Origin of the sequence: Streptomyces sp. NPDC026589, from assembly GCF_040638385.1 — a bacterium.
Lineage (GTDB): Bacteria > Actinomycetota > Actinomycetes > Streptomycetales > Streptomycetaceae > Streptomyces.
This window is the reverse complement of the sequence record NZ_JBEZYG010000017.1, coordinates 1-55,836: the sequence shown is the minus strand read 5'-3', so window position 1 is coordinate 55,836 and position 55,836 is coordinate 1. Positions and strand designations below refer to the sequence as shown.

General features: G+C 71.5%; 57 protein-coding genes (1 of these 57 only partly in view). 24 read left to right on the top strand and 33 right to left on the bottom strand.

What is annotated here, in order from left to right; all coding sequences use genetic code 11:
- On the top strand, window positions 1-60 hold the end of the coding sequence (locus tag AB0F29_RS27350; RefSeq protein WP_361877055.1) for a hypothetical protein. The gene continues 804 nt to the left of window position 1, outside the view; 60 of the gene's 864 nt are visible here — the last part of the coding sequence; its start codon lies beyond the left edge, outside the window; its stop codon occupies window positions 58-60.
- Window positions 61-88: 28 nt separating this feature from the next.
- On the opposite strand, the gene AB0F29_RS27345 is transcribed toward AB0F29_RS27350, so the two are convergent.
- A complete protein-coding gene (locus AB0F29_RS27345) occupies window positions 89-520 on the bottom strand; it encodes a MarR family transcriptional regulator (protein WP_361877052.1) in 432 nt (143 codons plus the stop codon).
- A gap of 132 nt (window positions 521-652) precedes the next feature.
- Here AB0F29_RS27345 and AB0F29_RS27340 point away from each other — a divergent pair, with 132 nt between their 5' ends.
- The 4 genes from AB0F29_RS27340 (at window position 653) to AB0F29_RS27325 (ending at window position 3,771) form a co-directional block, all read left to right on the top strand.
- On the top strand, window positions 653-1,672 hold the full coding sequence (locus AB0F29_RS27340) for an NADP-dependent oxidoreductase (RefSeq protein WP_361877049.1): 1,020 nt from the start codon (window positions 653-655) through the stop codon (window positions 1,670-1,672).
- Between the two features lie 135 nt (window positions 1,673-1,807).
- Window positions 1,808-2,236, top strand: a complete 429-nt coding sequence (locus AB0F29_RS27335; protein WP_069754619.1) for an organic hydroperoxide resistance protein — start codon at window positions 1,808-1,810, stop codon at window positions 2,234-2,236.
- A gap of 114 nt (window positions 2,237-2,350) precedes the next feature.
- Window positions 2,351-3,166, top strand: a complete 816-nt coding sequence (locus tag AB0F29_RS27330; protein ID WP_026290581.1) for an EI24 domain-containing protein — start codon at window positions 2,351-2,353, stop codon at window positions 3,164-3,166.
- Window positions 3,163-3,771, top strand: a complete 609-nt coding sequence (locus tag AB0F29_RS27325; protein WP_361877044.1) for a LysE family transporter — start codon at window positions 3,163-3,165, stop codon at window positions 3,769-3,771. The genes AB0F29_RS27330 and AB0F29_RS27325 overlap by 4 nt, the downstream gene beginning before the upstream one ends.
- Window positions 3,772-3,802: 31 nt before the next feature.
- Here the strand turns inward: AB0F29_RS27325 and AB0F29_RS27320 are convergent, their stop codons facing one another.
- Together AB0F29_RS27320 and AB0F29_RS27315 are read right to left on the bottom strand one after the other, a co-directional pair.
- Window positions 3,803-4,819, bottom strand: a complete 1,017-nt coding sequence (locus tag AB0F29_RS27320) for an aldose epimerase family protein (RefSeq protein WP_361877041.1) — start codon at window positions 4,817-4,819, stop codon at window positions 3,803-3,805.
- Window positions 4,820-4,830: 11 nt separating this feature from the next.
- A complete protein-coding gene (locus AB0F29_RS27315; RefSeq protein WP_361877038.1) occupies window positions 4,831-5,733 on the bottom strand; it encodes an SGNH/GDSL hydrolase family protein in 903 nt (300 codons plus the stop codon).
- Between the two features lie 399 nt (window positions 5,734-6,132).
- Between AB0F29_RS27315 and AB0F29_RS27310 the strand changes: the two genes are divergently transcribed.
- Window positions 6,133-6,627: a DUF3145 domain-containing protein gene (locus AB0F29_RS27310; protein WP_361877036.1), complete on the top strand. Its 495-nt coding sequence runs from the start codon at window positions 6,133-6,135 to the stop codon at window positions 6,625-6,627.
- A 185-nt stretch (window positions 6,628-6,812) separates the two neighbouring features.
- On the opposite strand, the gene fabF is transcribed toward AB0F29_RS27310, so the two are convergent.
- From fabF to AB0F29_RS27285, 5 genes are all read right to left on the bottom strand, one after another.
- A complete protein-coding gene (fabF, locus tag AB0F29_RS27305) occupies window positions 6,813-8,075 on the bottom strand; it encodes a beta-ketoacyl-ACP synthase II (protein ID WP_361877033.1) in 1,263 nt (420 codons plus the stop codon).
- Between the two features lie 76 nt (window positions 8,076-8,151).
- Window positions 8,152-8,400: an acyl carrier protein gene (locus AB0F29_RS27300; protein ID WP_103531356.1), complete on the bottom strand. Its 249-nt coding sequence runs from the start codon at window positions 8,398-8,400 to the stop codon at window positions 8,152-8,154.
- A 64-nt stretch (window positions 8,401-8,464) separates the two neighbouring features.
- Complete coding sequence (locus AB0F29_RS27295; RefSeq protein ID WP_361877029.1) at window positions 8,465-9,496, bottom strand: ketoacyl-ACP synthase III; 1,032 nt, start codon at window positions 9,494-9,496, stop codon at window positions 8,465-8,467.
- Between the two features lie 9 nt (window positions 9,497-9,505).
- Window positions 9,506-10,420, bottom strand: a complete 915-nt coding sequence (locus AB0F29_RS27290) for an ACP S-malonyltransferase (protein WP_361877026.1) — start codon at window positions 10,418-10,420, stop codon at window positions 9,506-9,508.
- 89 nt (window positions 10,421-10,509) lie between these two features.
- Window positions 10,510-11,709 (bottom strand): helix-turn-helix domain-containing protein, encoded by a 1,200-nt coding sequence (locus tag AB0F29_RS27285; RefSeq protein ID WP_361877023.1) that lies wholly within the window; start codon window positions 11,707-11,709, stop codon window positions 10,510-10,512.
- 312 nt (window positions 11,710-12,021) lie between these two features.
- Between AB0F29_RS27285 and AB0F29_RS27280 the strand changes: the two genes are divergently transcribed.
- From AB0F29_RS27280 to AB0F29_RS27270, 3 genes are all read left to right on the top strand, one after another.
- Window positions 12,022-12,681, top strand: coding sequence for a pirin family protein (locus tag AB0F29_RS27280; protein ID WP_361877020.1), 660 nt, complete (start codon window positions 12,022-12,024; stop codon window positions 12,679-12,681).
- A 171-nt stretch (window positions 12,682-12,852) separates the two neighbouring features.
- Window positions 12,853-13,242: a hypothetical protein gene (locus tag AB0F29_RS27275; protein ID WP_361877017.1), complete on the top strand. Its 390-nt coding sequence runs from the start codon at window positions 12,853-12,855 to the stop codon at window positions 13,240-13,242.
- 424 nt (window positions 13,243-13,666) lie between these two features.
- On the top strand, window positions 13,667-14,422 hold the full coding sequence (locus AB0F29_RS27270) for a hypothetical protein (RefSeq protein WP_361877014.1): 756 nt from the start codon (window positions 13,667-13,669) through the stop codon (window positions 14,420-14,422).
- Window positions 14,423-14,537: 115 nt separating this feature from the next.
- Here the strand turns inward: AB0F29_RS27270 and AB0F29_RS27265 are convergent, their stop codons facing one another.
- The 7 genes from AB0F29_RS27265 to AB0F29_RS27235 all read right to left on the bottom strand — a co-directional run bounded on the left by AB0F29_RS27265 (window position 14,538) and on the right by AB0F29_RS27235 (window position 19,416).
- Entirely contained in the window at window positions 14,538-15,251 is a 714-nt protein-coding gene (locus tag AB0F29_RS27265; protein ID WP_361877011.1) for a DinB family protein, read from the bottom strand.
- A gap of 119 nt (window positions 15,252-15,370) precedes the next feature.
- Window positions 15,371-15,778, bottom strand: coding sequence for a hypothetical protein (locus tag AB0F29_RS27260; RefSeq protein ID WP_361877008.1), 408 nt, complete (start codon window positions 15,776-15,778; stop codon window positions 15,371-15,373).
- A gap of 40 nt (window positions 15,779-15,818) precedes the next feature.
- On the bottom strand, window positions 15,819-16,322 hold the full coding sequence (locus AB0F29_RS27255) for a GNAT family N-acetyltransferase (protein WP_361877005.1): 504 nt from the start codon (window positions 16,320-16,322) through the stop codon (window positions 15,819-15,821).
- A 35-nt stretch (window positions 16,323-16,357) separates the two neighbouring features.
- A complete protein-coding gene (locus AB0F29_RS27250; RefSeq protein ID WP_361877002.1) occupies window positions 16,358-17,779 on the bottom strand; it encodes an MFS transporter in 1,422 nt (473 codons plus the stop codon).
- Window positions 17,780-17,938: 159 nt separating this feature from the next.
- Window positions 17,939-18,241 (bottom strand): hypothetical protein, encoded by a 303-nt coding sequence (locus AB0F29_RS27245; protein WP_361876999.1) that lies wholly within the window; start codon window positions 18,239-18,241, stop codon window positions 17,939-17,941.
- Window positions 18,242-18,338: 97 nt separating this feature from the next.
- Window positions 18,339-18,608 (bottom strand): DUF397 domain-containing protein, encoded by a 270-nt coding sequence (locus tag AB0F29_RS27240; protein WP_361876997.1) that lies wholly within the window; start codon window positions 18,606-18,608, stop codon window positions 18,339-18,341.
- The gene (locus tag AB0F29_RS27235) at window positions 18,592-19,416 is read right to left on the bottom strand and encodes a helix-turn-helix transcriptional regulator (protein WP_361876994.1); all 825 of its coding nucleotides are present in this window, start codon (window positions 19,414-19,416) and stop codon (window positions 18,592-18,594) included. Before AB0F29_RS27235 ends, AB0F29_RS27240 begins: the two co-directional genes overlap by 17 nt.
- An 82-nt stretch (window positions 19,417-19,498) precedes the next feature.
- Between AB0F29_RS27235 and AB0F29_RS27230 the strand changes: the two genes are divergently transcribed.
- A complete protein-coding gene (locus AB0F29_RS27230; protein ID WP_361876991.1) occupies window positions 19,499-19,972 on the top strand; it encodes an ATP-binding protein in 474 nt (157 codons plus the stop codon).
- Here AB0F29_RS27230 and AB0F29_RS27225 read toward each other — a convergent pair.
- From AB0F29_RS27225 to AB0F29_RS27200, 6 genes are all read right to left on the bottom strand, one after another.
- The gene (locus tag AB0F29_RS27225) at window positions 19,941-20,753 is read right to left on the bottom strand and encodes a serine hydrolase domain-containing protein (RefSeq protein ID WP_361876988.1); all 813 of its coding nucleotides are present in this window, start codon (window positions 20,751-20,753) and stop codon (window positions 19,941-19,943) included. The two genes, AB0F29_RS27230 and AB0F29_RS27225, sit on opposite strands and share 32 nt — an antisense overlap.
- A gap of 139 nt (window positions 20,754-20,892) precedes the next feature.
- A complete protein-coding gene (locus AB0F29_RS27220; protein WP_361876985.1) occupies window positions 20,893-22,098 on the bottom strand; it encodes a glycerate kinase in 1,206 nt (401 codons plus the stop codon).
- Complete coding sequence (locus AB0F29_RS27215) at window positions 22,095-23,528, bottom strand: SLC13 family permease (protein ID WP_361876982.1); 1,434 nt, start codon at window positions 23,526-23,528, stop codon at window positions 22,095-22,097. The genes AB0F29_RS27220 and AB0F29_RS27215 overlap by 4 nt, the downstream gene beginning before the upstream one ends.
- Before the next feature lie 213 nt (window positions 23,529-23,741).
- Entirely contained in the window at window positions 23,742-24,401 is a 660-nt protein-coding gene (locus AB0F29_RS27210) for a response regulator transcription factor (RefSeq protein WP_265601872.1), read from the bottom strand.
- A complete protein-coding gene (locus tag AB0F29_RS27205) occupies window positions 24,398-25,780 on the bottom strand; it encodes a HAMP domain-containing sensor histidine kinase (RefSeq protein ID WP_361877267.1) in 1,383 nt (460 codons plus the stop codon). Before AB0F29_RS27205 ends, AB0F29_RS27210 begins: the two co-directional genes overlap by 4 nt.
- Before the next feature lie 31 nt (window positions 25,781-25,811).
- On the bottom strand, window positions 25,812-26,105 hold the full coding sequence (locus AB0F29_RS27200; RefSeq protein ID WP_217229582.1) for a small hydrophilic protein: 294 nt from the start codon (window positions 26,103-26,105) through the stop codon (window positions 25,812-25,814).
- A gap of 199 nt (window positions 26,106-26,304) precedes the next feature.
- On the opposite strand from AB0F29_RS27200, the gene AB0F29_RS27195 reads away from it, so the two are divergent.
- Both AB0F29_RS27195 and AB0F29_RS27190 read left to right on the top strand, forming a co-directional pair.
- The gene (locus tag AB0F29_RS27195) at window positions 26,305-26,805 is read left to right on the top strand and encodes a MerR family transcriptional regulator (protein WP_361876978.1); all 501 of its coding nucleotides are present in this window, start codon (window positions 26,305-26,307) and stop codon (window positions 26,803-26,805) included.
- A complete protein-coding gene (locus AB0F29_RS27190; RefSeq protein WP_361876975.1) occupies window positions 26,805-27,830 on the top strand; it encodes an aldo/keto reductase in 1,026 nt (341 codons plus the stop codon). Before AB0F29_RS27195 ends, AB0F29_RS27190 begins: the two co-directional genes overlap by 1 nt.
- A 71-nt stretch (window positions 27,831-27,901) precedes the next feature.
- Here the strand turns inward: AB0F29_RS27190 and AB0F29_RS27185 are convergent, their stop codons facing one another.
- The 7 genes from AB0F29_RS27185 to AB0F29_RS27155 form a co-directional block, all read right to left on the bottom strand.
- Window positions 27,902-29,131 carry an acyltransferase gene (locus AB0F29_RS27185; protein WP_361876972.1) on the bottom strand — a complete coding sequence of 410 codons (1,230 nt, stop codon included), beginning with the start codon at window positions 29,129-29,131 and terminating at the stop codon, window positions 27,902-27,904.
- Window positions 29,128-30,276 (bottom strand): alpha/beta hydrolase, encoded by a 1,149-nt coding sequence (locus AB0F29_RS27180; protein ID WP_361876969.1) that lies wholly within the window; start codon window positions 30,274-30,276, stop codon window positions 29,128-29,130. Before AB0F29_RS27180 ends, AB0F29_RS27185 begins: the two co-directional genes overlap by 4 nt.
- A gap of 320 nt (window positions 30,277-30,596) precedes the next feature.
- Entirely contained in the window at window positions 30,597-31,289 is a 693-nt protein-coding gene (locus tag AB0F29_RS27175) for a response regulator transcription factor (RefSeq protein WP_361876966.1), read from the bottom strand.
- On the bottom strand, window positions 31,286-32,623 hold the full coding sequence (locus AB0F29_RS27170) for a sensor histidine kinase (protein ID WP_361876963.1): 1,338 nt from the start codon (window positions 32,621-32,623) through the stop codon (window positions 31,286-31,288). Before AB0F29_RS27170 ends, AB0F29_RS27175 begins: the two co-directional genes overlap by 4 nt.
- Before the next feature lie 263 nt (window positions 32,624-32,886).
- The gene (locus AB0F29_RS27165) at window positions 32,887-33,852 is read right to left on the bottom strand and encodes a DUF4429 domain-containing protein (RefSeq protein WP_361876960.1); all 966 of its coding nucleotides are present in this window, start codon (window positions 33,850-33,852) and stop codon (window positions 32,887-32,889) included.
- A gap of 86 nt (window positions 33,853-33,938) precedes the next feature.
- On the bottom strand, window positions 33,939-35,147 hold the full coding sequence (locus tag AB0F29_RS27160; RefSeq protein WP_361876957.1) for an alpha/beta hydrolase: 1,209 nt from the start codon (window positions 35,145-35,147) through the stop codon (window positions 33,939-33,941).
- Window positions 35,148-35,271: 124 nt separating this feature from the next.
- The gene (locus AB0F29_RS27155) at window positions 35,272-35,925 is read right to left on the bottom strand and encodes a TetR family transcriptional regulator (protein WP_361876954.1); all 654 of its coding nucleotides are present in this window, start codon (window positions 35,923-35,925) and stop codon (window positions 35,272-35,274) included.
- Between the two features lie 127 nt (window positions 35,926-36,052).
- Here AB0F29_RS27155 and AB0F29_RS27150 point away from each other — a divergent pair, with 127 nt between their 5' ends.
- Both AB0F29_RS27150 and AB0F29_RS27145 read left to right on the top strand, forming a co-directional pair.
- Complete coding sequence (locus AB0F29_RS27150; protein WP_361876951.1) at window positions 36,053-37,672, top strand: MFS transporter; 1,620 nt, start codon at window positions 36,053-36,055, stop codon at window positions 37,670-37,672.
- 195 nt (window positions 37,673-37,867) lie between these two features.
- Window positions 37,868-38,260: a peptidase inhibitor family I36 protein gene (locus AB0F29_RS27145; RefSeq protein WP_361876948.1), complete on the top strand. Its 393-nt coding sequence runs from the start codon at window positions 37,868-37,870 to the stop codon at window positions 38,258-38,260.
- Window positions 38,261-38,322: 62 nt separating this feature from the next.
- On the opposite strand, the gene aceE is transcribed toward AB0F29_RS27145, so the two are convergent.
- Entirely contained in the window at window positions 38,323-41,055 is a 2,733-nt protein-coding gene (gene aceE, locus AB0F29_RS27140) for a pyruvate dehydrogenase (acetyl-transferring), homodimeric type (RefSeq protein WP_361876945.1), read from the bottom strand.
- A 497-nt stretch (window positions 41,056-41,552) separates the two neighbouring features.
- Here aceE and AB0F29_RS27135 point away from each other — a divergent pair, with 497 nt between their 5' ends.
- From AB0F29_RS27135 to AB0F29_RS27110, 6 genes are all read left to right on the top strand, one after another.
- A complete protein-coding gene (locus AB0F29_RS27135) occupies window positions 41,553-41,990 on the top strand; it encodes a DUF3052 domain-containing protein (RefSeq protein ID WP_361876942.1) in 438 nt (145 codons plus the stop codon).
- Between the two features lie 244 nt (window positions 41,991-42,234).
- A complete protein-coding gene (locus AB0F29_RS27130) occupies window positions 42,235-42,693 on the top strand; it encodes a peroxiredoxin (protein WP_003969401.1) in 459 nt (152 codons plus the stop codon).
- 138 nt (window positions 42,694-42,831) lie between these two features.
- Complete coding sequence (locus AB0F29_RS27125; RefSeq protein ID WP_003969402.1) at window positions 42,832-43,407, top strand: TerD family protein; 576 nt, start codon at window positions 42,832-42,834, stop codon at window positions 43,405-43,407.
- Between the two features lie 188 nt (window positions 43,408-43,595).
- Complete coding sequence (locus tag AB0F29_RS27120; RefSeq protein ID WP_018958307.1) at window positions 43,596-44,171, top strand: TerD family protein; 576 nt, start codon at window positions 43,596-43,598, stop codon at window positions 44,169-44,171.
- 134 nt (window positions 44,172-44,305) lie between these two features.
- Window positions 44,306-45,457, top strand: coding sequence for a DUF475 domain-containing protein (locus tag AB0F29_RS27115; protein ID WP_361876937.1), 1,152 nt, complete (start codon window positions 44,306-44,308; stop codon window positions 45,455-45,457).
- 129 nt (window positions 45,458-45,586) lie between these two features.
- Entirely contained in the window at window positions 45,587-46,321 is a 735-nt protein-coding gene (locus AB0F29_RS27110; protein WP_018958305.1) for a tellurium resistance protein TerA, read from the top strand.
- Between the two features lie 146 nt (window positions 46,322-46,467).
- Here the strand turns inward: AB0F29_RS27110 and AB0F29_RS27105 are convergent, their stop codons facing one another.
- Window positions 46,468-47,355: a TerD family protein gene (locus AB0F29_RS27105; RefSeq protein ID WP_361876933.1), complete on the bottom strand. Its 888-nt coding sequence runs from the start codon at window positions 47,353-47,355 to the stop codon at window positions 46,468-46,470.
- A gap of 221 nt (window positions 47,356-47,576) precedes the next feature.
- Here AB0F29_RS27105 and AB0F29_RS27100 point away from each other — a divergent pair, with 221 nt between their 5' ends.
- From AB0F29_RS27100 to AB0F29_RS27085, 4 genes are all read left to right on the top strand, one after another.
- The gene (locus tag AB0F29_RS27100) at window positions 47,577-48,806 is read left to right on the top strand and encodes an HpcH/HpaI aldolase/citrate lyase family protein (protein WP_361876930.1); all 1,230 of its coding nucleotides are present in this window, start codon (window positions 47,577-47,579) and stop codon (window positions 48,804-48,806) included.
- 10 nt (window positions 48,807-48,816) lie between these two features.
- Complete coding sequence (locus tag AB0F29_RS27095) at window positions 48,817-51,363, top strand: phosphoribosyltransferase (protein ID WP_361876927.1); 2,547 nt, start codon at window positions 48,817-48,819, stop codon at window positions 51,361-51,363.
- A 104-nt stretch (window positions 51,364-51,467) separates the two neighbouring features.
- Window positions 51,468-52,289: an HAD family hydrolase gene (locus AB0F29_RS27090; RefSeq protein WP_361877264.1), complete on the top strand. Its 822-nt coding sequence runs from the start codon at window positions 51,468-51,470 to the stop codon at window positions 52,287-52,289.
- Between the two features lie 46 nt (window positions 52,290-52,335).
- A complete protein-coding gene (locus AB0F29_RS27085; protein WP_361876924.1) occupies window positions 52,336-52,995 on the top strand; it encodes an O-methyltransferase in 660 nt (219 codons plus the stop codon).
- Between the two features lie 70 nt (window positions 52,996-53,065).
- On the opposite strand, the gene AB0F29_RS27080 is transcribed toward AB0F29_RS27085, so the two are convergent.
- From AB0F29_RS27080 to AB0F29_RS27070, 3 genes are all read right to left on the bottom strand, one after another.
- Window positions 53,066-53,284 carry a zinc ribbon domain-containing protein gene (locus AB0F29_RS27080; RefSeq protein ID WP_265601894.1) on the bottom strand — a complete coding sequence of 73 codons (219 nt, stop codon included), beginning with the start codon at window positions 53,282-53,284 and terminating at the stop codon, window positions 53,066-53,068.
- Between the two features lie 53 nt (window positions 53,285-53,337).
- A complete protein-coding gene (locus tag AB0F29_RS27075) occupies window positions 53,338-54,633 on the bottom strand; it encodes a hypothetical protein (protein ID WP_361877261.1) in 1,296 nt (431 codons plus the stop codon).
- A 221-nt stretch (window positions 54,634-54,854) separates the two neighbouring features.
- The gene (locus tag AB0F29_RS27070; protein WP_361876921.1) at window positions 54,855-55,655 is read right to left on the bottom strand and encodes a DUF4097 family beta strand repeat-containing protein; all 801 of its coding nucleotides are present in this window, start codon (window positions 55,653-55,655) and stop codon (window positions 54,855-54,857) included.
- Window positions 55,656-55,836: the final 181 nt, after the last annotated feature.

The following is a 55,836-nucleotide window of genomic DNA, read 5'->3' as shown; positions in this document are numbered from 1 at the left end:
CCGACACCCGCCCCGGCGCCGTCCCCGACCTGCACCCGCTTCCTGTGGTGGTGCACGTAGGCGCGACGCGACGCCTGAAGAGCGACCGCTAAAGAGCGTCCTCGCCCAGCATCCGACGCAGCAGGTCCCGCAGGAGTGTGCGCTCGGCGTCGGAGAGGCCGGCCAGCGGCTCCCGGGCGAAGTCCAGCGCGTCCCGCAGCTCACGGGCCGTGCGCCTGCCCTTCTCCGTCGCGGCGGCCAGCTTGATCCGCCGGTCGGCCGGATCGGGCCTGCGCTCGACCAGCTCCCGGGCCTCCAGCCGGTCGACGATCCCGGTGACGTTGGACGGCTCGCACTTCAGCCTGAGGGCGATCTTCCGCATGGGCAGGGGCTCCAGCGAGAGCAGCCCGAGCACCCGCGCCTGGGCCCCGGTGAGGGAGTGCTCGGCGGCGGCCCGGTCGTACTCCTCGTGGTAGCGGGCCACGACGGCGCCGATGAGTTCGACGACCTCAAGGGTCAGGGGGTCTGTGCGAGTGGCCATGGGGCACAGCGTACCGATTTACTTGACATCATGAAATATTCAGGAGCATGGTTGTTTCATGTCATGAAGCTTTTCGCGCCACCGGGCGCGGAAGCACACCCCCTCGTATGACATTGAGGAGAACCCGAGCCCATGTCTGCAGCACTTCCCACGTCCAGCCGTGAATGGCACCTGGTCGCCCGCCCGCACGGCTGGCCCAAGGCCGAGGACTTCGCGCTGCGCGAGGCCGAGGTCGCCGCTCCGGCCGAGGGCCGCGTCCTCGTCCGCAACAAGTACTTCTCGGTCGACCCGTACATGCGCGGCCGGATGAACGACGTGAAGTCCTACACCCCGCCCTTCCAGCTCGACCACCCCATGGACGGCGGCGCGGTCGGCGAGGTCATCGCCTCGAACGCCGAGGGCTTCGCCGTCGGCGACCACGTCCTGCACGGCCTCGGCTGGCGCGAGATCGCCGACGTGCCCGCGAAGCACGCGGTCAAGGTCGATCCCGACCTCGCCCCGCTCTCCGCCTACCTCGGCGTGCTCGGCATGACCGGACTCACCGCCTACGCGGGCCTGTTCGACGTCGCCTCCTTCAAGGAGGGCGACGCGGTCTTCGTCTCCGGCGCGGCCGGCGCCGTCGGCAGCCAGGTCGGCCAGATGGCGAAGCTCAAGGGCGCCTCCCGGGTCATCGGCTCCGCCGGCTCCGACGAGAAGGTCAAGCTCCTCACCGAGGAGTACGGCTTCGACGCCGCGTTCAACTACAAGAACGGGCCCGTCCGCGACCAGCTCGGGGAAGCCGCCCCCGACGGCATCGACGTCTACTTCGACAACGTCGGCGGCGAGCACCTGGAAGCCGCGATCTCCTCGTTCAACGTGCACGGCCGCGCCACCATCTGCGGCATGATCGCCCAGTACAACGCGACCGAACCGACCCCCGGCCCGAACAACATGGCGCTGATCATCGGCAAGCGGCTGCGCCTGACCGGCATGCTCGTCAGCGACCACTCCGACCTCCAGCCGCAGTTCGTCCAGGAGGTCGCCGGCTGGCTGGCCTCGGGCGAGCTGAAGTACCGGGAGACGACGGTCGAGGGCATCGAGAAGGGCTACGACGCGTTCGTCGGGCTGCTGCGCGGGGAGAACACCGGGAAGATGATCGTCTCCCTGGTCTGACCCGCTCCCCGGTCCGATCTGTTCCCCGGTCCGACCCGCTCCCTGCCGGTCGCGGTCACGCGCTAGGCTCGTCCGCAGGCCGTCGCGATCCGTGGGCGCGAGTCGCGGCGCACCAACAGGAGGAATCCTCACACCATGACCATCCAGAAGATCGACGTCGCCTACACCGCCGTCGCCACCGCCGAGAACGGCCGCGACGGACGGGTCTCCTCCGACGACGGTCAGCTCGACGTCGTCGTCAACCCGCCGAAGGCCATGGGCGGCAGCGGCGCGGGCACCAACCCCGAGCAGCTCTTCGCGGCCGGCTACAGCGCCTGCTTCCAGGGCGCGCTGGGCGTCGTCGCCCGCCAGGAGAAGGCCGACATCTCCGGCTCGACCGTGACCGCCTCGGTCTCGATCGGCAAGACCGAGGCCGGCGGCTTCGGCCTGGAGGTCGCGATCAGCGCCTCCATCCCGAACGTCGACGCCGCCACCGCGCAGGCGCTCATCGAGAAGGCCCACCAGGTCTGCCCGTACTCGAACGCCACCCGCGGCAACATCAACGTCGCGCTCTCGGTCGCCTGACAACAGCGCCGCCGATCACAGCGCCGCCGCCGTCGAAGGCAGCACCGCGTGAGGACCGCACCCCGCCCCGGGGTGCGGTCCTCACCGCTTTCCCCCGCCAGTACGCTGACGCCCATGAGTGATCTCGGGGCGGGTTTCGGCTACTTGATGAAGGGGCAACGCTGGGTTGCCCAACACGGACGATGGTTCGGCTTCGGGCTGCTGCCCGGACTCGTCACCCTCGTCATCTACGCCGGAGCGCTGATCGGACTCGGCTACGGAGCCGACGACCTCGTCGGCTGGGCGACGCCGTTCGCCGACGACTGGTCCTCGCCCTGGCAGGGAATCCTGCGCACCGGGCTGACCGCTCTCGTCTTCGTCCTCGGCCTGTTCCTCGCGGTCATCACCTTCACCGCCGTCACCCTCCTGGTCGGCCAGCCCTTCTACGAGTCGCTCTCCGAGGAGGTCGACCGCAGCGAGGGCGGCGACGTCCCCGAGTCCGGACTGCCGCTCTGGCGGGAACTGTGGATCTCCGCCCGCGACTCCGTGCGCATCCTGCTACGCGTCGCCCTGTACGGGATCGCCCTCTTCGCCTGCGGTTTCATCCCCGTCATCGGGCAGACCGTCGTCCCCGCGATCGGCTTCTGCGTCTCCGGCTACTTCCTGGCCGAGGAGCTGACCGCCGTCGCCCTCCAGCGCCGGGGCATGGTGCTCAAGGACCGCCTCGTCCTGCTGCGCGGCCGCCGGATGCTGGTGCTCGGCTTCGGCGTCCCGCTGACCCTGGCCTTCCTCATCCCCGTGGTCGCCGTGTTCCTGATGCCGGGAGCCGTCGCCGGGGCCACCCTCCTCGCCCGCGACCTGGTCGACCCGGACGCGGCGTCGGACCCGGGCCCCGGGCCCGGCACCGCCGACAGCGGTGACGCACCGGCCCCCCGGGCCTGGTCCGCGTGACCGAACTGCTGGCCGTCGCCGCCATCACCGTCCTCGCGGTCATCTCGCCGGGCGCCGACTTCGCGATGGTCGTGCGCAACAGTTATCTGTACGGGCGCACCACCGGTGTCCTCGCGGCCACCGGCGTCGCGGCGGGCGTCCTGGTCCACGTCACGTACACCATGCTCGGCGTCGGGCTGCTCATCGCCTCCTCGACCGTCCTGTTCACGGCGGTCAAGCTGGCGGGCGCCGCCTACCTCATCTACATCGGGGTGCGCACCTTCCTGGCCCGCGCCGACCTCGACGTCGACCTGAGCGACCGGCCGGGCCTCTCCCCGTTCGGGGCGCTGCGCAGCGGCTTCCTGACCAACGCCCTCAACCCGAAGACGACCCTGTTCGTCGTCGCGACCTTCACCCAGGTCGTCGGGCCCGACACCGCCCTGTGGCAGCAGGCGGGTTACGGCCTGTTCATGTCGGCCGCCCACCTCGGCTGGTTCGCCCTCGTCGCGCTGTTCTTCTCGCACTCCCGGCTGCGCGGTGCGATGCTGCGCCGCCAGAAGGCCCTCAACCGCTCGATCGGCTCGGTCCTGGTCGGCCTCGGCGTCACCCTGGGCCTGGCCCGCTGAGCGGAGCGCCGAAGAAAAAGGGAACCAGGTCTCAGCGCACCGAGAACGCGTACTCGGTGCGCGAGACGAACTCCTCGCCCGGCCGGAGCACCGTGGAAGGGAACTCCGGCCGGTTCGGCGAGTCCGGGAAGTGCTGGGTCTCCAGCGCGATCCCGGCACACGGCCCGAACGGCCGCCCGTCGAAGTGGTCGGCCGTGTACAGCTGGAGCCCCGGCTCGGTCGTCCGCACCGTCAACACCCGCCCGGACGCCGCGTCGTACAGCTCGGCGACGACCCCGCCCGCCTCCTCGGCCCCCTCCTCCATCTCCTCCAGCACGAAGTTCTGGTCGTAGCCCGCGCCCACCGCCCGCATCCCCCGGAAGTCGAACCGGGTCCCGGCCACCGGCAGCAGCTCACCCGTCGGCACCGACGCCGCGTCCACCCGGGTCACGTGCTCCGCCGCGATCCGCAACTGCTGCCCGAGTGCGCTCCCGCTGTCCGCGCCCGCCAGGTTCCAGTACAGATGGCTCGTGGGGTTCAGCACGGTCGGGGCGTCGGTCACCGCCCGGTAGCCGAGCCGCAGCGCCCCGCCGGGCCCCAGGGTGTACGTCACCGAGAAGTCGAGCCGCCCGGGATACCCCTCGTCCCCGTCCGCCGAGACCAGGGAGAGCCGCACCCCGTCCGGGACCGCCACCGCGTCCCACACCCGCTTGTCGAAGCCCCTGGCCCCGCCGTGCAGATGCGTCCCGCCCTCGTTGGGCGTCAAGCGGTACGTGCGCCCGTCAAGGACGAACGAAGCGCCCCCGATCCGGTTCGCGTACCGCCCGACCACCGCGCCGAAGTAGGGGGCCGGGAACTCCTCGTAGCCCGCGACGTCCGGCAGCCCGAGCGCCACCGGGACCCGGGAGCCGTCCCGGCCCGGCACCTCCACGGACTGCACGATCGCGCCGTAGGTCAGGACCCGCACCCGGACCCCGTCCCGCTCCAGCGTCCACCGGCGGACCCGCGACCCGTCCGCGAGAGCGCCGAGATCTTCCGTGTACGTGGCCGTATCCGCGCTGGTCGTCATGGTCACCGACCCTACGCGGGCGGCTCGGGGGCCGTGATGTTGCGGTAGGCGATCTCCGCCAGCCGGGCCTGGCCGTCGCGGCTCGGATGGAACCAGTCCCACTGGCTGAGCTGCGTCCCGGTGAAACGGAAGTCGAACACCGCCCCGCCGTCGTACCGGCAGTAGCGGTCCTTCGCGCACACGTCCCGCAGCACCCCGTTGTACGCCACCACCCGCTCCCGCACCGCGTCCCGCCGGGCCACGGCCGCCGGGCCCAGATCGTCCGCGTCGGCCAGCATCGACTGACAGATGCCGAGCTGCCAGATCTTCTTGCCCAGCTCGTTCACCCGCCCCGTCGACCAGAGCCGCTTCAGGTCCGGCACGCTGGAGACGTACACCTGCGCCTTCGGGGCCCCGGCCCGCAACTGCCGCATCGACGCCTCGAACGACGCCCGGAAGTCCGCGACCGGCGTCATCAGCCGCACCGAGTCCCGGCACGCGTCGTTCGCGCCCGTCATCACCGTCACCAGCTCCGGCCGCTCCTTCGCCGCCAGCGCCATCTGCTCGGGCAACTGCACCATCCGCGACCCCGACACCGCGTGGTTCCAGCTGCGGTCCGCGGCTTTGGACGGGCCGAGCAGCCGGACCGCGAGACTGCGCACCGCGTCGTCCGAACCGGTCGCCCACGACACCTCGGGACAGTCGGCCAGCACCGAACACGCGTCGAAGCCCCGGGTGATCGAGTCCCCGACCGCCGCGACCGACCCGGGCCGGGGGTTCCAGGCCGGGGCGGGGGAGGGGGACGGCGAGGCCCCGCGCGTGGCCGCCGGCGCGTTCCGCGACACGCCGCCCTCCGCCCCGTCGGAGCCGCACCCGGCCAACGCGACGACGCCGACGCAGGAGAGCGCCGTCAGCGCGGCGGCGGTGGTACGCATTCGTGGGCGTGTCGCACGCTCCGGCATCACTCGGATCCCCTCCGGTCAACCCTGGCCTATGCCTCTGGACATGCCCCCGGCAAGCACACGATCCCCAGGTCGGGGCTCTGCGCGCCCTGCCGGGTGAAAGCCGGCGAATCAGGGGCCCGAGACCGACGGTACGTCACACGGACGGCCCCGGCGCACGGTAGCTTTTCCCCGTCGGACCAGTGGCGTCCCGCCCGCCCGCGCACACACGGGCGGCTCCGGTACATTACGTCACGTCACATACTGTCCCTTTTCAGGAGATTAACTCCCGATGCTGTTTACTGATGACAACCTCGGGAACCGGCCGGAAAGAGACGGTACGGGCGCGAGGCCGCTGGGGAAGGCGTACCTCGTCCCACACGGGAGGTTCCGGTGACGACACGTGGAGTCCTGTACGTTCACTCCGCACCACGCGCGCTCTGCCCACATGTCGAGTGGGCAGTGGCGGGCGTCCTCGGTGTGCGGGTCCAGCTGGACTGGATCAGACAGCCGGCCGCGCCCGGCACCTGGCGGTCCGAATTCTCCTGGAAGGGCCGCGCCGGCACCGCCTCGCAGCTCGCCTCCGCCCTGCGCGGCTGGGACCTGCTGCGCTTCGAGGTGACCGCCGAGCCGTGCCCCACCGCCGAGGGCGAGCGCTACAGCTCCACCCCCGGCCTCGGCATCTTCCACGCCGTCACCGGCATGCACGGCGACATCCTGATCCCCGAGGACCGGCTGCGGGCCGCGCTGGCCCGGTCGGTGCGCGGCGAGAGCGACCTGGAGACCGAGATCGCCGCCCTGCTCGGCAAGCCCTGGGACGACGAGCTGGAGTCCTTCCGGCACGCGGGCGAGGGCGCCCCGGTCCGCTGGCTCCACCAGGTGGTGTAACTCAAAGCCCCACCGGCGCCCTTCGCGATCAAGCCCCTCCGGCGCCCTTCGCTGAGCGGTGATCGAGGGGCAAAATCAAGCCCCTCCGGCGATTGAGGAGCGGGGCCCGGGGCAGAGCCCCGAAAGAACGATGAAGCCCGCCTCCCGGACCCCGGGAAGCGGGCTTCACACGTACAGGGGTGGCGTCACACGGACCGGAACGCCAGCACCACGTTGTGCCCACCGAATCCGAACGAGTTGTTGATCGCCGCGATCGGCCCCTCGGGCAGCACCCGCGGCTCACCGCGCACGATGTCCGCGTCGATCGCCTCGTCGAGCTCGTCGATGTTGATGGTCGGCGGAGCGATGCGGTGGTGCAGCGCCAGAACCGTCGCCACGGTCTCGATGCCGCCCGCGCCACCCAGCAGGTGACCCGTCATCGACTTCGTCGCGGAGATCGCCACATGGTCAAGGTCATCGCCCAGCACCTTGCGCAGCGCCTTGATCTCCGCGAGGTCGCCCTGCGGCGTCGACGTGGCGTGCGCGTTGAGGTGGACCACCTCGGACGGCTTGAGGTCGCTGGAGTCCAGCAGGTTCTGCATCGCGGCGGCGATGCCCCGCCCGGTGGGCTCGGGCTGCGCGATGTGGTGGGCGTCGGCCGACAGGCCCTGGCCCAGCACCTCGCAGTAGACCCGCGCGCCCCGCTTGGCGGCGTGCTCGGCGGACTCCAGGACGACGACGCCCGCACCCTCGCCGAGGACGAAGCCGTCCCGGCCGGTGTCGTACGGGCGCGAGGCCGTCTCGGGCTCGTCGTTGTTCTTGGACATCGCCATCATGTTGGCGAACGCGGCGATCGGCAGCGGGTGGATCGCCGCCTCGGTGCCACCGGCGACGACCACGTCGGCACGGCCGGTACGGATCATCTCGACGGCGTACCCGATGGCCTCCGCGCCCGAGGCGCAGGCGGAGACGGGGGTGTGGACACCGGCCTGGGCGTTGACCTCCAGGCCGACGTTGGCCGCCGGGCCGTTGGGCATGAGCATGGGAACGGTGTGCGGGGAGACGCGGCGTACGCCCTTCTCCTTCAGCACGTCGTACTGGTCGAGCAGGGTGGTCACGCCGCCGATGCCGGAGGCGATGACCGAGCCCAGGCGCTCGGGGGCGATGCTCTCGTCCTCGCCCGCCTTGGCGGTGAAACCAGCGTCCGCCCAGGCCTCGCGGGCCGCGATCAGCGCGAACTGCGCCGAGCGGTCCAGCTTGCGGGCCAGCGGGCGGGGAAGGACGTCGCCCGGGTCGACGGCCGCGAGGGCGGCGATCCGGACGGGCAGTTCGGCGAAGCGCTCGCCTTCGAGAGGCTTGACGCCGGACCGGCCGGCCATCAGACCTTCCCAGGTCGATGCGGAGTCGCCACCCAGCGGAGTGGTTGCGCCGATACCGGTGACGACCACGGTGCGATTGGTCGAGTTCACTGGAAAATCTTCTCCACGTGTAGAGGGTCGTGAATCAGCGGCGCCACCGCCGGGTGGCGACACAGCCGGGCTGGGGTCAGCCCTGGTGCTTCAGGATGTAGTTGGCGGCGTCGCCGACCGTCTTGAGGTCCTTGACGTCCTCGTCGGGGATCTTGACGTCGAAGCGCTCCTCGGCGGCGACGACGACCTCGACCATGGACAGCGAGTCGACGTCCAGGTCGTCGGTGAAGGACTTGTCCAGCTGGACGTCCTCGACCGGGATACCGGCGATCTCGTTGACGATCTCGGCGAGACCGGTGACGATCTCTTCCTGCGTGGCGGCCATCTTGGCGCTCCTTCGGTGGGTTTTCTTCAGGGTTCGTGCGTACGGACCAGAAGGTCCGGTGTGCCTAGGGGAGGGTAACGACCGTCGCGGCGTAGACGAGACCCGCCCCGAAGCCGATGACGAGCGCGGTGTCGCCGCTCTTCGCCTGACCGGTCGCCAGGAGCCGCTCCATCGCGAGCGGGATCGAGGCGGCGGACGTGTTGCCGGTGGACTCGATGTCACGGGCGACCGTGACGTGCTCCGGCAGTTTCAGGGTCTTCACCATCGAGTCGATGATCCGCATGTTGGCCTGGTGCGGAATGAAGACGTCCAGGTCCTCAGGGGCGATCCCGGCCGCGTCCAGCGCCTGCTGGGCGACCTTCGCCATCTCGAAGACGGCCCAGCGGAAGACCGCCTGGCCCTCCTGCGTGATGGCCGGGAACTTGATCTCGCCCTTCGAGTCGAGCGGCAGCTTGGAGACGTCACCGATGTGCAGGTCGTTCCAGGCCACCGTCTGCTTGATGGTGTCGGACTTGTCGCCCTCGGAGCCCCACACGGTCGGGCCGATGGCCGGTTCCTGGGAGGGGCCGACGACGACCGCGCCCGCGCCGTCACCGAACAGGAAGGCCGTCGCCCGGTCCTCCAGGTCGGTCAGGTCGCTGAGCCGCTCCACGCCGATCACGAGGACGTACTCCGCGGAGCCCTCGACGACCATGCCCTTGGCGAGCGTGAGGCCGTAACCGAAGCCGGCGCAGCCGGCCGAGATGTCGAAGGCGGCGGGCTTGCCCGCGCCGATCTTGTGGGCGATCTCGGTGGCCACGGCAGGGGTCTGCTTGAAGTGCGAGACGGTCGAGACGACGACCGCGCCGATCTGCTCCGGATCGATGCCCGCGTCCGCGATGGCCTTGCCGGACGCCTCGATCGACATCGCGGCCACGGTCTCCTCGTCGGAGGCCCAGTGGCGGGTGACGATGCCGGAGCGGGAGCGGATCCACTCGTCGGACGAGTCGATCGTCTCGAGGATCACCTCGTTCGGCACGACCCTGGTCGGACGGTAGCCGCCGACCCCGAGGATCCGTGCGTACGGGGCGCCCTTACTGGGCTTGATCTTCGACATGCTCGCTCCTTAGGCGCCTGCGTGCTCGGAAATGAGCGCGCGGGCCGTGTCGAGGTCGTCGGGGGTCTTGAGCGCGAGCGTCTTCACACCGGGCAGCGCGCGCTTGGCGAGCCCGGTCAACGTGCCCCCGGGGCTCAGCTCGACGAGTGCGGTGACGCCCAGCGACTGGAAGGTCTCCATGCACAGGTCCCAGCGGACCGGGTTGGCGACCTGCCCGACCAGCCGGGCGATGATCTCGGTGCCGGTGGCCACGGTGTGGCCGTCGGCGTTGGAAACGTAACGCACGGTCGGGTCGGAGACCGTGAGGTCGCCGACCGCCGCGCGCAGCTTCTCCACGGCCGGGGCCATGTGGTGCGTGTGGAACGCGCCGGCCACCTTCAGCACGACGACCCGGCGCACGCCCTCGGGCTTGTCGGCCTCCAGGGCCGCGATCTGGGCGGCGGTGCCCGCGGCGACGACCTGGCCGCCGCCGTTGACGTTGGCCGGGGTCAGACCGAGCTTCTCCAGGTGCGGGACCGTCACGTCGGGGTCGCCGCCGAGGAGGGCCGCCATGCCGGTCTCGGTGACCGCGGCGGCTTCGGCCATGCTGAGCCCCCGGGTGCGGACGAAGCGCAGCGCGGCCTCGTCGTCGATGACGCCCGCGAGCACGGCGGCGGTGATCTCACCGACGCTGTGGCCCGCGACGACGGACGGCGAGGCGTCCAGGGCGGCTGCCGAGAGCAGTCCGGCGGCGACCAGGAGCGGCTGGGCCACGGCGGTGTCGCGGATCTCGTCCGCGTCGGCGCGCGTGCCGTAGTGGGCAAGGTCGAGCCCGATGGCGTCGGACCAGGCAGCGATGCGGTCGGCGGCACCGGGGAGGTCGAGCCAGGGAGTCAGGAAGCCGGGCGTCTGAGCGCCTTGGCCGGGAGCGACGAGTACGAGCACCCTCACACTCTCTCTTGTGGACGGCTCCGCACGCCCGTGGGGACAGGGACGAAGAACCGTCGGGGGAATTGTTGAAGTCCAACAAAAGTCTAGGACTGAGGATCCGCTGCGGCCAAGCGCCCCAGGATGAGGGCGATCCGCAGTGTGAACGCGGAGCGCACATCGGAAGGGGACCATCCGGTGACGTCGGTCACACGTCGTAGCCGGTAGCGCACGGTGTTGGGGTGCACGAAGAGCATCCGGGCGGCGCCTTCGAGACTGCTCGCCTGTTCCAGATAGACGCTGAGCGTTTCCAGCAGCGCCGAACCGGCCTCTTCCAGCGGTCTGTAGATCTCCTCCACCAACTGGTCCCGCGCGGCCGGGTCTCCGGCCATCGCCCGCTCCGGAAGGAGATCGTCCGCCAGGACCGGCCGGGGCGCGTCCTGCCATGCCAGGCACGCCTTCAGCCCGGCAGCCGCCGCCTGCGCGGACCGGGTCGCCGCCAGCAGGTCCGGCACCACGGGACCCGCGACGACCGGCCCGGCGGCGTACGGCCCGATCAGGCCCTTCGCGACCTGGAGCGGGTTGTCGCTGCCGCCCGCGATGACGACGAGGCGGTTGCCCAGGACGCCGGTGAGGACCTGGAGCTTGGCGTGCCGGGCGGCGCGCCGGATCGCCTCCACGGTCAGCTCGCTGTCCCCGTCGGGCGCGGTGCCGAGGATCACGCACACGTGCTCGGGCGAGTTCCAGCCGAGCGCGGAGGCCCGGGACACGGCCCCCTCGTCGGCCTCGCCGGAGAGCACCGCGTTCACCACGAGGGATTCCAGCCGGGCGTCCCAGGCGCCCCGGGCCTCGGCGGCCTGGGCGTAGACCTGGGCGGTGGCGAACGCGATCTCGCGCGCGTAGACGAGGAGCGCCTCCCGCAGCAGCGACTCGTCGCCCGGGGCGGCCACCTCCTCGATCGCGGCCTCCATGACCTCGATCGTGGTGCGCACCATCTCCACGGTCTGCCGCAGGGTGATGGCCCGGGTCAGTTCGCGCGGCGCGGTGCCGAACACGTCGGTCGAGATGGCCTGCGGGGTCTCGGGATGCCGGAACCACTCGGTGAACGCGGCGATGCCGGCCTGGGCGACCAGGCCGATCCAGGACCGGTTCTCCGGAGGCATCGCCCGGTACCACGGCAGCGATTCGTCCATGCGGGCAATCGCGTTCGCGGCCAGCCGGCCGGAGGACCGCTCCAGCCGTTTCAGGGTCGCGGCGTGCAGGTGGGCGTCGTGGGCGGGGGGCAGCTCAGGATCGGGTCGGGGCACGAGGACAAGACTGCCTTATCGGGCCGGAAGATCGGTGGGCCGGGGCGACGGTGCCCCGTACCGGCGGGTAGACGAACACCTGACGCAACCGCTCCGCTCCGGCGGCCGTACGGCGGGCGCGGCCGTTCGGCTCCGGCGGCCGTACGGCGGGTGTGACGGTTCCGCCCCTGCGGCCGTACGCAGGGCGCAACCGCTCCGCTCCGGCGGCCGTACGCCGGGCGCGACCGGTCCCGTTCCCGAGGCCGCATGCCGCCGCGCCACCGTCCCGCTCCCGCGGCCCTGCGGCGGGCACCCCCGGGCTACCGTGGCCGGGTGATTTCCGTGCACCGGTCCGATGACCGTTACCGGGGCGGGGACGAGGCCGCCGGGATCGTCACCCGGCACGCCCTTTCCTTCGGTCCCCACTACGACCCCGACAACCTCCGCTTCGGCCCGATCCTGGCCTGCAACGAGGAGCGCCTCGCCCCGGGCGCGGGCTTCGAGGAGCACCCGCACAGCCATACGGAGATCGTCACGTGGGTCGTGGAGGGCGAGCTGACCCACCGCGACTCGGCCGGCCACTCCACCGTCGTCCGCGCCGGGGACGTGGCCCACCTGAGCGCCGCCTCCGGGGTCCGCCACGTCGAACGCAACGACGACATCGGCCCGTTGACCTTCCTCCAGATGTGGCTGGCCCCCCTGGAGCCGGGCGGCGAACCTTCGTACACGGTGGTCCCCGGCATCGCCGACTCCACCCCGTACGCCCTGCCCGGCGCGGGCGCGATGCTCCATGTCCGCCGCCTGGCCATGGGCGAGCGCACGGCGGTGCCCGACGCGGCGCGCGCCTACGTCCACGTGGTGCGCGGGCGGGTCGCCCTGGACGACGAGGAGCTGGGCCCCGGCGACGCCGCCCGGATCACCGGAGCGGAGGGCCTGGAGGCGGTCGCGGTGACGGGGCCGGCGGAGCTGCTGGTGTGGGAGCTGGCGGGGTGAGGCACTCACGGAGGCGCGCTCGCGAAGGAGAGTGACGGCCTGGTCAGCGATCCTGCCGGACGCCTCCACCTGGACAGTGGTCGTATCCGGCCCGCCTCCCGCCTCGGATACCGTGTTCCTCTACGGGGTGCCATAACGGATGTGACGCCCCCTACCGGAGGTAGTCAGCGTATGAGTTCAAAGCGCAGCAAGAATCCAGCCCTGCCCGTACTTGACGACGCCTACCGACTCGCGTCGGTCAAGGAGGCCGAAGAGTCCACCCGTGACGCGGCCGCGCGGCTGGCCGCCACCGAGCTGCGCCGCGTTTCCCACCCGGGCCGGGTCACCTGGGGGCCCACCGATGAGGCCGAGCCCGTACCGGTTCCGCCGACGGTGGTCGACGGTGACGGGGACCTGTGGCTGCGGGACCGGGGCACCGGCACCTGGACCATGCCCGAGTTCGACCCGAAGGAGTTCCCGGCCCGCTGTGGCGAGGTTCTGACGTGGAACGAGCTTGCCTGCGAGTTCGGCCCGCTGACCGGACTGGCCGACGACCGCCGCATGGGCGGCGGCCGGCGCTGACCGCGCAGCCTTCCGGGACGACCGCGCCCCTGAAGCGCCCGCTACGGCGGGGGTGGGAGCTCCAGCTCACCGCCCGGCTCGACGATGGCGGCGAGCAGGTGAGCGTGGTGGTGGCGTGCGACCGCCACGAGCAGCATGGTGCGGGCCTCCAGCCACGATCTCAGTCGAGTGGGCAGATTCTTGCAGACCCGGCTGTGAGCGGCGGATCCGTGCGACGCCCTTGTCCAGGTCCACGCCGAGCGGCGGGCCCTCTGCCGGCCGGACGTTCTTGCGGATCCGCTCCTGCTCCATCGCCCGCTTCACCGCTTGTGCTGCCGGAGAGTACTCCTCCGCCAGCGCCGCGGTACGTCCCTTCGTCGTGCGGTAGTAGATCCATCCCCGGCGCTCTGCCCACAGCAAGGCGCGGTCCGCCAGGATCAGGCAGATGCCGGCAGCGACGCCGACCGTCACCACAAGCAGAGCGCTTCTCATACCGCTGGAACGCAGCAGCCCGCTGCTGCGTTCCACGCTCCAGCCGCAGGTCACACCAACCGCGGACGGCAGAAATATCGGGAACGACAACGGCCTGGCCGGTTCACGACAGGATCCGGTTATGGAGAACGAGCTGATGATCGCGTTGATCGGGGCGGGCAGCGCCCTCACTGGCGCTCTGATCGGCGGTGCAGCTGCTGTGGTCGGAGCGTCGAAGGCGGCCCGCAGCGCTTATCTGGGATCGCTCGACGTCACCCGCCGTACGGCGCAACGGGAGGTGTATTCCGAGCTCCTGAAAGCCGCACATGCCTACGAGGCGGAGACCAGGGCAGTGCTGGAAGGCGCGGGCTTCCTTCTCCATGACCTGTTCAACGAGCTCGAAGGCCTCCCGGTCCGGCACAGCAGCTCCGAACGGGCTGACCTACGACGGGCGGTCTCGACCGCGGCCGAGCCTCAGCCGGTGGCGGCCGCGGCTCGTCAGGTGGAGCTGGAGGGGCCATCGAGCGTCGCAGCGGCCGCCCGGGCCGTTCAGGCCGCAGCCGAGCAGCTGGGCGCCACGCTCAACGGTATCGAGGACGGTTCCGAGGGTCCCGACGGGAGCCTGCACCCCTCCACGCCGGCGGATCTCCCCCGGGAACACTTCGAGTTCCTCAAGTCAGCTATCAGCGCGTTCGCCGACATCGCGCGCAAGCATCTCAACCACCGCTAGCTGAGCCAGGGCGTGTTTCGAAAGGAGCGCCGTCCGCCGGGAGGGCGGGCTCGGCGGCATCTGGTGCGTGCGATCGCAAGGCGGAGGGCGCGCGCCCCGCCGGCCCCGTGGTGTGTCACAGGGAGCGGCGGGCCCGCCAGAGGTCGCGGAGCAGCGCGATCTCGGCCATGTGGTGGATGAGCTCCAGGTTGGCGTTGGCCAGCACGCCGATGTACGGGTCGTCGGGGTCGGAGCCGTACGGATACCGCGAGAGGCCGACCGTGTCGAGCTGCTCGTCGGTGAGCGCGGCGATGCTGGCGCGGTGACGGTCGATGGTCTCCCAGAAGCGGTCCAGCGCCAGGGAGGCGGACGGCGTGAAGTCGACCAGGAGATGCGGGTCCCGCCGCCGTTCGCCGAAGGTCCACTCCCAGCGCCCCGCGAAGTCGGAGTGCAGGTGCCCCAGCCGCCACGCGATGGTGGTGATCGGCACGACGTCGGGCTCCGGCTCACCGGTGAACGCGAGGACCTCCTCGACCCGTTCGGCGCTCACGCTCCAGTCCTCGGCGATCTTCGCCACGGACATCCCGCCCGCCGCCTGCCGCGCGACCTCCGCGTACTCGCTCGCCGGGATCTGCGGCGCCCCCTTGTCGATGACCCACGCGCCGGGCCCGTACGCCCGCGGAGTCACCGCGTCCTCCCGGCGCCGGATCGACCAGCTGCCGGGGGCCGGCTCCCACAGGTACTCCTCGTCCCCGAGGCCCTTCAGCCGGACCTGGGCCATCTCCCGCGCCTGGTCGAACTGCTCGATCAGGATGCTCAGCCGGTCGGTCCGTCGATCGTGGTCGTTCATGCGTGGCTCCCTCGTCGGCGCGCCACGCGATCCACGGCGCACGGAGGGAAGTTAACGGCTCACCTCGCGGGGCGCGACCGAATTCCGGGGCGGGTCCGGGGCCCGCCGGGAACAGGAGGTCAGGCCTCGGCGCGCTTCTCCCGCTCGTCCGCGATCCGGTCCAGCGCACGCATCGCCTGGGAGTGCCCGCTCATCCGCCGGCTCACCTGGCCGGTCGTGAACAGCGCGGTCCCCACGAGCGATACGGGAAGGGACAGCCCCAGGACGAGCAGCGCCTCGGGCCAGTCGCGTTCGTCCTCGCAGTAGTCGCCCTTCCACAGCCCCTCGTTGGCCGTACCGCTCTCCGTGAACAGGCGCGCCGCGCACTCGTCGGTGAAGCCGCTGCGCGTTTCGACCTCATAGTCGGTCAGCAGCAGAATCGCGCACCAGCCCCACAACAGTGCGGACAGGAGCAGCAGACCGGCACCCCAGTTGCGTATACGGGTGGACTGCTGCCGGAATTCGACGTCGTATTCTTGTGATCGCATGGCGGACGAATCTAGCAGCGCACGCTGGGGCCGTTCCGCCTCACGCCAACGCCCGGGTGAGCCACACCACTTCGCCGTTCTCCTCCATGGAGACGTGGTCCCGTTCGAACGCGAGCTTCTCCAGGACGCGGAGCGACGCGGTGTTCCACGTGGCGACGGTCGACCAGAGCCTTTTCCGCCCGGTCGCGACGGCGGCTTCGAGTACCGCGCCGGCCGCCTCGGTGGCATAGCCGTGTCCGTGGGCCCGCTGGAACAGTTCGTACGCGATCTCGGGCTCCTCCAGGGTGGTGCGGCCGATGATCAGACCGCAGTAGCCGATGAAGTCGCCCTCCTCGCGGCGCTGGATGGGCAGCAGGGCGATCCCCGTGGTCTCCGTCGCGGCCAGCAGCTCCGCTATGGACGTGCGGATGCGCTCGACCGGGGGCTTCCCCTTGCCGCGTTCGGCGAGCAGCTCGCTGAACTCGGCGGCGTCCGACCCGGCCCACGGCCGCAGGATCAGCCGCTCGGTCTCCAGGTGGTAGGGCATGGTCGCGTAGGCAGGCATGGGCCCACTCTGCCACTGCAACTCCGTCCCATCGCTCACCCGGGGGCCGGTCCGTCCTTCCGCGCGCGGACGGCCAGGACGGCGACCAGCAGGGTCGGTACGAGCAGGAGCGAGAAGGTGATGGCGTAGCCCCCGAGCCGGCTGGTTCCGGCAGCCAGCCCGGCGTTGAGGACGGCGGTGGCGAACGCCAGGACGACGACCTGCCCGAGGTTCATGTTGGTCTGCATGGCACTGGTGGTGTGGCCCAGCCGGTCCGGTGCGCTGTGCGAGAGCGAGAGCACCGTGACGCACGGATCGAGCATCCCCATCCCGACAGCCGCCAGCGGCATGGCCACCATCGCGAGCAGCGGGGAGACGCCGGAGAAGCTGCCCACGACGGCGAAGACGACGGACGCCGCCATGATCAGGGCGCCGACGGTGACGAGCCGGTGCCGGGCGACGTCCTGGAGGAGTTTCCCCTGCGCCCAGGACGCGACTGCCCACAGAACGGCCGAGGCGGTGAACGCCACGCCGACCGTCACCGCCGCCACCCGCCGCTCGGTGATCAGCATCAACGGCACCAGCGCCTCGACGGTGAAGTACGTACCGGAGGTCAGCCCGCGCAGCAGAACGGTGGTGGGGAGGCCCCGGGCACTGCGCCACGTGCCCTGCGGCAGCAGACGGGGCGCGAAGACCACCAGGAGTACGACGCCGGCGACGACGAACAGCAGATGACGTGCGTCCCACCCGGAGACGCCGTACTGGCCGAGCGCCGCGCCCAGGCTGAGCATCCCGGCGACCACCAGCGGCGGCCGGGAGGCGCGTTCCTCGACGGGCGGGGCCTGGGTCTCATCGCCTGCGGGGGCCTTGCGGAGCACCGCCACCAGGGCGATCGCGGGCAGCGCCGTCAGCACGGCCAGGCCGTAGAAGACCGTCCGCCAGGACCACACCTCGGCGACCACTCCGGCGACCGGCGGCCCGACCAGGGACGGGATGATCCAGCTCGCGCTCATCATCGCGAGCATCCTGGGCCGCAGGTACTCCGGATACGACTGGCCGATGGCGGTCGTCACCGACACCGCCACCATCCCGGCCGCCAGACCGTCGACGAAGCGGCCGATCACCAACTGCCAGATCGAGCCGCTGGACGCCGACACCAGCAGCGTCACCACGGAGAGGATCATGCCCAGGGCCAGCGGACGCCGGGCGCCGGCGCGGTCCGCCCAGTGACCGCCCAGCACACCGCCGAGCAGACTGGCCGCCACAAAGCTGCCCGCCACCAGGGGGAACAGCGACACCCCGTCCAAGTCCTCGGCGGCGGTCGGCAGCGTCGGCACCACGGCCAGCGCGGCGAAGCCGGTCAGGAACATCACCGTGGCGAAGGTCAGCGTGGCCGCCGCGTACGGCCGGGAGAAGATGCCCGGCAGGGTGTCGCCCGAGTCGCTCGGTGAGGGTCGGAGGGCCTGTTCCGCAGTCATGGGTGTCCCGTTGACGTGGCTCGACACCCCGAGGCTTGGTCTGGACCACCCGGAGCCAGCGAGAAGCTATGTCAGGGGCCGGCCACCGGGCAATCCCTTTTTGGCGTCGTCGCTGGCGGCGGCTCACGACGTGAGGCAGGCAGCGGGCGGCTGTCCGGATCAGCGCCACTGCGGCGGGATGTTCGCCAACTGTTTCAGCAGATCCCAGTCGGACGGCCGCCGCTTCGGATCATGCCAAGGGGCTCCGGTGCCGACCCAGTAGCCACGCAGTTCACGGACCTGCGTCACGGTGTCGTCCCCGATGCCGGACTCGTTGTAGCAGCACGGGCAGATGACGTACCGAGGGAAGCCGTACGCGTCGAACACGGGCTCGCCGTCGTCATGCCCGCAGATCCGGCAGGCAGTCTCGGTCCTGTCGTCCTCGTCCCGCGCGTTCATCTCGGTTCCCTGGTTCCCGTCCATTGATCACCGCCCCCTGCAACAACGTATCGGCGCGACGCCGAGCAGGGCGGTACGGGGGCCAGTTGCCCGTACCGCCCTGCTCCCGGTGACGGTCGTGTCAGCGCAGCCCGTCCACGAACGCCTGCCAGGCGTGGGCCCCGAGGACGATGGCGGGACCGGTCGGGTTCTTGCTGTCGCGAACGGGGACGGACCCGCAGGAGGAGCCGTCGGCGACCTCGACGCAGCAGCCGCCGGTGTTGCCGCTGTACGAGGACGTCCGCCAGGCCGCGCCGCCGGTCACGGTGCACTCAACGCAGTCGCCGCCAGTGCTTCCGCTATAGCTCGACTTACGCCATTCCGCGTTCGTCAGGTCAGGGCCGGTCTCCATAACGCTCCTCCATCACGCGGCTGATCCGCGCCACCGATTCCTCGACGGAGAGTGCGGTGGCCTGGAGGTGAGCGTATCGGAGCGAAGCCTCCCTGATGGTTTCCGGGTTGGCCGTCATATGGCCGGAGATGCGGTCCTCGGTGTAGATGATGTCCGGGTCGTCGTCGAAGCGCAGCTGGTTGAACGAGCCATCCAAGCTTGCGTGTTCACCTGCCTCGAACGGCAGCACCTGGATCCGCATCCAGCGGTGCGCCGCGTAGTCCAACAGCTTCTGGAGTTGGGCCCGCATCACCTCGTGGCCGCCGATCGGCCGGTACAGCACCGCCTCGTCCAGGATCGCCCAGGCCAGCGGCGGCTTCTCCCGCTCCAGGATCCGCTGGCGCTCCATCCGGGCGGCGAGCAGACCCTCCAGACCGTCGGGCATGCCGGTGGCCAGGACCGCCCGCGCGTACTCCTCCGTCTGCAACAGCCCGTAGACCACCTGCGCCTGGTACGTCGAGATGTACGCGGCCTTCGCCTCCATGTCCGCGTACGGCTGGAACCACGTGGGCAACTGGCTCCGCAGCACCAGCCCCACCAGCCGCGAGAACGTTCCGTCCGTCCCCAGCGCCGCGTCCACGCGCTCGGAGAAGTCGCGGGTGGGGATCTTCTTCGTCGTCTCGATCTGGCCGACCAGGGAGCCCGTGCAGAAGATGATGGTGCCCAACTGCGGCTGCGTCAGGCCCTGGGCCTCGCGTTGGCGGCGCAACTCCCCGCCGTAGTAGGCGAGCGGGGAGGCGTCGGGATCGAGCGTCTGGATGTTGGCCACGGATGGACCTCCGGGTGCAACGCCTCGCGGCGTTCGTTTCGGTACGTAGCCGAGCGTAGCCATCACGTCGCAGCCTGGTGACATGAATCACGTACTTGTCCCCCGGAGGGATCCCGGGGAGCCCGTCTACCGCGCCGACTTCGCGCTCGGCGCGCACTCCGCCCGCCATCTGCGCCGCGTCCTGCGGCTCTACCTCACGGCCTGGGAGCTGCCCTTCCTCGCCGACGCCGCCGAACTGGCGCTCACCGAGCTGATCGCCAACGTCGTGCAGCACGTGCCCGACCGGCGCGGCAGGACCTTCATCTTCCGGCTGCCGCGCGGCGAGGGCGTCCGCGTCGAGGTGTCCGACAGCAGCCCGGCCGTGCCCCTCGCCATCACCGGCGATCCGCTGGACGACGGGGGGCGGGGGCTCGTCCTGGTCGATGCCGTCACCGACGAGTGGGGCATCATCAAGCGGTGGGACGGCAGCGGGAAAACCGTCTGGTTCGAGTGCCTGACGCCGCCGGAGAAGGGCGGCAGCCGGTTCAGGTCAGCTCGGCCAGAACCGCGTCCGTGAACGGCGTCCACGCCTCCGCCGCCCACGGCCCGAAGGCCCGGTCCGTCAGCGCGACGCAGGCCGCGCCCGCCACCGGGTCGATCCACAGGAACGTGCCCGACTGGCCGAAGTGCCCGAAGGTCGCCGGGGAGGACGAGTTCCCCGTCCAGTGCGGGGACTTGGCGTCGCGGATCTCGAAGCCGAGGCCCCAGTCGTTCGGGCTCTGGTGGCCGTAGCCCGGCAGCACGCCCTTGAGGCCCGGATGCACGACGCTCTGGGCCTCCAGGACCGTACGCGGGTCGAGCAGGCGGGGGGCCTGCACCTCGGCGGCGAAGCGGACCAGGTCGGCCAGGGTGGAGACGCCGTCGCGGGCGGGGGAGCCGTCGAGGGTCGTGGACGTCATGGACAGGGGCTCCAGGACGGCCTGGCGCAGGTACTCCGCGAACGGGATGCCGGACGCCTTGGCGATGTGGTCGCCCAGCACCTCGAAGCCCGCGTTGGAGTACAGGCGGCGGTTGCCGGGCGGGGCCGTCACCCGGTGCTCGTCGAAGGCCAGGCCGCTGGTGTGGGCGAGGAGGTGGCGCACCGTGGACCCCTCGGGCCCGGCCGGCTCGTCCAGCTCGACCGCCCCCTCCTCGTACGCCACCAGCGCCGCGTAGGCCGCGAGCGGCTTGGTGACCGAGGCGAGGGGGAAGCGGTGGTCGGCCGGCCCGTGCGTGCCGAGGACCGTGCCGTCCGCCCGCACGACGGCGGCCGCCGCCGTCGTGACCGGCCAGGTGTCGATGATGCGCAGGCTCTCCATGGCTCCGAGCCTAACGGCCGCGCCCGGCGTCCCGTCCCCGGCCCCGGGTGGCCCGGGACGGCGACGGGACGCCGATGGCCCGCCGCGCACCCCGCTGCGTCCCGGGCCCCCGGGGAGCCCGGGACGTAAGGCGTGCGAGTCAGGCGGCCGCCAGCGGCGCGAGCCGGGTGCCGAGCGCCATGATCCGCATCGAGCGCTCCGCGGCGTCGGCCAGGAACTCGCCGCTCCTGCCGATCGCCTCCACCAGTGTCATCGGCGCGGGCAGGATCGAGCTGTACGCGTCCACGCCCACCGCCCGCACGTCCTGCGCGCCCGGCCCGATCGTCCCGGCCAGCACGAGGACCGGCACCCCTGCGGCATGGGCCCGCCGGGCGACCTCCGCCGGGATCTTCCCCCGTACGGTCTGGTGGTCGAGCGCCCCCTCCGCCGTGATCACGAAGTCCGCGCGGGCGAGGCGCGCGTCGAGGTCGAGACCGTCGAGCAGCACGTCGTAGCGGGGGAGCAGGCGCGCGCCCACGGCCGCGAGGCCGGCCCCGAGGCCACCGGACGCGCCCGTGCCGGGAGCCGTGCGCAGATCGATCGCGGCACCGGTCGCCGGGGTGAAGGCCGGGGCGAGGTCCCGGGTGAGGACGTCGGCCAGCCGCTCCAGGCCGGCCGAGAGCAGCTCCACCTCGGCCGGGGTCGCCCCCTTCTGCGGCCCGAAGACCCGGGCCACCCCGCGCTTCCCGCACAGCACGTTGTACGGGTTGCAGGCCACGAGCAGTTCGGCGTCGGCCAGCCGGGGGTCCAGGCCGGACGGGTCGATGCGCTCCAGCTCGTGCAACGCCCCGCCGCCCCGGCGCAGTTCACGGCCGTGCCGGTCCGTCAGCCGGGCACCCAGCGCCTGGAGGGCGCCCGCGCCCCCGTCCGACGTACCGGAGTCGCCGCAGCCGACGAGGATGCGCCGGGCCCCCGCGTCCAGGGCCGCCCGGATCAGCTCGCCGACGCCGTACGTGGTGGTCGCGCCCGGGTGGCGCAGGCCCGGCGGCACCAGGGCGAGGCCCGCGACGGCGGCCATCTCCACGACGGCGGTCAGCGGGCCGGGCCCGCCCAGCAGCGCGAAGTGCGAGGCGACCGGCTCGCCCACCGGGCCCGTCGCGGTGACCGGGACCAGCCGGCCGCTGCCCGCCAGGGCCAGCGCCTCCGCCGTGCCCTCGCCGCCGTCCACCAGCGGGATGAGGTCGAGGTCGGCGTCGGGGATCACGCGCCGTACGCCGACGGCGATGGCCTCGGCCACCCGGGCGGCCGAGAGGGACTCCTTGAAGCCGCTGGGGGCGATGGCGATGCGCTGGGTGCGGTGGATCATGGCTGGGTCTCCAGAAGGACGGGCACGCCGAGCAACGGCCAGACGGCGAGGGCGAAGGTGAGGACGAGGGCCGCGGTGAGCGGGGCGAGGAACGCGGACAGCCGCAGCAGATCGCGCGGGGTGTAGGTCGGGGTGCCGGGCACGTCCGCGAAGAGCGCGACCGGCTTGGCCGACGAGGGCAGCGTGTGGCAGAAACCGGCGGCGGCCGTGGAGGCCAGCGCCGCCGTGACCGGGTTGACCCCGGCCCCGACCGCCGCCGCGACCACCAGCGGGACCAGAACGGAGGACCGGGCGGAACGCGACTGGAGCGCCAGATGGGCGGCCGTGCTGACGACGACCACTCCGGCCAGGAACATCCACGGGGGCGTGGACGCCCCCAGGGGTATCCAGCCCACCAGCCAGTCGGCCGCGCCCGAGTCGGAGAGGGCGACGCCCATCGCCATGGTGGCGGCCATGAACAGCAGCAGCGGCCAGGGGACCGTCTTCAGGCCGTCCTTGAAGCGCACGGTCCCCAGCGCCGGGGAGGTCGCCACCAGCGCGCCGATGAGCGCGACCACGGCGGGCGACACCCCGTGCAGGGGCTCGCTGCACCAGAGCAGGACGACCGTCGCCAGCAGGAGCAGGCACCGGGACTCCGCCGGGCTGAACGGCCCCTCGACGGCGGTCTCGGAGTGTTCCTGGATCTGCGCCGCCGTGATGGTGACGGGGCCCTTGCGGTCGGAGCGCCGGGTCGTCGTCAACAGCACCAGTTCGGCGGCGAGATGGGAGGAGACGACGGCCAGCGGCAGCCCGAGGACGAGCCACTGCACGAAGCTCAGCTGCTCCCCGGTCTGCTCCCAGAGCACGCCGACGGTGATCAGGTGCGCGCCCGCGCCGATCAGGGTCGCGACGGCCGACAGCAGGATGACCGTGGGGAAGAGCAGCGCCAGCATCACCACCAGACGGCGGCGCTCGCGCAGGGCGGCGGCCAGCGCCAGGAACACCGGGAGCGCGAGGGCGGCGCGCCCCGACGTGGCCGGCACGGCGAACGCGGTCACGACCAGTCCGGCCGTGGTCAGGTGCACCAGCTGGCGCACGGTCCTGGCCCCGCCGACCAGGAAGACGGCGGCCCGGCCGGCCAGACCGGTCCGGGTCACGGCCGCCGCCAGGACGAAGGCGCAGATCAGCAGCCACACCGTCTCGTCGCCCAGGGTGGCGAAGAGGGTCTCACTGCTGATCACCCCCGTGACCGTCAGCGCCAGGCCCGCGCCGAGCGCGACGTAGGCGTCGTCCACCGGAGTGGCGATCCAGGCGGCGGTGGCCAGGGCGAAGACGGCGAGGGAGAGCCGCCCGTCGACGCTGAGGCCGGGGGCTGCGCCGGGGACGGCGAGGAGAGCGCAGAGTCCGAGGACGGCACAGAGGCCGACGGTCTGCCGGAGTGGTAGAGGCACGCTGTACAGCCTGTTCAGGCGGGGTGAGCGCCTGATGAGTGTCCGGTGAAGGCCTTTTCATCAAGTTTGTCGAGCGCTCCGCACCTCGCGGCCCGCACCCCGCCCCCCGCAACCCGAGGCATCCCGGGAACGCGGAAGCCCCGCCCCCGGGAACGCGGGACGGGGCTCCGGCCGAGGTCGGGGCCGGGGGTGAGGGCAGGAGGGGACAGAGGCTCAGGGCAGGCGGTAGCCCATGCCCCGGATCGTCTCCAGCCGCTCCGCGCCCAGCTTCCGGCGCAGCGCGCGCACATAGACGTCCACGATGTTGGAGCCGGGGTCGAAGTCGTACCCCCACACATGGGACAGGATCTGCTCGCGCGACAGCACCTGGCCGGGGTGGCGCAGGAACATCTCCAGCAGCACGAACTCGCGCGCCGTCAGATCCACCGTCCGCTCGCCCGCGCGGGCCCGGCGGGTCCGCAGGTCCAGGGCGAGGCTGCCGCTGCGCAACATGGTGACCTCGGGCGCGCGGGCGGCGGTGCGCTGCCGCAGCCGTACCCGGGCGAGCAGCTCCTCGAAGCGGAACGGCTTCGTCATCCAGTCGTCGGCCCCGCCCTCCAGCCCGGCCACCGTGTCCCGCACCGAGTCGCGGGCGGTGAGCACAATGACCGGCAGCGTGACGCGCGCCTCGCGCATCTCCCGCAGCACGGTGAAGCCGTCCCGGCCGGGCAGGCCGATGTCGAGCACCATCAGGTCGAACCCGCCGGACAGCGCGTGGCTCAGCGCCAGGTCCCCGTCCTCGGCGACGACCGTGGTGAAGCCGTTGGCGCGCAGCCCCTTCTGGACGAACGAGGCGATGCGCTCCTCGTCCTCGGCGATCAGGATGCGGTTCATGAGGCGGTCTCCAGCGTGAGTACGAAGGTGGCTCCGCCGCCTTCGGTCCGGCGTAGTTCGACGCGGCCGTGGTGGCCCTCCGCGATGGCCTTGACGATGGCGAGGCCGAGCCCCGCGCCGCTCGTGCGGGTACCGCGCCGGGACGTCCCCCGGCGGAACCGCTCGAAGATCACCTCGGCGTCCTCCGGCGGAATCCCGGGCCCGTGGTCGGCGACGTACAGCTCGACGCGGTCGTCCTCGGCCCGCGAGCCGATCCGGATGCGCTGTCCGGGCACGGTGTGCTGGACGGCGTTCTGCGCGAGCTGCACCATCGCCTGGGTCATCCGCTGCTCGTCCAGGCGCACTTCGAGGTCCGCGACGCCGTCGAGCTGCCACTCCCGGTCGCCGAGGGTCCGCACCTTCACGTACACGTCGGCGGTCAGCTCCGCGAGCTGGACCGGTTCGGGGCGCACGAAGTCGGGGCGCTCGGCCCCCGCGAGCAGGAGCAGGTCCTCGACGATGCGGCTCATCCGGTCCAGCTCGTCCGTGACCAGCCGCACCGTCTCCTCCCGGTCCGCCGGGTCGTCGCCCATCAGCTCCAGGTGGCCCCGGACGATGGTGATGGGGGTGCGCAGCTCGTGCCCGGCGTCGTCGACGAAGACCCGCTGCGCGGCGAACGCCCGCTCAAGACGGTCGAGCATCGCGTTGAACGTCTCGGCGAGGGCCGCGATGTCGTCGCGGCCCTCCACGGGGATGCGCCGGGTGAGGTCCTGCTCGGTCAGTTCCGCCGCCGTCGTGCGGACGAGCCGGACGGGCGCGAGGATGCGACCGGCGACGGCCCAGCCGATCCCGGTCGTCATCAGCAGCGCCACACCGGACAGGGCGAGCAGCGTCCAGAACGTCTTGTCGGCGACGGCCCGTTCGCGCTCCGGGTGGAAGGCGACGACGAACGCGCCGGGCTGCTTGCCCGCCGACGGCCCGATGACGACCTTGGCCCAGCGCACGTCGCCCTGCGGGCGCTCCAGGGTCCCGAAGGAGTCCTTGGAGGCGTAAATCCTGGTGTACGCGTCGGTGTCCGGCCACAGGGCGATGTCTTCCGGCAGCTCCCGGCGCTGCCGGATGACGCCGGGTTTGGTGCCGGGCTCCCCGGTCAGGCCCAGCAGCTCCTCGTCGGGGTCCGCGTACTGCCGTTGCAGATAGATGCGGAGCAGCTTCTCCACGGTGTCGAACCGGCCGCCGGTGTCCGGGTCCACGCCCTGCGGCACGAAGTTCGCGAACTCGCCGGTCTCCTGGGTGAGCAGCTGGCTGATGCGGTGGTCCACGTCCCGTTGGAGGATCGAACGCACGGTGACGGCGACCGCGCCCAGCGCGACCGCCATCACGACCAGCAACCACAGCATGATCCGTACGCGGGCGGAGATCCTCGGAAAGCTAACCGTCATCGCCGAAGTCGTCGTCGTCATCGTCGTCGGCTGCCGAGGGGCCCGGAACGACGGAGCTGTCCGGTGTACGGGACGGAGAGGAGGAGCCGCTCGGCGTCGGGGCGTCGGTCGGCGACGTGACACCGCTCGGCGACGGTGTGCCGCGCGGACTCTCCTCCAGTTGGACGGTGGGAGGCACCTTCGGCGCTTCCGAGGTGTCGGTCATGGCATAGCTGGTGGCCGCTATGCCGAGGGGCACGGCGACGACGGCTGCCAGGGCCGCCAGACGAGGTGAGAAAGCCATGTATTCACCCTGACTGTCCCGGACGGTACGAAGATGAAGCCAAGATGAACAATCCTTCATTTCGGGTGTGCTTTCCGTCCCTCTGTGGGAATGCCCGGCCCGAGAAGCCCCGCCGTTCCCGCTCGCTCCGAGCCATTCCTCGCGCTCCGAGCCGTTCCCTCTTGCTTCGAGTGCACTCCAAGGATCTAGCGTGGAGGACATGACGGTGATCGACAGAACCTCCCGGAGCACTCCCGCGACCATCGCACATCCGCCGCCCTCGCCGGCGGTGGACGCCTGCGCGGCCGCCCCGACGCCTCACCCGCGCCCCGCGGGCCAGGACAGCTACACGATCAGCGAGGTCGTCGCCTTCACCGGACTCACCGCGCACACGCTGCGCTGGTACGAGCGCATCGGGCTCATGCCCCACGTCGACCGCTCGCACACCGGCCAGCGCCGCTTCAGCAACCGCGACCTCGACTGGCTGGCCTTCGTCGGCAAGCTGCGGCTGACCGGGATGCCCGTCGCCGACATGGTGCGGTACGCGGAACTGCTGCGCGAGGGCGCGTCCACCTTCGAGGCACGGCAGGAACTGCTGGAGGCGACCCGCCGCGATGTGATCACGCGGATCGCGGAGCTCCACGACACCCTCGCCGTCCTCGACCACAAGATCGAGTTCTACGCGGGCGCCCGCAGGGCGCCGGAAAGGCACAGCGCCTGATGACCGACCACGACAGGAACACGCTCGCCACCGTCGAGCTGGGCGGTGCCGGTGGACCGCGGGTCGGCGTCCAGGGCCTCGGCTGCATGGGCATGAGCGAGTTCTACGGTGACACCGACGAGGTCTCCGCCCGGGACACCCTGGGCGCGGCCCTGGAGGCGGGCGTCACACTCCTCGACACCGCCGACACCTACGGGCGCGGGGCCAACGAGGAGTTCCTCGCGCCGTTCGTCGGGGCCCACCGGGACGAGATCACGCTCGCGACCAAGTTCGCGATGGTCCGCACCGAGGACCCGCACTACCGGGCCATCCGCAACGACCCCGCGTACCTCCGCACCGCCGTCGAGGCGAGCCTGCGCCGGCTGAACACCGACGTCATCGACCTCTACTACATGCACCGCCGTGACCCGGCCGTCCCGTTCGCCGAATCGGTCGGCGCGATGGCGGAACTGATCCAGCAGGGCAAGGTCAGGCAGCTCGGTCTGAGCGAGGTGACCGGCCCCGAGCTGCGCGAGGCGCACGCCGTGCACCCGATCGCCGCCCTCCAGTCGGAGTGGTCCCTCTTCAGCCGGGACGTCGAGAAGAGCGCGCTCGGCGCGGCGGTGGAGCTGGGCGTCACGCTCGTCCCGTACTCACCGCTCGGCCGGGGCTTCCTCACCGGCTCCTTCACCGACGCGGGCAAGGACCTCGCCGCGGACGACTTCCGGGCCCGCCAGCCCCGGTTCAACGGCGACAACGCCCGCACGAACGCCGCCCTGCTGGAGCCCGTCCACAGGATCGCCGCCGCGCACGAGGCCACCGCCGCGCAGGTGGCCCTCGCCTGGGTCCAGCAGCGCGCCCAGGTGCACGGGCTGAACGTGGTCCCGATCCCCGGCACCCGCAGGCCGAGCCGCCTCCTGGAGAACGTGGCGGCGACGAGGCTGACCCTGACGGCGGACGAGCTGGCCGTGCTGGAGCCGATCGCGGGCCGGGTGGCGGGGGACCGCTACCCGGACATGAGCAGTACGTCGGCGGCGCGGGAGTAGCCGGGACGCGTACGCGGTCATCGCCTGGTTCATGAACTTCCTGACGACGGAGGGGCGCCCCGGGCGGTGCCTCACGCCAGCCCCAGTGCGAACACCGCGAACCCCGCCGCGAGCAGCCCCGCCAGCGCACGGCGGGCGTTCGCGGCGCGCGTGCCGGCCTGCCACGGGGCCTCGAAGTGGCGCGCGTACCGGGCGATCAGCACCAGCAGCCCCGCGAACACCGGCAGCCAGGCGATCCGGGCGAGGATCCAGCCCACCGTGTCCGGCGCGGTCGTCAGCCCCGCCACCGCCGTCCCCGCCCCGGCGAGCGAGGCCGGTACGGCGGCGGCCAGCATCGCGGTCTGGTGCCAGCACAGGATCGTCATCGCGGACAGGTTGAACACCACGACCGGCGCCCAGAGCAGCGGCTCGCGCAACAGCCGCCCGAGCCGGTCGCGCAGCAGGATCGCCGCCCCGCTCTGCGCCGCCGCCAGGGCCACCACCAGCAGCGACGGCGGATGCGAGTTCGTCCGCGCCTCGCCCGGCACGCCGACCATCGACGCCGGGTAGTGGAAGGCGAGCAGCAGCGCGGCGAACAGCACCCCGCCGCCGATCAGCAGCAGCCGGGCCCCGCGCCTCCCGATCCGCCCCTCGCCCCAGGACACGCCCAGCTGATACGCGAAGAGCCAGCCGGGCAGGATGTTGAGCATGCTCAGCCACGACGGCACCGCCTCCGCGAACGGCCCGTAGCGCAGGAAGTCCACCACCGCGACCGACGCCAGCAGGGGCAGCGCGGCCCACCCGCCGAGCTTCCGCGCCAGCGTGACGCAGACCGGGGTGAGCGCCGTGACCACGGTGTACACCCCGACGAACCAGAGCGGCTGGATCACCAGCGTCGACCCCGTACGCAGGGTGTCGCCGGGCACGCCCAGCGCGGACAGCACCGCCAGCAGTACCGCCCACACGGCGGTCACTCCGAGCACCGGCCGGCCGAGGCGGGCCAGCCGGCCGCCCAGCCAGGCGGCCGTCGTCGAGGTCCGGCGGCGGAAGGAGAGCACCGAGGCGTACCCCCCGACGAGGAAGAAGATGCCCAGCATCTGGAGCACCCAGCTCGCGGGTGCGAGACCGGCGAACGTCGAGAGCGGGCTCGCGTTGTGCAGGCCGTCGGCGTCCAGCCGGAACCCGCCGAGCATCCAGTGACCGAGCGGCACGGCGAGCAGCGCCAGCGCGCGCAGGCCGTCGATCGCCCGGTCACGGTGGGCGGGGGTGGACGCGTCGATACGGGCCGCGAGCCGCCGGCCGTTCTCCAGCAGGGCGTTCATCGGGCCACTCCTTCCCCGGCCGGGACGGCCTCCAGCGCCGAGACGGCTTCTGCCGGGTCCGGTTCCGCCGCGTCCGGGGCCGCATCCGCCGATTCCGCCGCTCCCGCCGCTTTGCCGCGCGCGATGGCGGCGAAGGTCCGCAGCGAATCCGTCCCGGGCTCGAAGTAGCCGGCATGCCCCCGGGCCTCGTCCGCCGGCACCCGACGGGCGCCGAACGCCGGATCGGCCGGGTCCGCCCCGTGACCGAGGCCCGCGAAGCGCACGTTCGGCACATTGTCGATCCAGTCGGTCGGGTCCTTCGCCGCCCAGACCCGGGCGCTCGTCCGCAGCCCGCCCACGTCGTCGGCGCGCATCCCGGGGGAGCCGAGGACCACCAGGTCGGTGGCGGGGAGACGGTGCGCGGCCAGGCCGCAGACCACCGAGCCGTAGCTGTGGCAGAACACGGCCGGCGCGGGCAGCCCGTCTGCCGTCAGCCCCTTCGTGAACCGGGTCAGCCGCCCGGCCCCCGCCTCCGCGAGGCCGCCGGTGGCCGCGTCGATGCCGACGCCCACCGGGGTCGTGTACCCGACCCAGGCGATGACGGCGGTCCCCGGGCCGGCCGCGGTGTGCAGGGTCCTGGCCATGCCGGCCGGGGCACCGTGGCTTGCGGCCTTCCGGTCGAAGGTCCCGGCGTCGTTGTCGGACCCGGGCACCACCACCGAGACCCGGCGCGCCGTACGCAGGTCCCCGAAGGCCTCGGCGACCTGGCCGCGTCCGCGCGGGTCGAACGCGAGGATCTGGCGGCCGGGGGCGGCGAGCGAGCGGTAGCGGGGGTCGTCCTCGGCGGCCAGCGCGAGGGAGTTGGCGCGGTAGCGCAGTTCGAGGGGCGCCCCGTCGAGATTCCCGACGACGGACGGATGGCGCCCGAGGAGGAGTTGCCGCTCGCCGTCGCTCAACCCCGCGAAGAACGCGGCGACTTCGGCAGGCGTGTCACGCTCCGGATCGGGCAGCCCCGTCCCGAGCGTCCGGTCCGCCCGCCACTGCGCACTGCCCGGCGGCGGCCCGGTCAGCGCCTGCTGCGCATCTCCCGAGACCCAGCCCGCGGTCCCCGCCACCACACTGGTGGCCAGTGCGAACGCGACCACGGTCCTCGCGTATCGACGCATCGTGCCCTCCCTCTCCGGATCCGCACCGACCGGTGCGACCGGGAGGAAGGTAGGAAGAGGACGGGTGAGGGGGCGTCACACCGGAGGGCCAACCGCGAGGTGATACCGGGGTAGGGGGTGGACGATGCGTAGGCCCGGAGCGGGGGCGGCACGCCCACGCAGTGCTGTACGGAAACGGCGGCTCACGGCTCGCGCAGGCTGTACGGAAACGGCGGCTCACGGCTCGCGCAATGCCGTACGACTGGGGCGGCACGGCCCGGAAAGCCCCGCACGGCGAGGGCGGCTCACGTGCGCGCGGAGCGCCGTACGGCGAAGGCCTCCTACACCCCCGCCGCGTCCCCCGGCGTCACCAGCCCCGACTCGTACGCGAAGATCACCGCCTGCGCCCGGTCCCGCAGGTCCAGCTTGGCCAGCACCCGCCCGATGTGCGTCTTGACGGTCTGCTCGGCCAGCACCAGCCGCCCCGCGATCTCCTGGTTCGACAGCCCCCGGGCGATCAGCTCCAGGACCTCGCTCTCGCGCGGGGTCAGCCCGTTCAGCCGGAGCGCCTGGCCGCCGCGCGTCGCCCCGGAGGGCCGCTGCGCCGCGAAGTCCGCGATCAGGCGGCGGGTCACCGAGGGCGCGAGCAGCGCGTCCCCGGCCGCCACCACCCGTACCGCCGCGATCAGATCGGCGGGCGGGGCGTCCTTCAGGAGGAACCCGGACGCGCCGGCGCGCAGCGCCTCGTACACGTAGTCGTCCACGTCGAACGTGGTGAGCATCAGGACCTTCGGCCGGTGCACCACCCCCACGGGCGGGTTCAACAGCTCGCGCGCGGCGGCCAGTCCGTCCATCTCCGGCATCCGCACGTCCATCAGGACGACGTCGGGATGCTGGTTGCGGCTGACGGCGACGCCCTGGCGGCCGTCCGCCGCCTCGCCCACCACGTCGATGTCGCTCTGCGCCGCCAGCAGCGCCGCGAATCCGGCCCGCACCATGGCCTGGTCGTCGACGATGATCACGCGAATGGTCACAGATCCTCCGAAGGGGGTGGGGCGGACGGCGACACGGCCGGAGGCAGCGGCATCCGGGCGGCCACCCGGAACCCGCCGTCGGGCAGCGGCCCGGTGTCCAGCGTGCCGCCGGTCAACCGTACGCGCTCCCGCATCCCCACCAGCCCGTGCCCGGTTCCGGTGCTCTCCAGCGGAGCGGCGGGCTTCGGCGCGGGGCTGTTGACGACCAGGACGTTCAGATGGCCCCCGGAGGCCCGGACCGAGACCTGGGTGCGCGCCCCGGGCGCGTGCCGCACCACATTGGCCAGCGCCTCCTGCACGATCCGGTACGCCGACAGATCCACCGCCGGCGGCACCTCGCCCAGCTCCGCGGCGAGCGACAGTTCCGCCGGCAGCCCGGCCCGTACCGTCGCCTCCACCAGCTGCTGGAGCCGGTCCAGGCCCGGCTGCGGCGCCCGGTCGCCCTCGGTGCCGTCGCTGCGCAGCACCGACAGCAGCCGCCGCATCTCACCGAGGGACTCCCGCGCGGCCGCCGCGATCGAGGCGAACTCCTCCTGGGCGGGCTCCGAGAGCCCGGAGATCCGGTACGGAGCGGAGTCGGCCTGCACGGTGATCACCGACATGTGGTGCGCGACCACGTCGTGCAGCTCACGGGCGATCCGGGTCCGCTCCTCCAGCAGCGTGCGCTGCGCCCGCTCCGCCTCGCTGATCGTCTCCTGCTCGGCCAGCCGCCGTGTCGCCTCGCTCCGCTCCCGTACGGCGCCGCCGATCACGAGGACCACCGCGCCGAGGATCGGCAGCAGCAGGGCGCTGCCGGTGTTGCGGTCCGCCGGCGCGATCAGATGCAGCACCAGGCCGGCCGCGCCCGTCGCCAGCCAGACGCCGACCAGGGTCCGGCGTGTCTCGCGCAGACCGAGGGCCAGCAGCAGGAAGAGGTACGCGACCAGCGCCGGGGCGGTCCACGGCCAGACCTCGTGCCGCTCGTCGGGGTTCGCCAGCAGCACCAGGGCGCCCACGATGTCGGCGGGGAAGATGATCCACCACGCCTGGAGAGGCCGGTGGGCCAGCATCAGCAGGGGGGCGGACTGGGCCACCCCGAGGGCCCCGGCCAGTGCACCCGGCACGCCGTACTGCGAGGTCAGGACGTTGATGGTGACCGGGATGAAGGTCGCGGTCAGGGCGAGCACCACGACGTACGGCAGCAGTCGCTGCCACCGTTTCGGGGCCTCCGCCAGCAGCGGGGTGGACGGATGGGACGCGTGGGACAGCCCGTGGGCGAGCTCGCGCAGATTGCGGCGGGCGGCGCTCAGCAGGCCGTCAGCGGGCGGCGGGGGCCCGGCGGGGGAAGTGGACATGGCCCGGTCAGCCTAGGCAGGCCCGGGGGCGCGGGGCGTCATACCGGGGTCGCGATCCTCGGCGGGTCCGCCTCATACCCCGGTACGGGGTCGCCTCCCGGCGCGCCAGGAGGCGCGTGTCCCCTGCCGGGCGTGGGCCAGGAGAAACGGATCCCTCCCGGCGCGGGGCCCGGGGAAACGGATCCCTCCCGGCGCGGGCCCGGGGAAACGGGTCCCTCCCGGCGCGGGCCACGGGCCCATGCCCGGCGGGGCCCGGCGCGGGGTCACAGCTCCGCGAGCAGCTGGGCCTTCTTCGCGCTGTACTCGGCGTCCGTCACCAGTCCGGCCTGATGCAGCTCGCCGAGGTGATGTATCCGCTCGGCGATGTCCGCCGGATCGCGCCGCCCGGCGTTCACCAGGACCGGGGCGGAGGCGGCGGGCGCGGGCTGGGTCCGGCGTACGGATTCCAGGACGGCGGCGGCGAAGGGCAGCGACTCGTGCACCGGCCCGTAGCCCAGGCCGAACAGCACGGCCGCCGGATCCTTGTCCGCGGTGGCGACCGGAGGCTCGGCGGGCCCGCCTGCGGGCGCCCCGCCGTCCGGGCCTCCGCAGCCGCCGGGACCGTGCAGATCGCCCAGACTGCCGCCGGCGCGGTGGTCGACCGGGCCCGCCGCACGGGGCACCAGACGCAGATAGCCGTCCAGCGCCTCGGGCGAGCGCCACACGATTCCGGCCAGTTCGCTCACCCGGAAGCTCTGGTCGCCGGCCTTCCACTTGGCGCTGGAGGCCCCGGTCCAGGACCACCGGAAGGAGATGCGCTCGCCGTCGAAGCTGGCGCGGCCGTCGTACGCCTTGAAGTGCATGGGGGGATCCGGCGCCGCCACCAGGAACCGGTCGGCGCTCTCGCCGGACGCCGGGTCCAGCAGGGCCCGCAGCTCGTCCGCGTAGTACTCGGCGAGCACCTCCCGCTCCGCCGGAAGCACCAGGCGATAGGGGTCGCACCCCTCCTTGAGCTGCCCGGAGGCAGCCTCCACCAGAGGATCGGCACCCGCTCTCGGCACGGCACGCAGAACCACCGTGCCCCGCTTGCCGGGGGTCAGCGTCACCGACGACAGGGCCGCATACGGGATGCGGCGTTCCCGCAGGCTCTGGAAGAGCTTCGGTGTGCGGATGCCCCGTTCGAAGCGGATGAGCACGGAGTCGGTGTCGAACTCCCAGGTGGCATGAATTCCGGCCAGCACATCACCCATGTGCCTCATCGTATGCGGCACAGTCGCCCGCGTCCCCCCTCGGAGCAAGTCGCTATTAATCCGCCCGACACCGACCTCTACGCGCGTCAGCCGTCCCGCCCACCGGAAATACCGCTGTGGCACGTGCTGTCGGCACGCGCACAGCTGACCGATCCGTACGCTCCGACGCCGATGGCGGCGAAGTTGTCCAGGCTCTCGGTGCCCGGTTCGAAGTAACCGCTGTGCCCGGCTGCGCCGGCCGCCGAGACGATCCGCGCGCCGAAGGCCGGGTCCACCGGGTCGGCCCCGTGACCGATCCCGCCGAACTCCAGATGGGGTACGTCCCCGATCCAGTCGTCCCCGTCCCGCGTCGCCCAGATCCGGGCGTCGGTTCCCAGCTGTCCGGCGTTGGCGGCCCGCATGCCGGGGCTGCCCGCCACCGCGATGTCGGCCACCCGGTCATGGGCCCGGTGCGCGGCCACCCCGCACACCACGGAGCCGTAGCTGTGGCAGAACAGCGAGACCTTCGAGGCGCCGGGCAGCGCGCCGACCATCGCGTTCAGCCGGATCGCGCCGTTCGCCGCGAGCCCGCCCAGCGCCGCGTCCATGCCGAGACCGGCCGGAGAGGTGTAGTCGGCCCACGCGATGACGGCCGTGCGCGTGCCCGGGGAGGCCGAGCGCTCCGCGTCGTACAGGGACCTGGCCATGCCGACGGGGGCCCGGTACGCGCGAGTGCTGCGCTCCAGGGTCAGCAGATGGGTGTCGACGCCCGGAACGACGACGGAGACCCGGGCGGCCCGGTCGAGATTCCCGAACACCTCGGCCGCCCGGCCCCTCCCGGAGGGGTCGAAGGCCAGGATCTGGCGCTGACCCGCGAGCATCGACCGGAACCGGCCGAGACGGGCCTCCGCCTCACCGCGCCCGTCCGGCGAGAGCTTCTCGTCGTGCGCCCGCGTCCTCTCCACGGCCACGGCCTGTCTGAGGGCCACCCGGTTGGCGTGGTAGCGCAGGGCGACCGGAGCGCCGTTCAGATTCCCCACCACCGACGGGTGCTTGCCCGCGAGGGCGATCCGCTGTCCCGAGGTGAGGGTGGCGAAGAAGTGGGCCAGCCGGTAGGCGGGAGCGTCGGCGTCCGGCAGCGAGCGGCCCGCTATCCGGTCCCTCGCCCAGGAGGCGAGCGCGAGCTCGCGCTCCCCGCGGGAGTGCTGATCGCGGACGGCACTCCAGCCCGTCGTCGCCAGCATCACGAACACCACCGCCACGGCGAGCAGAGCGCGCCATGCGGCCAACGTGGGTGAGGTGTCGAAGGAAGTCACTGCGCCACACCCTAGGAGACGCGTGCCGACCCCCGTGATCCAGGTGAGGTACATCACCCGTCCGCGAAGGATTCATCACGGATTTCTCACACAGGGTCACCACAGCCTGGTGGCCGCGCTACTCCTACGTCCGACGCCAGTCCCGGGCGAGGGCCGGGGCGAGCTGGTCGAGGTACTCCTCGGTCAGGTCGCGCAGTGCCTCCACACTCGGGTCGAGCCCCCGCCCCCACAGCTGACCGGTCACCCGCATCACCCCGGAGAACGCGGCGACGGCCACCCGCGGCCGGGGGTCCTGTTCCACGTCGAGCCCCTCACGGTCCGCGATCAGCAGGGCGATCTGGTTCTCCAGGGCGACCCCGCGCCGCATGTGGGCGGCGAGCAGGGAGGGGGTCGACTCGATCATCTGGTAGGTCCGCATATGGAGATCGACGGTGACGACCTCCTCGATCGCCTCGCCGATGCTGCTCCACGCGCACAGCACCGCCCGGCGCATGGCCTCGAAGGGGGCTTCGTCCGCGGGACGGCGGCGCAGCTCCTCGATGAAGCGGGACTCGACCATCTCCTGCACGGCGAAGGTGGCGTCCTCCTTGCTCGCGAAGTAGCGGAAGAAGGTGCGCTGGGAGACCTCCACGGCGTCGACGATCTCGTCGACGGTGGTGCGTTCGTACCCCTGGGTGGTGAACAGTTCGAGGGAGGCGCGTACCAGGGCGTCCCGGGTGCGCTGCTTCTTGCGTTCACGCAGGCCGGCTCGGGGCTCGACTGTCTGCCCGTCGGTCACGTACCGGTTCCTCTTTTCCCGTGTTTGTCCAGCTCAGCATACCTGTGCGCTACGTGTGAGCTACGTGACAGTTACTGTCTTGTGAATTGGTTTGTCAACTGTCAGTGGCTGTCACTAGTCTCGCCGTATGACTAGTCAGACCACCGTCGAGAAGGCGCCGCGAGAGCCGGAAGACAACGCAGTACCCGCCCCGGTCAAGGGGCTTCGCGGCCACCCCTGGCTGACCCTCTTCGCCGTCGCCCTCGGCGTGATGATGGTCGCCCTCGACGGCACCATCGTCGCCATCGCGAACCCCGCGATCCAAAAGGACCTCGGCGCCTCGCTCGCCGACGTCCAGTGGATCACCAACGGCTATCTCCTGGCGCTCGCCGTCGCCCTGATCACCGCGGGCAAGCTGGGCGACCGCTTCGGCCACCGCCAGACCTTCCTGATCGGTATCGCGGGATTCGCGATCTCCTCCGCCGCGATCGGTTTCTCCCAGGAGATCGTCCTGGTCGTCCTCTTCCGCGTGCTCCAGGGCCTCTTCGGCGCCCTGCTGATGCCGGCCGCCCTGGGCCTGCTGCGCGCCACCTTCCCCGCCGAGAAGCTGAACATGGCGATCGGTATCTGGGGCATGGTCATCGGCGCGTCCACCGCGGGCGGCCCGATCGTCGGCGGTCTGCTCGTCGAGCACGTCAGCTGGCAGTCGGTCTTCTTCATCAACGTGCCGGTCGGCATCATCGCGCTCGTCTTCGGCCTGGTGATCCTCAAGGACCACCGCGCCGCCAACGCGCCGCGCTCCTTCGACGTCCTCGGCATCGTGCTGCTCTCGGGCGCGATGTTCTCCCTCATCTGGGGCATCATCAAGGCCGGTGAGTCCTGGGGCTGGGGCGACGGCCGCACCTGGGCGTGGCTCGGCCTCGCGATCCTGCTCTTCCTGGCCTTCGGCCTCTGGGAGACCAAGGTCAAGGAACCGCTCGTTCCGCTGGGGATGTTCCGTTCCGTCCCGTTGACGGCCGGTGTCGTCCTCATGATGCTGATGGCCTTCGCCTTCATGGGCGGCCTCTTCTTCGTGACGTTCTTCCTCCAGGGCGTCCACGGCCTCAGCCCGGTCGACAGCGGTCTGCACCTGCTGCCGCTGACCGCCATGATGATCGTCTCCTCGCCGGTCGCCGGCCTGCTGATCACCAAGTTCGGCCCCCGCGTCCCGCTGGTCGGCGGCATGGTCTGCACGGCCACCGCGATGTTCGGCATGACCACGCTCACCGACTCCACCGGCACCTTCGCGATGTCGCTCTGGTTCGCCCTGCTCGGCTGCGGGCTCGCCCCGGTCATGGTCGGCGCGACCGAGGTCATCGTCGGCAACGCGCCCATGGAGCTGTCCGGCGTGGCCGGCGGTCTCCAGCAGGCCGCCATGCAGGTCGGCGGCGCGCTCGGCACCGCCGTCCTCGGAGCGGTCATGTCCTCCAAGGTCAGCTCCGAGTTCGCGGACAACTGGGCGGGCGCGGGTCTGCCCGGGGCACCCGACCCGAAGCTGGAGGAGGCCGCCGAGTTCGGCATAGTGCCGACCGAGGCGCTCGCCCAGGCTCCCAACATGACGCCGGACGTCATCGACACCATCGGCGGCGTCATCCACGACACGTTCATGTCCGGCATGGGCCTGGCCTTCACGGTCGCGGGCATCGTCGCCGTGATCGCCGCCTTCGTCGCCACCCTCACCAAGCGCGGCGAGAACGCCGAGGCGGGAGCCGGGGTCGGCCACATCTGACGCCCGAAGCGGCATCTGACGCCCGAAGCGGCGCAGATCGTCAACACAGCGCAGGCCGGAGCCCCGCCGAATCCTTTCGGCGGGGCTCTCGCCTATCAGAGTGGCGCCACCCGGCAGCCCTTCCGCACACCACGCCCGGTGACACAGAGTGAGCGGCGGAAGCGAACACCGACCAACCACGGGGGTTGATCCATCATGCGTACGACTGTCCTCGCGGCGGCCGCCCTGGCCGTCACCGCACTCGTCCCCCAGGCCCTGGCCCACGACCGGGCGGCGGCAGCCCCCGAGCGGTCCCCGGGCGTCGCCCTCGGGGCCTGTGAGGCGGGCAGGCTCTGCCTCTGGAAGAAGCCCGACTTCACCGGGGCCCGCCACACCTTCGAGCTCTCCGGCGTGGACATCGAGAGCTGCGTCCCGCTGCCGAAGGGCGGCGACGCCCAGTCCCTCGCCAACCGCACCGGGCGGCCCGTCACCACCTACCAGTCCGCCGAGTGCGCCGAGACGGGGGAGTTCGAGACGTACCCCGGCGGCGGCACCTGGACGCCCCGGTCCCCGTACCAGGTACGGGCCTTCAAGATCTGGGAGAACTGAGCCCGGACACGCCGGAAGGGCGGCGGCGCGCCGGCGCCACCGCCCCTCCCGACCGTCCCTGCCTACGCGTCGCCGCCCGCCGCGCCCGGATCGGCCGCGGCCACGTCCAGGAGCTCGTAGCGGTCCACAGCCGTCTTCAGGGCCGACCGGTCGACCTTGCCCTCCTTGGCCAGCTCGGTGAGGACCGCCAGCACGATCGACTGCGCGTCGATGTGGAAGAACCGGCGGGCCGCACCCCGGGTGTCCGCGAAGCCGAAGCCGTCCGCGCCCAGCGACTGGTAGGCGCCCGGCACCCAGCGCGCGATCTGGTCCGGAACCGAACGCATCCAGTCCGAGACCGCCACGAACGGGCCCTGGGCCGCTTCGAGCTTCCTCGTCACGTACGGGACGCGCTGCTCCTCCTCCGGATGCAGGAGGTTGTAGCGCTCCACGTCCACCGCCTCGCGGCGCAGCTCGTTCCAGGAGGTCGCCGACCAGACGTCCGCCCTGACGTTCCACTCGTCCGCGAGGATCTTCTGTGCCTCCAGGGCCCAGGGGACCGCCACACCGGACGCCATGATCTGGGCCGGGATCTCGCCCTTCTCACCGGTGGAGAAGCGGTGGATGCCCTTGAGGATGCCCTCGACATCCACGTCCTCCGGCTCGGCCGGGTGCTGGATCGGCTCGTTGTAGACGGTGAGGTAGTAGAAGACGTCCTCGTTCGCCTCGCCGTACATCCGGCGCAGCCCGTCCTTCATGATGTGCGCGATCTCGAACCCGTACGCCGGGTCGTACGCGACACAGCCCGGGTTCGTCGAGGCGAGCAGCTGCGAGTGGCCGTCCGCGTGCTGGAGGCCCTCGCCGGTCAGCGTGGTGCGGCCGGCGGTCGCGCCGAGCACGAAACCGCGCGCGAGCTGGTCGGCCATCTGCCAGAACTGGTCGCCGGTGCGCTGGAACCCGAACATCGAGTAGAAGACGTACACCGGGATCAGCGGCTCGCCGTGCGTGGCGTACGCCGAACCGGCGGCGATCAGCGAGGCCGTGCAGCCCGCCTCGGAGATGCCGTCGTGCAGCATCTGCCCCGTCGGGGACTCCTTGTACGCGAGCAGCAGATCGCGGTCGACCGCCTCGTACTGCTGGCCGAGCGGGTTGTAGATCTTCGCACTCGGGAAGAACGCGTCCATGCCGAAGGTGCGGTACTCATCGGGAGCGATCAGCACGAAACGCTTGCCGATCTCCTTGTCCCGCATGAGGTCCTTCAGGACACGGACGAACGCCATGGTGGTGGCGATCGACTGCGTACCCGAACCCTTCTTCGCAGCCGCGTACGTCTTGTCCTCGGGCTGCGGAAGCGGCTTCGCACGCACCACACGGGTCGGGACGTAACCGCCCAGACCCTGGCGGCGGTCGTGCATGTACTGGATCTCCTCCGAGTCGCGACCCGGGTGGTAGTAGGGCGGGTACCCCTCGTCCAGCTGCTTGTCCGTGATCGGGATGTGCAGCCGGTCCCGGAAGCGCTTGAGGTCCTCGACCGTGAGCTTCTTCATCTGGTGGGTCGCGTTGCGGCCCTCGAAGTTCGGCCCCAGCGTCCAGCCCTTGACCGTCTGCGCCAGGATCACCGTCGGCTGGCCCTTGTGCGCCTTGGCCGCCGCGTAGGCCGCGTAGACCTTGCGGTGGTCGTGGCCGCCGCGGCCCAGGTGCAGGATCTGCTGGTCGGTCATGTCCTTGACCATGTCCCGCAGCCGCGGGTCGTCGCCGAAGAAGTGGTCGCGGATGTACTCACCGGTCTCGGTGGCGTACGTCTGGAACTGGCCGTCCGGCGTGGTGTTCAGCCTGTTGACCAGGATGCCCGTGCGGTCCTGCGCCAGCAGCGGGTCCCAGGAACGGTCCCAGACCAGCTTGATGACGTTCCAGCCGGCGCCCCGGAACTGCGACTCCAGCTCCTGGATGATCTTCCCGTTGCCGCGCACCGGGCCGTCGAGGCGCTGGAGGTTGCAGTTGACCACGAAGGTCAGGTTGTCCAGATTCTCACGGGCCGCGATGGACAGCTGGCCCAGGGACTCCGGCTCGTCCATCTCGCCGTCGCCCAGATAGGCCCACACGTGCGACTTGGAGGTGTCGGCGATGCCGCGCGCCTCCATGTAGCGGTTCATCCGCGCCTGGTAGATCGCGCCGAGCGGGCCGAGGCCCATCGAGACGGTCGGGAACTCCCAGAAGTCCGGCATCAGCCGCGGGTGCGGATAGCTGGACAGCCCGTTCGGGGCCTTCGACTTCTCCTGGCGGAACCCGTCGAGCTGCGCCTCGCTCAGCCGGTCCAGCAGGAACGCGCGGGCGTAGATCCCCGGGGACGCGTGTCCCTGGAAGAAGATCTGGTCGCCGCCGTCGCCCTGGTCCTTGCCCCGGAAGAAGTGGTTGAAGCCCACGTCGTACAGCGAGGCGGAGGAAGCGAACGTGGCGATGTGGCCGCCGACGCCGATCCCGGGACGCTGGGCCCGCGAGACCATCACCGCGGCGTTCCAGCGGGTCGCGTTGAGGATCTTGCGTTCGATCTCCTCGTCGCCGGGGAAGAACGGCTCGTCCTTCGTGGCGATCGTGTTCACGTAGTCAGTGCTGCGCATCTCCGGCACCGCGACGCGCTTCTCCCGCGCGCGCTCGATGAGCCGGAGCATCAGATAGCGGGCCCGCTCACGGCCGCGCTCGTCGACGGCGGCGTCGAGGGAGTCGAGCCATTCCCGGGTCTCCTCAGGATCAAAATCCGGGACCTGGCTCGGAAGGCCGCCAATGATGATCGGGTTGCGATCGGATCCGGAAGCCACACTGTTCCTTCGCTGTTCGGTGGTGCTCGACGGGGCCTGCTCCGCGGGAACACGCCCTCGGGGACAACTCTGGGTGCGCCGCCTCCATGGTGCTACCGCGAGGGCCCGAACGTCATCTCTACCGTGGGGTAACCCCGAGGTTCCGAAACGCGTCGACGGGGCACGAGTGTGGGCAGTACGCGGCTGGGTACGGGCAAACCGCAACCTTACGCCCAAGGCGTCCAAGTGTTCCCAAAGGCTGTTCGACTCCGATTGGCGGATCGAAACCGCATAAGCTGAGGAAGGACGTAAACGGATGGAGCGACCCGGGGAGGCCCCGGGAAGCCGCCGGAGAGACGTGCCTGAACTTGCGGCGACGTGGCAGGGAACGTCACCGTATAGGCGGTCTCGCACGCTGGGTACTTGCGCGATTCGCCGAGCCCGTGTGGACTACGGCCAACGCCCCGCGCACGCGCGTGGCTGCAGCATTTTCCGAAGACATGATCAGGAGGCAACCCGTGAGCGCGACCGCGGACCACGCGGAGGAGCGAACCAACCCGGCAGCACGCCTGGGGTTCGAGCCCGGACAAGTGGTCCAGGAGATCGGCTACGACGACGACGTCGAGCTGGAGCTCCGTGAGGGCATTGAGGCCACTACCGGCCAGGAACTCGTCGACGAGGAGTACGACGACGTCGCAGACGTCGTCCTGCTCTGGTTCCGCGACGAGGACGGCGACCTTACGGACGCGCTGGTGGATGCCATTGGTCTGATCGAGGACGGCGGCACGGTCTGGCTGATGACGCCGAAGACCGGCCGTGACGGATACGTCGAACCGAGCGACATCAATGAGGCTGCCCAGACAGCCGGTCTCGCCCAGACCAAGAGCATCAGCGCGGGCAAGGACTGGACGGGCAGCCGTCTGGTCACCCCCAAGGGGGCCAAGTCCAAGCGCTGAACCACGTTTCGCACCATCCGGGGCCCCCACGGGCGCACGCCGCGCCTGTGGGGGCCTTCGTGCGTCCGCGGCACGGCCCACTCCAGGAGCGCGGCCCACGGCCCACTCCAGGACCGGCCCACGGCCCCCTCCAGGACCGGCCCACGGCCCCTCCGGGACCGGCCCGGGGCGCCTGCGTAGGGTGGGTGTCACCCGGACGGACCCGGCCCGGGATGCGGAGAAGCGGCGAAGGGATACGTGTTCCATGACGATCGAGGTCGGCAGTCAGGCCCCGGACTTCCAGCTCAAGGACAACCACGGCCGGACCGTGCGGCTGTCGGAGTTCCGCGGTGAGAAGAACGTGGTGCTGGTGTTCTACCCGTTCGCCTTCACCGGCGTCTGCACCGGCGAGCTGTGCGCGCTCCGCGACGAGCTGCCCCGCTTCGAGAACGAGGGCACGCAGCTCCTCGCCGTCTCCAACGACTCCATCCACACGCTGCGCGTCTTCGCCGAGCAGGAAGGCCTGGAGTACCCGCTGCTGTCCGACTTCTGGCCGCACGGGGAGACCTCGCGGGCGTACGGCGTCTTCGACGAGGACAAGGGCTGCGCGGTGCGCGGCACCTTCGTCATCGACAAGGCGGGCGTCGTCCGCTGGAGCGTCGTGAACGGCCTCCCGGACGCCCGTGACCTGAACGACTACGTCAAGGCGCTCGAAGCGCTCTGAGACGATCTCCTGGCGACGCCTGGTCAAAAGCCTGTTTTGGCCGGGAACCGGTCACTAGGATCCACTCGTTGATCCGATGCCAATGAACGACGGGGAAGACGGCGTCCGCCGGCCCCTGAGAAAACTACTGGAGGACTCGTGGGAGTCAGCCTCAGCAAGGGCGGCAACGTCTCGCTGACCAAGGCCGCGCCCAACCTGACCGCGGTCATCGTCGGTCTGGGCTGGGACGCCCGCACCACCACCGGCGGTGACTTCGACCTCGACGCCAGCGCGCTGCTGGCGAACGCCGAGGGCAAGGTCGCCGCCGACGGCAATTTCGTCTTCTTCAACAACCTGAAGAGCCCCGACGGCTCCGTCGAGCACACCGGTGACAACCTCACCGGTGAGGGCGAGGGCGACGACGAGGTCATCAAGGTGAACCTGGCCGGTGTGCCGGCCGACGTGGACAAGATCGTCTTCCCGGTCTCGATCTACGAGGCGGAGAGCCGCCAGCAGAGCTTCGGCCAGGTCCGCAACGCGTACATCCGCGTGGTCAACCAGGCCGACAACACCGAGCTCGCCCGCTACGACCTGAGCGAGGACGCCTCGACGGAGACCGCCATGGTCTTCGGCGAGCTCTACCGCAACGGCGCCGAGTGGAAGTTCCGCGCCATCGGCCAGGGGTACGCCTCCGGCCTGCGCGGCATCGCCCAGGACTTCGGCGTCAACGTCTGACGTCGCTGGGCCCCAGGTCCTGTCGTCGGACTCCCGTCGTCGCCCGCGGGGCGGGCGGGAGTCCGACGACAGGGCCGGGGGGTGGCCGGCCCCATGCGCCGGACGCCCCCCGACCGGGCGCTTTCGACGCCCGGCCCCGGGCGTCGAAAGCGCCCGGCAGCGTTTTACACGACTCGGGGAGGACACACATGGGCGTCACGCTCGCCAAGGGAGGCAATGTCTCCCTCTCCAAGGTCGCACCCAACCTCACCCAGGTGCTGGTCGGGCTCGGCTGGGACGCACGCTCCACCACAGGAGCCGCCTTCGACCTCGACGCCAGCGCTCTGCTGTGCCAGTCGGGCCGCGTGCTCGGTGACGAGTGGTTCATCTTCTACAACAACCTCACGAGCCCCGAGGGCTCCGTCGAGCACACCGGTGACAACCTCACCGGGGAGGGCGACGGCGACGACGAGTCCGTCATCGTCCGTCTCGACCAGGTTCCCGCCCACTGCGACAAGATCGTCTTCCCGGTCTCGATCCATGACGCGGACAACCGGGGCCAGGCGTTCGGCCAGGTCAGCAACGCTTTCATCCGTGTGGTCAACCAGGCCGACGGCCAGGAACTGGCCCGCTACGACCTCAGCGAGGACGCCTCGACGGAGACCGCGATGATCTTCGGCGAGCTCTATCGGTACAACGGCGAGTGGAAGTTCCGTGCGGTTGGCCAGGGGTACGCGTCCGGCCTGCGCGGCATCGCTCTAGACTTCGGCGTCAACGTTTCATAACCCCGCGCTCGGGCCTTTCGTTTGGATCATGCCGGACCCCGCTGGCCCGGCATGATCCAAACGAAAGGCCCCAGGCGTCGGGGGAGCCCCGCCGCACCGGGGGAGACCCTTTTACCAACACGATGAGGTAGCCAGTGGTTCTGAAAACCTTCGGCTGGTCGTTCGCGGTCACCGCGCTCGGTCTGGTCGCAGCGATCTTCTACGGGGGGTGGCAGGCGTTCGGCATCGTCGCGATCCTGTCCGTCCTGGAGATTTCGCTGTCCTTCGACAACGCGGTGATCAACGCCGGAATCCTGAAGAAGATGAATGCCTTCTGGCAGAAGATCTTCCTCACCATCGGCATCCTCATCGCCGTCTTCGGAATGCGGCTGGTGTTCCCCGTCGTGATCGTGGCCGTGAGCGCCCAGCTCGGGCCGATCGAGGCCATCGACCTGTCCTTCAACGACCCGGACAGGTACAAGGAACTGGTCACGGACGCCCATCCGTCGATCGCCGCCTTCGGTGGCATGTTCCTGTTGATGATCTTCCTCGACTTCATCTTCGACGAGGACCGTGACATCCACTGGCTGCGCTGGATCGAGCGCCCGCTCTCCAAGCTCGGCAAGGTCGACATGCTGTCGGTCTGCGTCGCGCTGATCATCCTGCTCATCACCGCCATGACCTTCGCGACCCAGGCCCACCAGCACGGTGGCGGGCACGCCGACAAGGCGGCCACGGTGATGCTCTCCGGCATCGCCGGTCTGATCACCTACCTCGTCGTCGGCGGGCTCTCCGGATTCTTCGAGGGCAAGCTGGAAGAGGAGGAGGAGCGCGAGCACGAGGCCGAGGAAGAGGCCAAGAAGAAGGGCAAGCCCGTCACTGGGGTCGCCCTCGCCGGAAAGGCCGCGTTCTTCCTCTTCCTCTACCTGGAAGTCCTGGACGCCTCGTTCTCCTTCGACGGCGTCATCGGCGCCTTCGCCATCACCAACGAGATCGTGCTGATGGCCCTCGGCCTCGGCATCGGCGCCATGTACGTCCGTTCGCTCACCGTCTACCTGGTGCGCGAGGGCACGCTCGACGACTACGTCTACCTGGAGCACGGCGCGCACTACGCGATCGGCGCGCTCTCGATCATCCTGCTGATCACCATCCAGCACCAGATCAACGAGTTCATCACCGGCTCGGTCGGCGTGATCCTGATCGCCCTCTCCTTCTGGTCCTCGGTCAGGCGCAACCGCGCCCTCGCCGCGGAATCCGATGGGGGCGGCGGCTCGGGAAGCAAGTCCGAAGTGTCCTCCGGGGTGTGACCCGGTAAGGATTGAGGAACGCTCTCTGCGGGGCGGCCCACACGGCGACGGCTCTCCGGGATCTCCCGGACCCGGCCCGGTGGCCGCCCCGCAGCGATGTCCGGGGCGCGCGAACAGGTGGGGGTTGGTATGGGATTCTTCGACGGCCTGTGGCCGGGGCGCGCGGCGCAGTTCGACTCGGGCAACTCGACGTCGAGCGCGATCGTGCTGTCCAAACGGAACGCGACGATCTCGCTCAACAAGCAGGGCGCCCTGTCGGGCAACCTCCGGGTCAACCTGTCCTGGCGGATGCGGACCTCGGACATCGAGGGCCGGTCGCGCCAGAGCGGCATGCTGCGGCACCCCCTCCAGCTCTTCAAGCCCGAGGTGGTCCAGGCGCACACCCAGGGCGTCGTCAACGTCGACCTGGACCTCGGCTGCATGTACGAGCTGATGGACGGCACCAAGGGCGTCGTGCAGCCGCTGGGCAGCCTGATCGGCGACCTCAACGGCCCGCCCTACGTCCGGCTCAGCGGCGACGACCGGTTCGGCGCACCCTCGGGGGAGACGGTCTACGTCAACCTCGACCAGCGCGACCAGATCAAGCGGCTGCTGTTCTTCGTCTACATCTACGACCGGACGCCCGCGTTCGACCGGACGCACGCCAAGGTCACGCTCTACCCGGGCAACGGCCCGCGCATCGAGATCGAGCTGGACGAGCGCGCCCCGCAGGCCCGCTCCTGTGCGGTGTTCACCGTGGAGAACATCAAGGACGAGCTGATCGTGCGGCGCGAAGTGAAGTTCGTGTACGGCTTCCAGTCGGAGTTGGACCGGCTGTACGGCTACGGCATGCAATGGGGACGCGGCTACAAGACCCGGACCTGAGCCCGGGCAGCCGTGAGGTCCTGAGGACGTACGCGGGAATCAGGACGTACGGCGGGAACGGGGCGTACGCGGGAAACGGCGCGTCCGCGGGAAACGAGGCGTACGCGGGAAACGGCGCGTACGCGCGGGAATCGGACCGGGGCGGCTCAGGACCGGACGAACTGCGGACCTTGTGGAGGCAGCGCGAAATGGGGGTCGGGCGCGTGCGCGGCGGCTGCCGCGGGCTGCGGATAGCCGTACGCGGGCGGCTCGGCGGCAGGCTGCGGATAGCCGTACGCCGGCTGATGGGCCACGGCGGCGGCAGCGGGGTGCGCGACCGGCGGCGGATAGCCGTAGGAGGGCTGCTGGTGCTGGACCGTGGCCTGGGAGTCCGGCCCGGGCCCGGGCGGCACGGCCGGCGGCGGGGGCACGGCGGCCGGGAGGGGCCCCGGTGCCACCGGAGCGACCGGGTCCTGCGCCTCGTTCACCGCCTGCGCCCCGTTCACGGCCTCCGACTCGTCCACCGAGATGCCGAAGGCGGTGGCCAGGCCGATCAGGCCGGTGGGATAACCCTGGCCGACCGCGCGGAACTTCCACCCCTCGCCGCGGCGGTACAGCTCGCCGCAGATGATCGCCGTCTCCTCCCCGGTCTCCGGCCGGACATCGAACACCGCCAGGGGCTCGCCCTCGGCGAACGCGGCGTCGAAGAGGAGTATCCGCAGGTCCAGGACCTGCTCGAAGGCGGCCCCGTCGGAGGAGGCCGCGATGACCACCTGGTCGACCGACGCGTCGAGCGCCCCGAGGTCCGCCTCGACCGTGTCCGTCAGCCCTTCCGGGACACTGCGCTTCGGCAGCCGCCGGACCAGGCCGGAGGGGTGCCGGGGCTGGTTGTAGAAGACGAAGTCCTCATCGGACCGCACCCTGCCGGACGCCCCGAGGAGCAGGGCGGAGGCGTCCACGTCGGGGACCCCGGCGCCCGGGGTCCAGCGCAGCACGGCCCGGACGGCCGCGGCATCGACGGGGACGTTCGAGCCCTTCAGCATCGTGTGCGTCATGACGGTCATCCTGCCTGCTGGGGGCCCGTGCGGACAATGCGGGGGGCGGCACGACCGTGCTCGTCGGCAGTGTGGGCAAGGCGTGAAGATACTGCGACAGGGGGCTGGACAAGAGGCGGGTAACCGGAAATTCATGTACATGGGGAACTGTTGACACCCGTCCGTACGTACTATTACCGGCCATACATTGTTCGGCCGGTCAGGCAGTTCGGGGGAAAATCATGCGTCACTTCGGGCACATATCGCCCACTGCCCGCGAGGGTCTGTTCTTCAGGGAGCCCTGCACGTTCACCGCGGACTCCCCGGCACGGATGCTCTCCGTCGCCCTGGGAGCCACGCTCTACTCCCCGGCGACCCGGCTGTCGCTCGCCGACGACGTGCTCAAGCAGGCCGCGCGCGGAGTCGTCTCCATGGTGCTGTGCCTGGAGGACTCCATCGACGATGCCGAGGTCACCGGTGCCGAAGCCAATCTGATCAGGCAGTTCGCCGAGCTGGCCGCCCGCGACGCGGCAGCGGGCGCCCAGCCCACGGCTTCGGTAACCGCCCCGCGGGACCCGCGCGAGGCCACGGACGCCGATGTGCCCCTGCTCTTCATCCGGGTACGGGAACCGGCTCAGATCACCGACCTGGTGCGGCGCCTCGGCGACTCGGTCCGGATGTTGTCCGGTTTCGTACTTCCCAAATTCACCGAAGAGCGGGGCCGGCAGTTCCTGGAGGCGCTCGACGAGGCCGAGTCGGAGTGCGGGCGACGGCTCTTCGCGATGCCGGTCCTCGAATCCCCCGAGTTGCTCCATCTGGAGACACGCGGCGAAATCCTCCAGGGCATCGCCCGCAGCGTCGAGAAGCACCGGCACCGCGTTCTCGCCCTGCGGCTCGGCGTCACCGACTTCTGCTCGGCCTACGGACTGCGCCGCGCGCCCGACATGACGGCGTACGACGTCCATATCGTCGCCTCCGTGATCGCCGACGTGGTCAACGTGCTCGGCCGGGCCGACGGCACCGGCTTCACGATCTCCGGACCCGTCTGGGAGTACTTCCGCCGCCAGGAGCGCATGTTCAAGCCCCAGCTGCGCCGCAGCCCCTTCCTGGAGGGCCGGGCCGAGGAACTGCGCACGGCCCTCATCGAGCACGACCTCGACGGACTGCTCCGGGAGATCGAGCTCGACCGTGCCAACGGCCTGCTCGGCAAGACCTGTATCCACCCCTCGCACGTGGCGCCGGTCCACGCGCTGTCCGTGGTCAGCCACGAGGAGTACACCGACGCCCAGGACATCCTGAGCCCGGAGCGCGAGGGCGGCGGGGTGCTGCGCTCGGCGTACACGAACAAGATGAACGAAGTGAAGCCCCACCGGGCCTGGGCCGAGCGCACACTCCAGCGGGCCGAGGTCTTCGGGGTGGCGAGGGAAGACGTCGGCTTCGTGGACCTGCTGGCCGCCGGACTGACGAACTGAGCGCGCGTCGATGAGCGAGCGCGCGACGAGAGAAGAGACCGTAAACGTGGTGTGGTCGGGCAGCTGGGTGGCGGAGCGGCTGGGAGTCGCCCTCGAAGGCGACGGAGAACTCCGGGAACTGCTGGGCCTGGCCCTGCGCCGCAACCCCAAGCGGGCGCATCTGCTGGTGTCCAACGTGCTGGGCAAGCACGTGCCCCAGCGGCCCTCCGTCGTCCACGGGGCCGGGTTCGAGCTGGGTGAACGGGTACGGGCGCTGCTCGGCGCCGAGGAGGCCCGCCGCGCGGTGGTCCTCGGGTACGCGGAGACGGCCACCGGCCTCGGCCACGCCGTCGCGGACGGCCTGCGGGACGCCCCGTACCTGCACTCCACCCGCCGGCCGGTGGCGGGCGTCGAGCAGGCGGGCGGCTTCGAGGAGGCCCACTCGCACGCCACCTCGCACCTGCTGCTGCCGGAGGACCGCGACCTGCTGGCGAGCGGCGGGAGGGGGGCCGACGCCTCCGTGCTGGTGCTGGTCGACGACGAGTTCTCCACCGGCAACACGGTCCTGAACACCATCCGCGCGCTGCACACCCTGCACCCGCGCGAGCGGTACGTCATCGTCGCCCTGGTCGACATGCGCTCGGCCGGCGACCGTGACCGGCTGACCGCCTTCGCCGCCGAGATCGGCGCCCGCGTCGACCTGGTGACGCGCAGCGCCGGCACGGTCGCCCTGCCGGACGGCGTGCTGGAACGCGGCCAGGCCCTGGTCACGGCCCAGGAAGCGGAACAGGCGGACCGGGCGGCACGGGACGGGCGGGCGGAGGACCCCGCGGGGGCCGCCGGAGGTACGGACACCGCCCCCGTCACCCGCGTCGACCTCGACTGGCCGGCCGCCGTGCCCGACGGAGGACGGCACGGCTTCACCCCCGCCCACCGGACGGCGCTGGAAGCGGCGCTCCCGGGCATGGCGGACCGGATCACGGCCACACTGGGCGACCACGACGGCCCCCGCCCCCGCCGGATCCTGGTGCTCGGCTTCGAGGAGCTGATGTACGCGCCGCTGCGCCTCGGCACCGCCCTGGAAGCCGCGCTGGGAGCCGACGCCGAGGTCCGCTACTCCACCACCACCCGGTCACCCGTCCTGGCCGTCGACGACCCCGGCTACGCGATACGCACCCGCCTCGTCTTCCCGGCCCACGACGACCCGGCGGACGGCCCCGGCGACCGGTACGCGTACAACGTGGCGGGCGCCGGCTTCGACGCGGTGGTCGCCGTCGTCGACTCCATCGCCGACACCCCCGAGCTGCACGCCCCCGAGGGGCTTTTGGCCCGGCTCGCCGAGCACACCGGCCGCGTACTCCTCGCGGTCGTCCCCTCGTACACCCCCGCACCCGTCCCCCACCGGCAGGAGCCCGCCGTGCTGCCCGAGCCCCTCCGAGGCCCCGACTTCTCCAGTTACGCGCCGGACGACGTCGGCTGGCTGCTCCAGGACCTCTCGGACACCCAACTGGAAGCGCCCACCGAGGAGCGCGAGGAGGCGATCCAGAGCGGCGGCGCGCACTACGCGGAGTCGCTGCCCGTCGAGTACCAGCCGAGCGCCGCCTACCAGGCGCTGTTCACCGCGGCCCTGGAGACCTCCGCCACGCGCATCGCCCGCGCGGTCGGCACCGTCACCGAGACGGTCCTCTCCGAACGCGGCCCCCGCCCCGTGCTCGTCTCGCTCGCCCGCGCCGGAACCCCGGTCGGCGTGCTGATGCGCCGCTGGGCCCAGCACCGGCACGGCCTGGACCTGCCGCACTACGCCATCTCCATCGTCCGGGGCCGCGGCATCGACGCCACCGCCCTGCGCTGGCTGGCCGCCCATCACGACCCGGCCGACGTGGTGTTCGTCGACGGCTGGACGGGGAAGGGCGCGATCACCCGCGAACTGGCCGCGGCCATCACCGAGTTCGAGTCCTCGGGCGGGCCCGTCGGCTTCGACCCGGAGATCTCGGTGCTCGCCGACCCGGGCGGCTGCGTGCGGACGTACGGCACCCGCGAGGACTTCCTCATCCCCTCGGCCTGCCTCAACTCCACGGTGTCCGGCCTCATCTCCCGTACGGTCCTCCGCGCCGACCTGGTCGGCCCCGACGACTTCCACGGCGGGAAGTTCTACCGGGAGCTGGCGGACTCCGACGTCTCGGAACTCTTCCTCGACACGATCGCCGCCCGCTTCGACGAGGTGGCGGGCCGGGTCGAGGCCGAGGTCAAGGAGCTTCTCGCCGCCGACCGCGCCCCGACCTGGGAAGGCTGGGCGGCCGTCGAGCGGATCAGCGAGGAGTACGGCATCCACGACGTCAACCTGGTCAAGCCGGGCGTCGGCGAGACCACCCGGGTCCTGCTCCGCCGGGTCCCCTGGAAGATCCTCGCGAAGCGCGGCGCCGGCGCGGACCTGGAGCACATCCGGCTGCTCGCCGAGCAGCGCGGCGTCCCGGTCGAGGAGGTCGACGACCTCCCGTACAGCTGTGTCGGTCTGATCCACCCCCGGTTCACGCGCGGCGCGACGGGCGCGGACGGCAAGGCGGTGCAGGGCGCATGAGCGCGACTTCACAGGCCGCCCCGGTGGCGGCTTCTTCACCGGTCACGCCGGCGGCGACGACTTCACCGACCGCCCCGGCGGCGACGACTTCACAGGCCGCCCCGGTGGCGGTGACTTCACCGGTCACCCTGGTGGCGAGCGACCTCGACCGCACGCTGATCTACTCGGCGGCCTCGCTCGACCTGTCGATGCCGGACGCGGAGGCCCCCCGGCTGCTGTGCGTGGAGGTGTACGGCCACAAGCCCCTCTCGTACCTGACCGAGACGGCCGCCGCCCTCCTCACCGAGGTGGCGACCTCCACCGTCTTCGTCCCGACGACCACCCGCACCCGTGAGCAGTACGGGCGCATCCATCTCCCCGGCCCCGCCCCCCGGTACGCGATCTGCGCCAACGGCGGCCACATCCTGGTCGACGGCGTCTCCGACCGCGACTGGCGGCAGCGGGTCGAGTCCCGCATCACGGAGGAGTGCGCCCCGCTCACCGAGATCCGCGCCCACCTCGCCACCACCGCCGACCCGGCCTGGCTCCTGAAGGAACGGGTCGCCGAGAACCTCTTCGCCTACCTCGTCGTCGAACGCTCGCTGCTGCCCGAAGAATGGGTGAAGGAACTGGCCGCCTGGGCCGGGCCGCTCGGCTGGACGGTCTCCCTCCAGGGCCGCAAGATCTACGCGGTCCCGGCACCGCTCACCAAGAGCGCCGCCATGCACGAGGTCGCCCGCCGCACCGGCGCCACGCGCACGCTCGCCGCCGGGGACTCCCTCCTCGACGCGGACCTGCTGCTCGCCGCCGACCTCGGCTGGCGCCCCGGCCACGGCGAACTGGCCGACGAGGGCTGGCGGGCCCCGCACGTGGTGGCCCTGGAGGAGCGGGGAGGGGCGGCGGGCGAGGAGATCCTGCGCCGGTTCCTGGCGGCTGCGGCTGTCTGAGTCGATATCCGCTGCGTGAGGGCGCGCGTTGCGCGAGGCTGGGTGCATGACCAAGGGCAACGACACCACGATCACCGACGAGCTGTACGCGTACATGCTGGCCCACAACCCGCCGCTGGACCCGGTCCAGCGGGAACTGGTCGACACCACGTACGCACGGTTCCCCGACCACGCGGCCATGCAGTCGGCCGAGGAACAGGCCCCGCTGCTCGCCTTCCTCGTCCGGCTGCTCGGCGCCCGGCATGTGGTGGAGGTCGGCACGTTCACCGGCTTCAGCGCCCTGGCGATGGCCCAGGCGCTGCCCGCCGACGGCACGCTGATCGCCTGCGACATCTCCGAGGAGTGGACGGCGTACGGCCGTGAGGCCTGGGCGAAGGCGGGTGTCGCTGACCGGATCGACCTGCGCATCGCCCCGGCCCTGGACACCCTGCGCGCGATGCCCGCCGAGCCGCACATCGACTTCGCCTACCTGGACGCGGACAAGGGCGGATACATCGCGTACTGGGAGGAGCTGGTACCCCGGATGCGGCCGGGCGGGGTCATCGCCACGGACAACGTGCTCTTCCACGGCGGGGTCACGGACCCGGGGGCGACCGGTCCGACGGCGGCGATCAAGGAGTTCAACGACCACGTGAGCGCCGACGACCGGATGGACAGCGTCCTGCTGACCGTCTCGGACGGCCTGACGCTGTCCCGCAAGAAGTGACGGCCTGAAGCTGTCCCGCAAGGAGTGAGGCCCCCGGCCGTCGCGGGGGCCCAAGGGTGTCCGGCCGGGTTCAGCCGCAGCACCCGCCCCCGCAGCAGCCCCCGCCCCCACCGCCGCCGGAGGGCGCGGGAGCGGACCCGGCTGCACCGCCCACGGCCACGGTGGAGAGCAGCTTGACGGTGTCGTCGTGGCCTGCGGGGCAGGAGGCGGGGTCCGAGGACCGGGCCATGGGACGGCTGACTTCGAAGGTGTCTCCGCAGGTGCGGCAGCGGAATTCATAGCGAGGCATGGGCTCAGGCTAGAGCCATCGCGGCCGGAGGGCTACGCCCCCCGGCGGTCGCCTCAGGTCCCGGTGCCGCGTTCCTCGCGGATGTCGGAGACGACCCGGGCGGCGGTCTGCCGCACGGCCTCGGTCTCGGTCAGGAAGTGCCAGTAGTCGGGGTGGCGCCCCTCCAGGCCGGCGATGGCGCGTTCCAGCCGGGCCACGGAGTCGTCCAGGGGCCGGGCGTGCCGGGGGTCGGGCGTGTGCCGGCCTGCCATGGCGAGGCGCTGGGCGTCCCGCACCGCGAACCGGGTCCGCTCGATCTCCTGCTGCGGGTCCTTCGCCACGGCGTTCAACTGCCGCAACCGGTCCCCGGCGGCGGAGACCGCCTCGTCCGTGGCGTTGAGGAGGGCGCGGACCGTGGACAGCCGGGACGTGGCGTCCGCCCAGCGCTGCTCGTCGCGCGCCTTCGCCGCCTCCGCGAGCTTGTCCTCGGCCTGCCGGACGTTGACGGCTGCCTGCTCCGGGACGGGCTGGAGGTCCTGCCAGCAGGCGGCCGAGAAACGCCGCCGCAACTCGCTGAGCACCGGCTCCACCGAGCCCGCCCGTGTCGTCAGGGCCTGGGCGCGGGTCCGCAGCGAGACGAGCCTGCGGTCGATCTCGGCGGCCCGCTCGGGCAGCCGCTCCGCCTCGATGCGCACGGCCTCGGCATCGCGCAGTACCGCGTCGGCCCGCTGGAGGGTCTCCGGGACGCCGTGCGTTCCCGCGCCCTGGTTCAGCTTGGTCAGCTCCGGGGCGAGCGCGGCGAGCCGGGCGGCCAGCTCATCGGCCCGCAGCCCCGAGGCCCGGGCCCTGTCGAGGGCGTTGCTCGCTCCCAGGAGCGCCTGCCGGGCCCGCTCGACGGCCGGGGCGAGCCGGGCGAGCTGCGTCTCCGCGCTGCCCAGCAGAGGCCCGAGCCCCTGGGTGAAACGATCCAGCTCGCCCTTGACCCGTACGAGGTCGTCCTTGGCCCGGGTCAGCTCGGTGCGGGCCCGGGAGGCGACGGCGGGTTCCAGATCGTCCCGGTCCAGGTCATGGCTGTCGACGGCGGTGATGTAGGTGTGACTGACCTCGTCGATGCGCCGGCCGAGCGCGGCGAAGTCCTCGGATGCCTTGCGGCCGCGCGAGGAGCTGTCCACGGCGTTGATGGTCTCGATGGAGATCCTGAGATCACGCTGGGCGCTGTCCAGCTCGTAGAACGCCTCGGCGGCGGCGTCCTTCGCGGCCTGTGCCTCGGCCCGCTCGTTCTCCCCGCGCCCGCCGAACCACCGGCGCGTGCCGCCACCGGCGAAGGCGGCGGGCAGCGCGGCGAGCACGAGGGGCACGGGCAGGAGCATCAGCGCCAGGACATCCCGGCCGCCGGAACGGCCCCGCTCGCGCGGCCTCAGCGACCTCCCGGGGGCGTGCTGCCCCGGCAGGCCCTGACCACTCTGGACGGCGGAACTCCCACCCGCTCCTGCCTCCGGCCGCGCGTGTGTCGCCGTCACATCCCTCTCCCGTGCCGATTCGCCCTGCCCGGTACATTCTCCCACCAGGTAAGGACGAACACACGGGTCGGTTAGTTCGCGCTTCGCACAGTGACTTGGCCGTTGTCGCTGCGTGCCTTCACCACATGCGCGCTGTCGTCGCCGCGCGGCACCCCGATCGAGACGTCCCCGTTGTCCGCGGAAGCGTTCACCGCGTACTTCTGGCCGCCCGGCGGCAGGTCGATGGTGATGCCCCCGTTGTCGCTCACGGTGTCCACGAGGTCGGGCACGGAGCTGAAGCCCAGCCGGATCTCCCCGTTGTCGGCGCGGGCGACCACGGAGGAGGCGGATATCCGGTCCGCCTGGATCTCCCCGTTGTCGCTCTTCAGCTTGAGAGCGCCACGAGCCTCCCGGACGTTGATCTCCCCGTTGTCCGACGAGAGGTCCAGCGCGCGGTCGAAGCCGGTGGCGCTGATCGTCCCGTTGTCCGACGAGGCCGTCACACCGACCCCGCGCGGCACCTTCACCCGGTGCCGGGCCTCGCAGTTGTTGATCAGCGCGTCACACTTCACGCGGAGCGTGAGGGTGTCGCCCTCCATGCTCCAGACGGGGTCGGGCCCGCTGCCCAGTACCACCCACCCGTCGACCTGCCGCTCCACCTCGACCTGCTCCACGTCGGCCGGCACGAGGTCCACGGTCGCGTTCTCGGAGTCGATGGTCAGGGTCTTCCCCTCCAGCACGAACGTCTTGCGCTCCACGGGGGCGCCGTCGACGTCCGTACTCCCGCACCCGGTGAGAGCCAGGATCAGCAACGCGACCCCGCCCCCCAGGGCGAGGGCCCGCCCCGGCGCTCCACGGAGCGTGCGGGTCGCTGCGCTCTTGACGATGTCCACGGTGATCGTTCCCCCAGTGCGTGCTGCCGGACGGTGCCGCACCGGACGTCGCCGCCGGTGCACTCAAACCGTATGCGCCGACGCCCCCCGGCGGGATCCGGACGGCTACCGTCTCTTGGTGGGGTTATCCCCCGCACCGCCCCCCGCGCCTCCACCGGCCCGGGACCCGGGCCGGTGGAGG

Coding starts and splice junctions, on each gene's coding strand:
- AB0F29_RS27345 (WP_361877052.1), bottom strand. CDS start 520: ATGGCCACTCGCACAGACCCCCTGACCCTTGAGGTCGTCGAACTCATC.
- AB0F29_RS27340 (WP_361877049.1), top strand. CDS start 653: ATGTCTGCAGCACTTCCCACGTCCAGCCGTGAATGGCACCTGGTCGCC.
- AB0F29_RS27335 (WP_069754619.1), top strand. CDS start 1,808: ATGACCATCCAGAAGATCGACGTCGCCTACACCGCCGTCGCCACCGCC.
- AB0F29_RS27330 (WP_026290581.1), top strand. CDS start 2,351: ATGAGTGATCTCGGGGCGGGTTTCGGCTACTTGATGAAGGGGCAACGC.
- AB0F29_RS27320 (WP_361877041.1), bottom strand. CDS start 4,819: ATGACGACCAGCGCGGATACGGCCACGTACACGGAAGATCTCGGCGCT.
- AB0F29_RS27315 (WP_361877038.1), bottom strand. CDS start 5,733: ATGCGTACCACCGCCGCCGCGCTGACGGCGCTCTCCTGCGTCGGCGTC.
- AB0F29_RS27300 (WP_103531356.1), bottom strand. CDS start 8,400: ATGGCCGCCACGCAGGAAGAGATCGTCACCGGTCTCGCCGAGATCGTC.
- AB0F29_RS27295 (WP_361877029.1), bottom strand. CDS start 9,496: ATGTCGAAGATCAAGCCCAGTAAGGGCGCCCCGTACGCACGGATCCTC.
- AB0F29_RS27275 (WP_361877017.1), top strand. CDS start 12,853: ATGAGTTCAAAGCGCAGCAAGAATCCAGCCCTGCCCGTACTTGACGAC.
- AB0F29_RS27270 (WP_361877014.1), top strand. CDS start 13,667: ATGCCGGCAGCGACGCCGACCGTCACCACAAGCAGAGCGCTTCTCATA.
- AB0F29_RS27265 (WP_361877011.1), bottom strand. CDS start 15,251: ATGAACGACCACGATCGACGGACCGACCGGCTGAGCATCCTGATCGAG.
- AB0F29_RS27260 (WP_361877008.1), bottom strand. CDS start 15,778: ATGCGATCACAAGAATACGACGTCGAATTCCGGCAGCAGTCCACCCGT.
- AB0F29_RS27255 (WP_361877005.1), bottom strand. CDS start 16,322: ATGCCTGCCTACGCGACCATGCCCTACCACCTGGAGACCGAGCGGCTG.
- AB0F29_RS27250 (WP_361877002.1), bottom strand. CDS start 17,779: ATGACTGCGGAACAGGCCCTCCGACCCTCACCGAGCGACTCGGGCGAC.
- AB0F29_RS27245 (WP_361876999.1), bottom strand. CDS start 18,241: ATGGACGGGAACCAGGGAACCGAGATGAACGCGCGGGACGAGGACGAC.
- AB0F29_RS27240 (WP_361876997.1), bottom strand. CDS start 18,608: ATGGAGACCGGCCCTGACCTGACGAACGCGGAATGGCGTAAGTCGAGC.
- AB0F29_RS27230 (WP_361876991.1), top strand. CDS start 19,499: ATGAATCACGTACTTGTCCCCCGGAGGGATCCCGGGGAGCCCGTCTAC.
- AB0F29_RS27225 (WP_361876988.1), bottom strand. CDS start 20,753: ATGGAGAGCCTGCGCATCATCGACACCTGGCCGGTCACGACGGCGGCG.
- AB0F29_RS27220 (WP_361876985.1), bottom strand. CDS start 22,098: ATGATCCACCGCACCCAGCGCATCGCCATCGCCCCCAGCGGCTTCAAG.
- AB0F29_RS27210 (WP_265601872.1), bottom strand. CDS start 24,401: ATGAACCGCATCCTGATCGCCGAGGACGAGGAGCGCATCGCCTCGTTC.
- AB0F29_RS27205 (WP_361877267.1), bottom strand. CDS start 25,780: ATGCTGTGGTTGCTGGTCGTGATGGCGGTCGCGCTGGGCGCGGTCGCC.
- AB0F29_RS27200 (WP_217229582.1), bottom strand. CDS start 26,105: ATGGCTTTCTCACCTCGTCTGGCGGCCCTGGCAGCCGTCGTCGCCGTG.
- AB0F29_RS27195 (WP_361876978.1), top strand. CDS start 26,305: ATGACGGTGATCGACAGAACCTCCCGGAGCACTCCCGCGACCATCGCA.
- AB0F29_RS27190 (WP_361876975.1), top strand. CDS start 26,805: ATGACCGACCACGACAGGAACACGCTCGCCACCGTCGAGCTGGGCGGT.
- AB0F29_RS27185 (WP_361876972.1), bottom strand. CDS start 29,131: ATGAACGCCCTGCTGGAGAACGGCCGGCGGCTCGCGGCCCGTATCGAC.
- AB0F29_RS27180 (WP_361876969.1), bottom strand. CDS start 30,276: ATGCGTCGATACGCGAGGACCGTGGTCGCGTTCGCACTGGCCACCAGT.
- AB0F29_RS27170 (WP_361876963.1), bottom strand. CDS start 32,623: ATGTCCACTTCCCCCGCCGGGCCCCCGCCGCCCGCTGACGGCCTGCTG.
- AB0F29_RS27165 (WP_361876960.1), bottom strand. CDS start 33,852: ATGGGTGATGTGCTGGCCGGAATTCATGCCACCTGGGAGTTCGACACC.
- AB0F29_RS27150 (WP_361876951.1), top strand. CDS start 36,053: ATGACTAGTCAGACCACCGTCGAGAAGGCGCCGCGAGAGCCGGAAGAC.
- AB0F29_RS27145 (WP_361876948.1), top strand. CDS start 37,868: ATGCGTACGACTGTCCTCGCGGCGGCCGCCCTGGCCGTCACCGCACTC.
- AB0F29_RS27130 (WP_003969401.1), top strand. CDS start 42,235: ATGACGATCGAGGTCGGCAGTCAGGCCCCGGACTTCCAGCTCAAGGAC.
- AB0F29_RS27120 (WP_018958307.1), top strand. CDS start 43,596: ATGGGCGTCACGCTCGCCAAGGGAGGCAATGTCTCCCTCTCCAAGGTC.
- AB0F29_RS27110 (WP_018958305.1), top strand. CDS start 45,587: ATGGGATTCTTCGACGGCCTGTGGCCGGGGCGCGCGGCGCAGTTCGAC.
- AB0F29_RS27105 (WP_361876933.1), bottom strand. CDS start 47,355: ATGACGCACACGATGCTGAAGGGCTCGAACGTCCCCGTCGATGCCGCG.
- AB0F29_RS27100 (WP_361876930.1), top strand. CDS start 47,577: ATGCGTCACTTCGGGCACATATCGCCCACTGCCCGCGAGGGTCTGTTC.
- AB0F29_RS27095 (WP_361876927.1), top strand. CDS start 48,817: ATGAGCGAGCGCGCGACGAGAGAAGAGACCGTAAACGTGGTGTGGTCG.
- AB0F29_RS27085 (WP_361876924.1), top strand. CDS start 52,336: ATGACCAAGGGCAACGACACCACGATCACCGACGAGCTGTACGCGTAC.
- AB0F29_RS27080 (WP_265601894.1), bottom strand. CDS start 53,284: ATGCCTCGCTATGAATTCCGCTGCCGCACCTGCGGAGACACCTTCGAA.
- AB0F29_RS27075 (WP_361877261.1), bottom strand. CDS start 54,633: ATGCTCCTGCCCGTGCCCCTCGTGCTCGCCGCGCTGCCCGCCGCCTTC.